Raw genomic sequence first — 56,055 nt, 5'->3', positions numbered from 1 at the left:
CAGTGCTCGAGCAGGAGCACCAGGTTGTGGTACTCGCCGAGCGCGGCCTCCTTGTCCAGCGACACCAGATCGTTGGTCCAGCACACCACGTCGCAGGCGGCGTCGAGGGCGCGGGTGAACGGCTCACCGCGGTACACCGCCTCCGGCAGCTCGATCCCCGCGACCACCTCGATCAGATCCATGCACGGGTAGATCGCGCCGGTGTGCCTGCGCCGCTCCAGGTACTCGGCCTCGGCGGGCACGATCCCGCGCACCCGGTTGTCGACCTCCCACACCACGGCCAGCGCGCACTGGGTGGCGTGCCCGGTGAAGCGGTGCCGCCAGAGCTCGCCGGTCGCGGGGGCGGTGCGGCGCCACAGGTCGTCGAGGGCGCGCACGATGGCCGGGGCGCCCGGCTCGGCCGCGCGCCCGGCGAGCACCGCCATGATGGCGGTGAGCAGCGCCGCCAGCTGGTCCGGCGCGCGGCCGAGCGCACCGTCGTCGAGCTGGTCGTCGAGCAGGAAGAGCCAGGCCAGCCAGTCGGTCACCAGCTCCAGCCCCGCGGCGTCGGCGGCCGGGTAGGTGGCGGCGGCGAAGGCGCCGAAATCGGTCTCGGCGAACCGGGCGCGCACCGCCGCCCGCTCGACCAGGCCGTGCTCGCGCACCCAGGCGTCGACGTGCGCGGTGGCGGCGTCGCGGTGCGGGTTGCGGGCGGGTGGTAGCGCCAGGAAGGCGTCGGCGAATGCGCTCATCGGCGCCGCACAGTCGTCATCGTTCACCCTCTCGGCCAATACCACTGCGGCAGAGATTATCTCGAACCGATGCCGGACGCCGGGCGGGTCGGCGGAGCGGGAACGGACTGGCGGGTACGGCTCACCGCCGCGGCCGAAACCGACGCGGCCACGTTTCACAGAGGCTACTGTGAAACTCGAACCGCTCCGCCGATCAGAAGGAACCAGCCGTGGCTGCCATGCACCCCTGCGAACCGGTCGACGCCGACTTCGTCACCACCGCGCCGAACCAGTTCCGCAACAGCGTCGATCTCGCCATCACCCCCGAGCAGCTGTTCGAGGTGCTCGCCGACGCCGAGGCCTGGCCGCGCTGGGCCAGCGTGATCACCAAGGTCACCTGGACCAGCGCGCCGCCGATCGGGGTCGGCACCACCCGGACCGTCGAGATGCGCGGCGGAATCGTCGGCGACGAAGAATTCCTGATCTGGGAGCCGAACCGCCGGATGGCCTTTCGCTTCAACGCCAGCTCGACCAAGGCCGTGGCCGCCTTCGCCGAGGACTACCTGGTGGAGCCGACCGCCGAGGGCTGCCGGCTCACCTGGACGCTGGCGAACCGGCTGGCCGGGCCCGCGCGCTTCACCGGCGCCCTCGGGCAGCCGGTGATGAACGCGACCTTCCGCCGGTTCCTGGCCAACCTGCGCCGCTACACCGACGAGCGCTACGCGCCGGTGGCGCCATAACTCACCAGTCGGCGTCGGTGTAGCGGACCACGCCGCGGATGTTCCGGCCCTCGAGCATGTCCCGGTACCCGTCGTTGACCTGCTCGAGCCGGTACTGCCTGGTCACCATGTCGTCCAGGTTGAGCTTGCCGACCTGGTACATGGAGAGCAGGTGCGGGATGTCGTAGTGCGGGTTGCCGCCGCCGAAGATGGTGCCCTGCAGGTTCTTCTGCAGCAGGGTGAGCATGGCGAGGTTGAGCGTGGTCTGGTTGTCGACCAGGTTGCCCATGGCGGTGAGCACGCAGGTGCCCGCCTTGGCGGTGATCCCCATCCACAGGTCGACGTCGCCGCCGCGCACCTCGCCGACGGTCACGATCACCTTCTTGGCCATACCGCCCGCGGTGATCTCGGCGCAGGCGGCGGTGGCCTCCTCGGTGGTCGCGTAGGCGTGCGTGGCGCCGAACTTGAGCGCCTGCTCGCGCTTCCACGGCACCGGGTCCACCGCGAAGATGTGCCGCGCCCCCGCGTTCACCGCGCCCTGCAGCGCGGAGATGCCGAGCCCGCCGATGCCGATCACCGCGACGTCCTCGCCGGGGCGGATGTTCGCGGTGCGCACCGCCGAGCCGTAGCCGGTGGTGACGCCGCAGCCGACCAGGCAGGCCACCTCGAACGGGATGGACGGATCGATCTTCACCACCGAGCTGCGGTGCACCACCATGTACGGGGAGAAGGTGCCGAGCAGCGACATGGGGTAGACGTTCTCGCCGCGCGCGGTGATCCGGAACGAGCCGTCGCTGGCCGAGGCGCCGCCGAGCAGCAGCGCGCCGAGGTCGCAGAGGTTGCGCAGCCCGGACTGACAGGAGGGGCACTTGCCGCAGGACGGGATGAACGACAGCACCACGTGGTCGCCGACCGCGACGTCCTCGACGCCCTCGCCGACCTCGATCACCACCCCGGCGCCCTCGTGCCCGCCGAGCACCGGGAAGCCCGCCATCGGGATGCCGCCGGTCTGCAGGTGGTGGTCGGAGTGGCACATCCCGGCGGCCTCCATCCGGATCGCCACCTCGTTCCGGCGCGGCGCGCCGATCTCGATCTCCTCGATCGTCCAGGGCTGGTTGAAATCCCAGATCAGAGCACCTTTGGTCTTCATGGTGAACCTGCCTTCGTCGCTTCCGCGCATCGCGCCGTCGGCGTCACCGTAGACCGTCATACAACTACGTGTCCAGTGTATGATCTCCTGTACCGGACATTGCTTCGGACAGCTGTCCAGTCTTTCGCTCGGGCTCGGCGGGCGGCGGTACCGCCGCACCGCGCTTCGACCCCGGCGCCCACGCCCCGACCACCGCGGCGGTCACCAGCGCGATGGCGCCGAGCGCGACCAGCGCCTGGTGCGCGCCGTGCACGAAGGCGTCGACCGCGGCATCCGCGAGCGGCTGCCCGGCGGGCCCCGCCTGCTCGGCCACCGCGAGCGCCGCGGCCAGCGAATCGCTCACCGGCTCGCGCAGCGGCTCCGGCAGCCGCGCGACCACCGGGTCGATCCGCGCGGCGTACCCCGCCGCGAGGATGCTGCCCGCGATCGCGATGCCGACCGCCGCGCCGACCTCGCGCGCGGCGTCGTTCACCGCCGCCGCGACGCCGTGCTGCTCCTCCGGCGTGCCTGCCACGATGGCGGCGGTGGCGGGCGAGGTCGAGAGCCCGACGCCGGCGCTGATCACCAGCAGCGCCAGCACGATGCCGCCGTAGGTGCTCGACGCGTCGGTCTGCGCGAGCAGCAGCAGCCCGGCCCCGATGATCGCCAGCCCGGTGCCGAGCAGGATCCGCAGCCCGAACCGCTCGGCCAGCTTCGGCGCGATCACCGCCAGCACCATCATCGGAATCATCATGGGCGCCATGGCGAAGGCGGCCTGCAGCGGCGAGTAGCCGAAGACCAGCTGCAGGAACTGCACGTAGACCATGAAGACGCCGAACGAGACCAGGAACTGCAGCGTCACCGAGATGGTCCCGGCGCCGAAGCCGCGGTCGGCGAAGAGCCGCACATCCAGCAGCGGCCGGGCCACCCGCAGCTCCACCGCCACGAAGGCCGCCGCCGCGAGCGGCGCGAGCGCCGCCGGGACCAGCACCGCGGGGTGCGTCCAGCCGTGCAGCGGCACCTGCACCGCGGCCAGCACCAGCGCACCGACCGCCGCGCCCGAGGTGAGCGCGCCGAGCAGGTCCACCGGGGGCCTCGACTCGTCCTGCGACTCCGGCAGCGAGAAGGAGGCCAGCGCCAGCGCCACCCCGGCCAGGCTCATGGCGACGAAGATCGACGTCCACGAGGAGAACCTGAGCAGCAGCCCGGAGCCGAGGATGCCGAGCATCGCGCCGACCCCCGCGACACCGGCCCACACACCGACCACGAGCCCGCGCCGGTCCTCGCCGAAATTCGCGGTCAGCAGGGAGAGCGTCGACGGCATGACGAGCGCCGCCCCCGCACCGCAGACGCAGCGCGCCGCGATGATCCAGGTCGGCCCCTCGGCGAAGAGCGGGACCGCCGAAGCCGCGGCGAAGACGATCAGCCCGAGCACCATCATGGTGCGCCTGCCGTAGCGGTCGCCGAGCGCCCCGCCGAGCAGCACCAGGCAGGCCAGGGTCAGCGTGTACCCGTCCACGATCCAGGTGAGCTGGTGCTGGTCGGCCCCGGTGCGCACGGCCATGTCCGGCAGCGCGGTGTAGAGCGCGGCCATCGAGCCGACGACCAGCGCCAGCGCCAGGCACGCCAGGGTCACCATCCACATCCCGGACTTCCACACCCGCGTCGCCATCATCGCCCTTCCGGAGAAACGAAACTATCAGTATCGTAGCGGTACTATCGGTATCATAGGGGGTGGACGGCGATCCGCACCGGGAGCGAGGAATGCTGTCCAGCATGATCGAGATCGACCCCCGCAGGCTGCGCTCGCGGGCCCGCCTGCTCGACGCCGCCACCACCCTGCTGCGCAGCGGCGGGCTGGACGCGGTCACCGTGGAGGCGGTGACGAAGGTGTCGAAGGTCGCGCGCACCACCCTCTACCGGCACTTCGAGAGCGCCGCCCAGCTGCGCGCGGCCACCCTGGAGCGGCTGCTGCCGCCGCCGGTGCACGCGCCGGCCGACGGCCCGCTGCGCGATCGGCTGGTCGAGCTGCTGACCCGGCAGGCCGCGGTCATCGAGGAGGTGCCGCTGCACCTGGCCACCGTGGCCTGGCTCGCCACCGACCCCGGGGACGGCCCCGCGACGAGCGCGCTGCGCGCCCGGCTCATCGAGCAGTACCGGGTGCCCTTCGACGAGCTGCTCGACGGCCCCGAGGCACGCGCGGTGCTCGGCGAGCACGACCGGGTGCAGGTGCTGATCCAGCTGGTCGGGCCGCTGGTCTTCACCCGGCTGGTCGGGCTCGGCGACACCTCGCCCGCGGCCTGCGCCCGGCTGGTGGACGACTTCCTCGCCGCCCGCGCGGCATTGCGCAGGACGCGAGCAAAATAGATCAGCCTGCGCTGAAGCCTTCGATCTCTCCCCCCGCGCTCCTAGCGTTGTCGGCGCGAGTGCCGGGAGACGCGGAGGGTGGAGGCGACGGTGACGGACAACAGCGCGGCGGCGGTGTTGCGGGCGGTGCTGGAATTGGGTCCGGTGCCGCGCAGCGTGGTCGCGCGGCACGTCGGCGTCTCCCCGGCCACGGTGACCTGGCAGTCCCGGTCGCTGCTGGAGGCCGGGCTGCTGGTCGAGCTGCCGGAGGCGGTGAGCCTCTCCGGGATCGGGCGGCCGTACTCGCCGCTGGCGCTGAACAGCGCGGGCAATGTGGTGATCGCGGTGCACATCGCGGCCGCGCAGACCACCGTCGCGGTGGTGGACATCGCCGGGAAGGTGCTCTCCGGCAACCAGATCCCGCACCGCTCCTTCGAGCCGGACGACATCCTCGCCGACGCGGGTGATGCGATCGCGGCGGTCCGCGACGCCGGGGACGGGCACCGCGTCCTCGCCGTCGGGGTCGCCATCGGCGGGCGGGTGGACCGGAGCGCGGGCGTCGTGCGCGAGCACTCCTTCCTGCGCTGGCACGACGTCCCGGTGCGCGCGCGGCTGGCGGCGGCCACCGGGCTTCCGGTCGAGCTGGACAGCCACGCCCGCGCGCTCATGCACGCCGAGCAGCTCTTCGGCAGGCTGCGCGGCACCAGCAGCGCGGTGATGCTCTTCGTCGGCAATGTGATCGACGCGGCCTTCGCGGTGCACGGCCGGGTGCACTACGGCCCGCGCTCCTCGGCCGGCTCCATCTCCCGGCTGGCCGGCGGCGCCGAGGCGTCGCGCGACGACTACTCCGACCACGCCCTGCTGCGCCGGGCCGCCGCGGCCGCCATCCCGGCGCGGACCATTCCGGAGCTGCTCGCCGCCGCGGGCACCGATCCCGCCGCGCACGAGCTCTTCGTGCAGCGGGCCGCGGCGCTCGGCCGGATCGTGGCCATGCTGGTCGACATCCTCGACCCCGAGGCGGTGGTGATCGTCGACCGCAGCCTGCCCGAGCTGCCCGCCGTGCGGGAGAGCTACGTCGAGACGGTGCGCGGGCACTCGGTGACCAGCAGCGACCCCGACGAGCTGATCGCCGCCTCCACCTTCATGGGGCAGGTGCTGGAGACCGCGGGCGCCGCCGTCGCGCTGGACGGGCTCTTCCGCGCCCCGCTCGATGCCATGGAGCGCTGGACCGCCGATCTCCCCGTGTGAAAGGAACACGCGCATGACCAGACAGCTGCACCTCAACGCCTTCCTGATGTCGGTGGGCCACCACGAGGCCGCCTGGCGGCTGCCGGAGAGCGACCCGCACGCGCACATCGATATCGACCACTACGTGGCGCTGGCCCGCACCGCCGAGCGCGGCAAGCTGGACTCGATCTTCTTCGCCGACAGCCCGGTGCTCATGGGCGATCCGGGCAGGCGCCCGCAGGGCAAGCTGGAGCCGACCGTGATCCTCACCGCGGTCGCCGTGCAGACCAGCCGGATCGGGCTCATCGCCACCGCCTCCACCAGCTACAACGACCCCTACAACCTGGCCCGCCGGTTCGCCTCGGTGGACTGGGTGAGCAAGGGCAGGGCGGGCTGGAACATCGTCACCACCGCAGGGGCCGACGCCGCGCGCAACTTCGGGCTGGACGACACCCCCGAGCACCGGGTGCGCTACGAGCGCGCTGCGGAGTTCGTCGACGTGGCCACCAAGCTCTGGGACAGCTGGGCCGACGACGCGGTGATCGGTGACAAGGCGCTCGGCATCCACGCCGACGCGGAGAAGGTGCGCGCCATCGGGCACCGCGGCGAGTTCTTCTCGGTGGAGGGGCCGCTCAATGTGCCGCGCCCGCCGCAGGGGTACCCGCTGCTGGTGCAGGCGGGCTCCTCGGAGAACGGCAAGAACTTCGCCGCGCGCTACGCCGAGGCGGTCTTCACCGCGCAGCAGACCTTCGCCGACGCCATCGCCTTCTACACCGATCTCAAGGACCGGGCCCGCCGGCTCGGCCGCGACCCGGAGACCATCAAGATCCTGCCCGGCATCGTCCCGGTCATCGGCGACACCGAGGCGGAGGCGCGTGCGCTCGACGCCGAGCTGGCCCGGCTCATCTCCCCGGAGTACGCGCGGGCGCAGCTGGCCGAGCGGTTCAAGCTGCCGGTCGAGGCGCTGGAGCTGGACAGCGAGCTGCCCGCCGAGCTGCCGTCGGAGGACGAGATCGAGGGCGCCAAGAGCCGCTTCACCCTGATCGTCAACCTGGCCAGGCGCGAGCACCTCACCGTGCGCGAGCTGATCTCCCGGCTCGGCGGCGGCCGCGGGCACCGCACCATCGCCGGCACCCCGGTGCAGATCGCGGACACCATCGAGGACTGGTTCCGGCGCGGCGCCGCCGACGGCTTCAACATCATGCCCGCGGTGCTGCCCTCCGGGCTGGACCGCTTCGTGGACGACGTGGTGCCGATCCTGCAGGAGCGCGGGCTCTTCCGCACCGAGTACACCGCGACCACGCTGCGCGGCCACTACGGCCTCGACCGTCCGGAGAACCGGTACGACGCCGCGGATCCGCTCGCGGTCGCGCGGTGAGCGCGCAGAATGGAGAAGTGCTTAGCTCTACGAACGAACCGCGCGGCGACTGGATCCGCTACCTGATCCGCCGATGCCGGGCGCACCCGAGGGCCGTGCTCGGCGCGGCCGCGGGGGCGGCGGGGGCCGCGCTGCTCACCGCGAGCCTTCCGCTCATCGTGCGGCACGTGGTCGATACGCTCACCGGCACCGCCGCTTCGGTGCTGCCGTGGGCGTTCCTGCTGCTCGGGCTCGGGCTGCTGCGCTTCGTGGCCTCGTTCGTGCGCCGGGTGACCTCCTCGCAGCTCTCGCTCGGCGTGCAGCACGATCTGCGCCGCGACCTCTTCGCCGCGCTGCTGCGGCTGGACGGCCGGGCCCAGGGCGAGCTGCGCACCGGCCAGGTGGTGAGCCGGGCCATCACCGACGTCACCCTGATCCAGATGTTCCTGCAGCTCATCCCGATCGTCACCGGCAATGTGCTGCTGCTGATCGCGGCGCTGGTGCTGATGACGGTGATGTCGCCGCCGCTCACCGTGGTCGCGCTGCTGGTGATCCCGGCGCTGTGGATCCTGACCAGGCGCAGCCAGCGCCAGCTCTTCCCGGCGAACTGGGACGCGCAGGCCAGGGCCGCGGAGGTCGCCATCCGGGTGGAGGCGGCGGTGGCGGGCGTCCGGGTGGTGAAGGGGTTCGGGCAGGAGCGGCGCGAGCTGGACGGGCTCGCGGACACCGCCCGCGACCTCTACCGCTCCCGGCTCCGGGTGAACCGGATCACCAGCCGATTCACCCCGGCCGTGCAGTCGGTGCCCGCCATCGGCCAGGCGCTCGTCCTCGTGCTCGGCGGGGTGCTCGCGCTGAACGCCTCGGTGAGCCTCGGCACCTTCCTCGCCTTCATGACCTACCTCGGCTCCTTCGTCGCGCCGATCCGGCAGTTCGCCATGCTGCTCACCGTGAGCCAGCAGGGCAGGGCCGCGCTGGACCGGGTGCGCGAGGTGATCGAGACCGAGCCGTCTGCCACCGCGGCGGCCGCGGCCGCGATCGGCACCACGGCGCGGCCCGCCACCGCGGCCTTGATCGGCACCGCGCCACCCCCAGCTCCACCGGACCCTGTCACGGCACCACCCGGACTCGGATTCCACGGCGTGCGGGTGACTCTCGGCTCCACCACCGTGCTGGACGGGCTCGACCTCACCGTCCAGCCCGGCGAGACCGTGGCGATCGCGGGCGGCGCGGGCAGCGGCAAATCCACGCTCGCGCTGCTGATCCCGCGCCTCCTCGACCCCGACGCGGGCAGCATCACGCTCGGCGGCACCGATATTCGCGAGCTGCCCGGCGTGCGGGCCGAGGTCGCGGTGGTCTTCGAGGACACCCACCTGGTGGCGGGCACGGTGCGCGCCAATGTCGCCTACGGCGTGCCGGACGCCACCGACGACGCCATCCGGCACGCGCTGCACCTGGCCGCCGCCGACGAGTTCGTGGCCGCGCTACCGCAGGGCCTGGACACCAGGATCGGCGAGCGCGGGCAGCGGCTCTCCGGCGGGCAGCGGCAGCGCATCGCGCTGGCCCGTGCCCTGCTCACCGAGGCCCCCGTGCTGGTCCTCGACGATGCCACCTCGGCCATCGACGCCAGGGTGGAGGAGCGGATCTTCCAGCGCATCGCCGCCGAGGTGCGCGGCCGCACCACGCTGGTGGTCGCGCACCGGATGTCGACGCTGGCGCTGGCCGACCGGGTGGCCGTGCTTGACGGCGGCCGGGTCGCCGAGCTCGGCACGCTGGAGCAGCTGCGCGCCTCCGGCGAGCTCTTCCGCGCGCTCTTCACCCCGCCGGACGTCAGCGAGATCGACGCCGAGCCGCCCACCGGCAGCGCGCGCTCCACCACCGCGCCGCTCTGGAACGAACCGGCGGGCGGCTCCGACGACGACCGCGCGCTGGAGCAGGCGGCCGCCGCCTTCTCGCAGCGCGCCGCGGGCGCACCCGCCGGGCTCGGCCGCGGCGGCGCGGGCGGTGGCATGATGACCGCCGCACCGCCCAGCGGCGACGTGCGGGCGCAGATCGACGCGCTGCCGCCGGTCACCGGCGAACCCGAGGTGGCCGACTCCTTCGCCCGCACCCCCGACCCGGCCTTCGGCACCGCCCGGCTGCTGCGCCCCTTCGCCGCGCCGCTGCTGGCCGGGCTCGGGCTGGTGGCGCTGGACGCGCTGGCCCAGATCCTGATCCCGGTGCTGGTCCGCTACGGCATCGACCACGGCGTGCTGGCCGGCGCCCGCGACGTGGTGCTGCTCGCGGCCGCCGCCGCGCTGATCGTCTGCCTGGTGGACTGGGGGATCGGCGTCGGCCAGCTGCGGGTGATGGGCCGGGCGGGGGAGCGGCTGCTCTACGGTCTGCGCGTCAAGACCTTCGCGCACCTGCAGCGGCTCGGGCTGCAGTACTACGAGCGCGAGCTCGGCGGCCGGATCATGACCAGGATGACCACCGACGTGGACGGCCTCTCCGCCTTCCTGCAGACCGGGCTGGCCACCGCGCTCACCAGCACCGTCACCGTGGCCGGGGTGGTGATCGCCATGCTGCTGATCGAGCCGCACCTGGCGCTGGTGGTGCTGGCGCTGCTGCCGATCCTGGTGGTCTCCACCGCGGCTTTCCGCCGGCTCTCGGTGCCGGCCTACGTCCTGGCCAGGGAGCGGGTCTCGGCGGTCAACGCCTACCTGCAGGAGAACGTCGACACCATCGCGGTCACCCAGGCCTACCGCCGGGAGCCGTTCAACCGCACCGAGTTCGAGCGCCGCTCCTGGTCGTACCGGAACGCGCGGCTGCGCAGCCAGCTGCTGATGGCGGTGTTCTTCCCCTTCATCGAGCTCATGTCGGTGATCGCCACCGCCGCGGTGCTCGCGGTCGGCGTGCACGACGTGCGCGAGGGCGTGCTCACCGCGGGCACCCTGATCGCCTTCCTGCTCTACATCGACCTGCTCTTCGCCCCCATCCAGCAGCTGTCGCAGGTCTTCGACAGCTACCAGCAGGCGGTGGTCGGCGTGGACCGGCTGGGTGAGCTGCTGCGCACCCCGGTCGCCACCCCCGAGGCCGCGGACGCGGTGCCGGTCGAGCGGCTGGCGGGCCGGATCGAGCTGCGCGACGTCGCCTTCGCCTACCACCCGGACACCCCCGAGGTCCTCACCGGCGTCGGGCTGAGCATCGCCGCCGGGCAGAAGGTGGCGCTGGTCGGCGAGACCGGCGCGGGGAAGTCCACGCTGGTCAAGCTGCTCGCCCGGTTCTACGACCCGACCGCGGGCGCGGTGCTGATCGACGGCGTCGACCTGCGCCGCTACCGGCTCGCCGACTTCCGGGCCCGGCTCGGCATCGTCCCGCAGGAGCCGTTCCTCTTCGGCGACACCGTGCGCGAGGCCATCGCCTACGGCCGCCCCGGCGCCGAACCGGCCGAGATCGAGTGGGCCGCGCGGGCGGTCGGCGCGCACGAGATGATCGCCGGGCTCGAGCACGGCTATCACCACCCCATCGGCCCCAACGGCCGCGCGCTCTCGGCCGGCCAGCGCCAGCTGCTCGCGCTGGCCAGGGCGCAGCTCGTCGAGCCGGACATCCTCATCCTGGACGAGGCCACCGCCTCGCTCGACCTCGCCACCGAGGCCAGGGTGCGCGCCGCCGTCGACGTGCTCACCGCGGGCCGCACCACCCTCGTCGTCGCGCACCGGCTGGCCACCGCCGCCGACGCCGACCTCATCGTGGTGGTGCGCGGCGGGCGGATCGAGCAGACCGGGACGCACGCCGAGCTGCTCGCCGTCGAGGGGACGTACCGGGAGCTGTGGGCGGCCTACGTCGGCGACGGCGCGGCCGTGCCGAACCCGTGACCCCTCAGAACGGCGGGTTGTCGGCGGCCTGGCGGGCGGCGTCGAGCAGGGCGAGCACCTCGGCCGCGCGCGGCGCCGCCCCCTCGGCCAGGTTCGCCGGCTCGGCCTCGACCCGGCGGATGATCCCGGCGTAGATGGCGGCGATCTTCCAGATGCCGAGCACGTACCAGAAGCGCAGGGCGGTGCGGTCGCGGCCGGTGGCGTCGAGGTAGAGCTCGGCGAGGCCGGCGCGGCCGGGCATGCCGGGGAGCGGGGGGAGGCCGAGGCCGAAGGTGGGGAGTTCGGGGTCGGGCCAGAAGGCGAGGGCGTAGCCGACGTCGGCGAGCGGGTCGCCGAGCGTGGAGAGCTCCCAGTCCAGCGCGGCGACCACGGTGCCGTCGTCCGGCGCGGTGATCACATTGCGCAGGTGGAAGTCGCCGTGCACCAGCCGCAGCTCCTGCCGCTCCGGGACACTCGCGGCCAGCCGCTCGGTGACGGCGTCGAAGGGGGCGTTGTCGCCGCTCCAGCTCTCCCGCCACTGCCGGGTCCAGCGCTTGAGCTGGCGCTGGGCGTAGGGGCCGTGCCCGGCGAGGCCGGTGAGCCCGGTCCGCTCCAGGTCGACGGCGTGCACCCGGGCCAGCACCGCCATCATGGAGGCGGCGAGCGCGCGCCTGCGCTCCGGGCCCATGGCCTCCAGCACGGCCGGTTCGTCGATCACCACGCCGGGCACGAACTCCATGAGCACGGCGGTGCTGTCGGTGACCGCGCCCGGTTCGGCGACGCCGAGAACGCGCGGCACCGGCACGTCGGTCGGCTCCAGCGCGCGCAGGATGCCCGCCTCCCGCGCCACGTCGTGCGCCGACTCCAGGAGCGTGCCGAGCGGCGGCCTGCGCAGGATCCAGCGCCGCTCGGACTCGTCGCGGACCAGGAAGGTCAGGTTGGACTGCCCGAAGCCGATGCGGGACAGCGTGATCGCGCCGGTGCGCGCGATCCCGAGCCGATCCAGCCAGGCGGTGACGGCGGCGCGATCGATGGCGGAACTGTTCAACGGCCGATCCTCCGTGCTCGGGGCGAAGGGCAAGCGTACGACAGCGGCTAATGGTTGTTAGCCTGATCGGAACCGATTCACGAATTGCCAGGAGGTCGGAGTGGCCGGCGTACTCGATTTGTTCAGCCTGCGCGGCAAGGTGGCCGTGGTGACCGGCGCCTCGTCCGGGCTCGGCGTTGCCTTCGCCCGCGCGCTCGCCGAGGCCGGCGCCGACGTGGTGCTCGCCGCCCGCCGGGTGGACCGGCTGAAGGAGACCGCGCTGCTGGTCGAGCAGGCCGGGCAGCGCGCGCTCCCGGTGCAGCTCGACGTGGCGAACCCGGCCGACGCCAAGGCGGTCGCCGATGCCGCGGTGCGCGAGTTCGGCCGGATCGACATCCTGGTCAACAATGCCGGGATCGGCACCGCGGTGCCCGCGCTGCGCGAGACCCCGGAGCAGTTCACCCAGGTCATCGATGTGAACCTGAACGGCTGCTATTGGATGGCGCAGGCCTGCGCCGCGGTCATGCAGCCGGGCAGCAGCATCGTCAATATCTCCAGCGTGCTCGGCATCACCACGGCCGGGCTGCCGCAGGCCGCCTACGCCGCCAGCAAGGCCGGGCTGATCGGGCTCACCCGCGACCTGGCCCAGCAGTGGAGCGGGCGCCGCGGCATCCGGGTGAACGCCATCGCCCCCGGCTTCTTCACCTCCGAGATGACCGACCAGTACCAGGACGGCTACCTGGAGAGCCAGATCGGGCGGGTGCTGGTGAACCGGCTCGGCGACCCGGCCGAGCTCGCCGCGGCGGTGGTGTTCCTGGCCGGTGCCTCGGGCGGCTACGTCACCGGGCAGACGCTGGCGGTCGACGGCGGCTTCACCGTCACCTGATCACTCCGCGCCGACCAGCCGCAGCGCGAAGTCGGCGTACTGCCAGACGATCTCGTTCTCGCTGAACTCGCCGTCGTCCCGGAACCAGGTGGCGACGCCCAGGCCGAGATCGAGCACCGCGTAGGAGGCGACGCGGGTGGAGGTCACCCGGAACACCCCGGCGGCCACCCCGTCCGCGATCAGCGCGCGGAACGCCTGCTCGTACTCGGCCCGCCGGGCCAGCACCGCCGAGCGGTGCGGCTCGGTGAGGCTGCGGATCTCCCGGTTCCCGACGAACGCCTCCGCGCGGTGCCTGGCGTGGTAGCGCACGTGCGCCTCCACCGCCCGGCGCAGCCGCTCGGTGGGGTCGGCGGTGCCGGCGACGGCGCGCCGGTGCGCGTCCTGCAGCGCGTCCATGATGCCGTCCATGATCTCCGCGAGCAGCTCCTGCTTGGACGAGACGTGTTTGTACAGGCTCGGCCCGCGGATCCCGACCAGCGCGCCGATCTCGCTCATGGTGGTGGCCGGGTACCCCTGGCGCATGAACAGCTCCAGCGCGGCCCGGCGGATGGCGGCCGGGCGCGCCGACGCGGTGCTCGTCATCCCGGCTCCCTCGTTCGTGGCTAATTCATCGTAGCCACGGTGGGCGGCCGAGAGGCGGTCAGCTCCGGGGCGTCAGCAGGGCCCAGAGGTGGGTCAGGTGCTCGGCCATGTCGACCTCCTGGTCGTAGAGCCACTGCACCTGCAGCCCGTCGAGGAGCGCGACCGCGAGCACCGCGAAGCGCTCGGGCTCGATATCGGTGCGCAGCTGCCCCGCGCGCTGGAGGTCGCCGACGGCGTCGGCGATGAGCCGCCGGATCTCGCGGTAGCGGTCGCGGAAGTGCGGGTGCGCGGGGTGCTCGGGGCGGATCGCCTCGGCGGAGAAGCGGGTGTACAGCTCGACCAGGCCGGGTACCTCGGCATTGTGCCGGATCAGGCGGACCAGCCCGGCGGGCAGCTCGGGCGGGGTGTCCGGGGCGAGGAAGGCCGCGCGGTCGGCGGCGTCCCGGCGGGCCAGGATCGCCGTGAACAGCTCCTCCTTGCTGCCGAAGTAGTGCAGCAGCCCGGTCTGACTGAGCCCGGCCGCGTCGGCGAGTTCCCGGACCGTCGTCCGGCCGTAGCCGACCCGGGCGACCAGCTCCAGCGCGGTTTCCAGGATCTCCTCGCGCTTGGCGATTCCCTTCGAATACGAGCCGCGCCGGGTCACGCCGTGACTGTACTCGGCGTGCCTTGCCCCTGAAAACCGAATGACATACTGTTTTCACCACCCCGACCCCGAGGAGCCTCGATGACGAGCGATATCGGCGATCTGTCCTTGGCCGAGCGGGCCGCGCTCGGCAGCGGCGCGGACTTCTGGAGTACGAAGGCGGTCGGGCCGGTCGGGTCGCTGGTGCTGACCGACGGGCCGCACGGGGTGCGCAGGCAGACCGGGGCCACCGATCACCTGGGGCTGGCCGGGAGCGAGCCCGCGACCTGTTTCCCGCCCGCGGTGGGGCTGGCGCAGAGCTGGGATCCGGCGCTGGTGCGGCGGGTCGGGGTGGCGCTGGGGCGGGAGGCGCGGGCGCTCGGGGTGGACGTGCTGCTCGGGCCGGGGGTGAATACCAAGCGGGATCCGCGGGGCGGGCGGAACTTCGAGTACTACTCGGAGGATCCGTACCTCACCGGGCGGCTCGGCGCCGCGTGGGTGGACGGCGTGCAGAGCGCCGGGGTGGGGGCCTCGCTCAAGCACTTCGCGGCCAACAATGCCGAGCACGATCGGATGCGGGCCAGCTCCGATATCGACCCGCGGCCGCTGCGCGAGATCTACCTGCGCGCGTTCTCGCACATCGTGCGCACGGCGCGGCCGTGGACGGTCATGTGCTCGTATAACCGCATCAACGGCGTGCCCGCGGCGCACAATCGCTGGCTGCTCACCGAGTTGCTGCGCGGGGAGTGGGGTTTCGACGGGGTCGTGGTGAGCGACTGGGGTGCGGTGTCGGATCGGGCCGCGTCGGTCGCGGCCGGGCTGGACCTGACCATGCCGGGCGGGGCCGGTGCCGGGGATGCGGCGGTGGTCGCCGCGGTCGAGGCGGGGACGTTGCCGGTCGCGGCGGTGGATGCCGCCGCCGCGAATGTGGCCGGGCTGGCCGCCCGGGTGCGCGCGGCGCGGGCCGGTAGCGCAGCGGCCCGGCCGGTGGACGGCGGCGATGCCGCGATGGCGACCCCCGAATCGTCGGACGCCGGAGGCGCGGATACCGGCCAGGGCGTCGCGCCGCTCGCCGACGAGCACCACCGCCTGGCCCGCGAGGCCGCCGCCCGCTGCATCGTCCTGCTGCAGAACGACCGCGACCTCCTGCCGCTCACCCCCGGCCGCTCGATCGCCGTGCTCGGCACCTTCGCCACCGAACCCCGCTACCAGGGCGGCGGCAGCTCACACGTCACCCCGACCCGGCTGGACACGCCGCTCGACGAGATCCGCGCGCTCGCGGGCGGCGGCACCGTCACCCACCACAGCGGTGCCGACCGGGACGAAGCCGTCGCCGCCGCGGCCGACGCCGAGGTGGCCGTGCTCTTCCTCGGTCTCGCCGCCGACCAGGAGTCCGAGGGCTTCGACCGCGAGCACCTCGAGCTCCCCGCCGACCAGCTCGAACTCCTCACCGCCGTGGTACACGCCCAGCCCGACACCGTCGTGGTGCTCGCGCACGGCGGCGTCCTGCGGCTCGAGCCGGTCGCCTGCCTCGCCCCCGCCGTGCTCGACGGCGGGCTGCTCGGCCAGGCGGGTGGTGGTGCGCTCGCCGACGTGCTGTTCGGCACCGTGAACCCGTCCGGGCGGCTCGCCGAGACGGTCCCGGTCCGGTTGCAGGACACCCCCGCCTACCTGAACTTTCCCGGCGAGAACTCGCACGTGCGCTACGGCGAGGGGTTCTTCGTCGGCTACCGCTGGTACGACGCGCGCGATATGGACGTCTGCTACCCGTTCGGGCACGGGTTGTCCTACACCACCTTCGGCTACGACGGGCTCACCGCCGAAGCGGGCGAGGACATCACCGTCCGGCTCACCGTCACCAATACCGGTACCCGCCCCGGCCGCGAGGTCGTCCAGATCTACGCCGGGCTCCCGGAGTCGGCGGTACAGCGCCCGATCCGCGCGCTGGCCGGGGCCACGGTGACCGGCGAGCTGGACCCGGGCGCGAGCGAGCAGGTCACGATCGTCCTGGCGCGGGAGGACCTGGCCTACTGGGAAACCCGCACCGGCACGTGGGTGGTCGAGGGCGGCACGTACCGGATCTGGGCGGGCGCCTCCAGCCGGGACCTCCGCGCGGTCACCGACCTCGACCTCCCCGGCGACCCGGTGCGGATCCCGATCACCGCGGACTCCACCCTCGGCGAGGCACTCGCCGACCCGCGCGCCGCGGCGGCGCTCGCCGAGGTGTTCGGCGGCATGACCGAAGCCATGGGCGACGGCAGCGCCATGGGCATGGACATGCTGCGCATGATCGCCTCCATCCCGCTGGGCAGGCTCACCGGCTTCGGCGTGGACGAGCAGCGGTTGGCCGAGGTGCTCGACGCCACCCGGGAATAGCCCGGAAACCGGCACGGGCGTGCCGATAGGCTCGGGGGCGCCCCACCCCCGGCCCCGAGGATGCCCCGTGAGCTTGCCGCCCGTCCTGATCGATCGCCTTCGCCTGCCCGTGATCGCCTCGCCGATGTTCATCGTCTCCGGCCCCGATCTGGTGATCGCCCAGTGCACCGCCGGGGTGGTCGGCTCGTTCCCGAGCCTGAACGCGCGGCCGCTGGCCGAGCTGCGGGTCTGGCTGACCCGGATCACCGAGGCGCTGGCCGCGCACGATGCCGCGCACCCGGAGGCGCCGAGCGCGCCGTTCGCGGTGAACCTCATCGTGCACCGGACGAATGCGCGGCTCGAGGAGGATCTGGCGCTGGTGGAGGAGTTCCGGGTGCCGATCGTGATCACCTCGCTCGGGGCGCGGCCCGAGGTGAACGAGCGGATCCACGCCTACGGCGGGATCGTGCTGCACGACATCATCCACGACGCCTTCGCGCGCAAGGCGGTGGACAAGGGCGCCGACGGGCTGATCGCGGTCGCGGCGGGCGCGGGCGGGCACGCGGGAACGCAGTCGCCGTTCGCGCTGGTGCAGGAGATCCGGGCGTGGTTCGACGGGCCGCTCGCGCTCTCCGGGTCGATCGCGCACGGGCGCTCGGTGCTGGCCGCCGAGGCGGCGGGGGCCGATCTGGCCTATATCGGGTCGCTCTTCATCGCCACCGAGGAGGCGAACGCGGTGCCCGGGTACAAGCAGATGGTGGTCGACTCCAGCGCCGCCGACATCGTCTACACCGACCGCTTCACCGGGGTGCACGGCAATTATCTCGCGCCGAGCATCGTCGCCGCCGGGCTCGACCCGGCCCGGTTGGCCGGCACCGAGGCGGGGGCCATCGACTTCGGCGACGACGGTGCGCTCGGTGCCAAGGCGTGGCGCGATATCTGGGGCGCGGGCCACGGGGTCGGCGCGGTCAGCGCGGTGCGCCCGGCGGGGGTGGTCGTGGAGCAGCTCGCCGCCGAGTACGACGCGGCACGCGAGCGCCTGCTCGTGCGCTGAGCCGGGGCCCGGGCTCAGGCGGCCTGCCCGGTCGTTACCGGCAACTCGATGAGCCCGTGCAGGGCGAGACCCTCGCGGTGCACGGCCGGACCGGTCACCGCCAGCTCGGGGAACGCGCGCAGCAGCGCCGGGAACGCGATCTGCGCTTCCAGCCGGGCCAGCGGGGCGCCGAGGCAGTAGTGCAGCCCGCCGCCGAAGGAGAGCGGCGCCTCGTCGGCCCGGTCCAGCCGCAGCACGTCGGGGTCGGGGAAGACCTCCGGGTCCCGATTGGCGGCGCCGATGAGCGTGACCACCCGCTGCCCGGCGGGCAGCACCCGGCCCGCCACCTCCAGCTCCTCGGGCGCGGTGCGCGAGGAGAGCAGCTGCACGGGGGAGTCGTAGCGCAGCAGCTCCTCGGTGGCGGCGGCCGCCAGCTCGGGCCGTTCGCGCAGCGCCGCCGCCTCGCCGGGGTGCTCGAGCAGCGCGACGAGGCCGTTGGCGAGCAGCCCGGTGGTGGTCTCGAAACCGGCGGCGAGCAGCAGCGCGGCGGTGGTGACGATCTCGTCGTCGGCGAGCCCGTCGACCTGGGCCAGCGCGGACATGAGGTCGTCGGCCGGTGCGCGGCGGCGCCGGGCGAGCAGGTCGCGGAAGTAGGCGTCGATCTCGACGGCGGCCGGGTCGGCGCGGTCGACGATCTCCGGGGTCAGCCCGTCCAGCACACCGGTCCAGTGCCGGACCAGCAGCTGGAACTGCGCGCGGTCCGGCTCCGGGATGCCGAGCAGTTCACCGATAACGGTGACCGGCAGCGGGAAGGCGAAGGCCTCGATGAAGTCGGCGGTGCGGGCCGCGCGCAGCTCCGCGATCAGGTCGTCGACGATGCGCTCGACGGCGGGGCGCAGCCCGGTGACCCGGCGCGCGGTGAAGGTGCCCGCGGCGGAGCGGCGCAGCCGGGTGTGCACCGGCGGGTTCCGCACCAGCATGCTGTTGAACATGAGCCGCAGCGCCGGCCGCTCCTGCCAGTGCTCGAAACCGGCGGCGGTGAGCGCGATCTCCGGGCGCTTGACGAAGCGGTGGTCGCGGATGAGCGCGGCGGCCAGCCGGTAGTCGGTGACGAGCAGGGTGCCGGTGGGGTCGAGCACGGCCGGGCCGAGCGCGCGCAGCCGCCGGTAGAGCGGGTACGGGTCGGCGCGGCCCTCCGGGCTCGACAGCTCGGTCAGCACCGCCATCAGGTCGGTGCCGGTCGATTCGATGTCGGCGGTCATCGTCACCCCCACTTCGGCGCCGAGACGGTCAGTGGTCCCGAGCGTACTCGCCGGACGCGGTCCCGCGGCTCGTGCCGGGCAACCGTGGCGCGTCCGGTCGCACAGCGAAAGTGCCAGCGTGCGAGCACTACTCGACCCGCCGCGGCCTCCGGGGGCGGCGGCGCGATCACCGGTGCCGAATGCCCGATCGACGCCGCCGATCGCGGGACCGTCGGTGCCGCGTGAGACAGTGGCCGCGACGAAAGGGGAGCCACGTGGCATCGACGGCCGAGCGGATCGGGCGCGGCACCGAGGCGGCGCTGGCCGCGATCACCGCGCAGGACGCGGCCGCCTTCACCGCGGCGACCGCCGACCTCGCCGCGCTCCCCGGCGAGCAGGTGGGGCTGGTCCTCGGCGGCGCCCTGCGCGACCTGCTCGAGGTCGCGCACCCGGACGGCCTGGACGCCGACGATATCCAGGCCGCGCTCGCGCGCACGGTCCGCGCGGCCGTCGCCTGGCTGCCGGAGCTCGACCCGACCGGGCTGGTCGCGGCGCTCACCGGCGCGCTCGGCGTCACCGAGCCGGACGAGGTGCCGCCCGCGCCCGCGGTGACCCAGCCCGGCGCGCTGCTGCTGATCGCCGACCTCGCCGCCGTCGCCCAGGTGCCGCCGGCCGCCGCGATCCGCGGCGCCTTCGCCGAGATCGAGCGCGCCGAAACGGTGGAGATGCCGTAGTCCGGCCGCGCCTCGGCGGCCCGCCGCGCTCAGGGCGGGTCGAGCACGTCGCTCTCGGCACCCACCCAGGCGCCGTGCAGCCCGGCGGGCACCCGGATCGGCAGCTGCACCGAGGCGACCGGCCCCGCGCCCGGATCCTCGGCGGTGAGGATGTGGAACCACGACCTCCCGTCGCCGGGATCGGTCGCGAGCGTGCCCCAGTAGTCACGCTCGGCGCCGGGCAGGAAGACCGGCTCCCCGACCGCGAGATCGCCCGCGTTCCACACCTTCTCGGTGTCCCGCTCGGCATCGAGGAAGACCAGCGCGTTGCGGCCGGGGCCGCTCGACGCGGTGGCGACGGTGCCGTGCGGCCGGGTGAGCAGCCGGTCGTCCACCCGCGGGAACTCCACGTACCGGTCGCTCAGCGTCGTGCGCTGCACCGAGCCGGACTCCGGATCGATCACCGCCCGCTCGACCCCGCCGCGCTGCGCCTCGGCGACCTCGGCGAGCCCGGTCGGGTAACTCCACCGCACGTAGTCCACGACCACCCGTCCCCGCTCGTCGTCGTGCGCGTTGGCGAAGTGCCACACCCAGAACGGGTCGGTGTGCGACCAGCGCACCGGCGATCCGTCGCGCGGGATGAGCGCGATCCGGGTGCCGTCGCCCGGCCGCCAGTCCAGCAGCGAGCCGCCGTTCAGCATGCCGGGGATGTCGAAGATCAGCGGGCCGAGGAAGAGCACGATGTAGCGCTCGGTGAGCGCCATGTCGTGCACCATGATCGGCTCGTCGACGCCGTCCACCGGGGTCGGGGCGCGGCGCAGCCCGCCGTCCGGCGCCACCACCGACCAGGCCAGGAAGGGCGGCTCCAGCCGGTAGGTGAAGAGCACGAGCTCGCCGGTGCGCGGGTCGAGCTTGGGGTGCGCGGTGCTGCCGAGCGCCATGGCGCCCGCGCAGTCGTCGCGGCCGAGGGTGGCCAGGTCATTGGGGTCGAGGCGGTAGGGCAGGTCGCTCTCCGCCATGGCGAGCAGCTTCCCGGCGTGCGCCACCACATTGATGTCGGGAAGTTCGCGGCTGGTCCCCGCGAGCTCCGGCCCGACCAGCTCGGCGCCGGGGGTGTAGAGGTCGGTGATGCCCGCCCAGATGGCGTGCCCGGCGCGCTCCTCGGCCACCACCATGGGGGTGCGGACGAAGCGGTTGGCGTAGCTCGCGGCGCCGTCGCGCAGGGTGACCCGGTGCACCATGGCGTCGCCGTCCAGCGGGTAGACGAAGGTGCCGATGGGGTCGAAGCGCGGGTTGGGGCCGTTGCGGAAGTAGGTGCCGTTCAGGTCCGCCGGGAGCGCGCCGGTGACCGGGAGGTCCGCGACGGAGACCTCGCGCCGCTGCGGCGCGAACACGCCGGAGAGGTGCGCGGTGCGGGTGAGGTCGACGGGGGCGGGCGGCGTCGGGGCTGCGGTCATCGGCTCTCCTCGAAACGGACCCCTTCGACCGCGAAGCCTATCCGCGTGGCCCGCCGGGAGCCGCGCGAACACGCGAACCGATGGCTCCGCGCACGACCCTGGACCGCTGAGCCCGGGTCAGCACTCGCTGGGGGCGGGCTCGCCGCGCAGCCGCGCACCGAGCCAGGCCGCGGCGCCAGGGAAGCCGCTGGCGAGCGCGACGATGTGCTCACCCGGCTCGCTGCGGAAGACCGCGTCCACGCCGCGCGCGCACTGCCGCTGGTAGAGCTCCTGCGCCCCCTCGAACGGAATCCACAGGTCGTGCGCGCCGTGGTAGATGTAAAGCGGCACCGGCGAGGTCCGGTCGCTGAGGTCGGTGCGGGCGAAGATCTCGTCCGCGACCGCGCTGTCCAGCGCGTCGGCGACATCGGCGGCGACGTCGATCGGGATGCCGATCACGCCGAGGACGCCGATGGCCTGCCCGCACACCGCGTTCAGCGGCGAGGTGGCCGCCCAGGCGCCGAGGTGGTTCATCCGGTCCAGGATCTCCGGGTGCTCGCGGGAGTAGGCGAGCACGACGGCGAGCAGCACGCCGGAGGCGAAGTTGCCGTTGAACCGGTCGGCGATCACCCGGTTGTCGGTGACCAGCCCGCCCATCGCGGCGCCGACCACCGCCTCACGCAGCTCCGGGGCGTACTCGCCGAGCAGCATGGCCGCGCCGTGCGAGGCGATGGCGCCGCCGGAGTAGCCGCCGAGCGCGAACCGGCTGGTGCCGAAGCCGGGGGTGGCGCGCACCGCGCGAATGCCGTCCAGGATGACGTGCGCGGCCACATTCGGCTCCGCGTACGCCATGTTCGGCCCCTCGTGGTCGGTGACCAGCACGGCGAAGCCCTGGTTCAGCCCCCAGGGCGCGGTGGGCGGGATGGAGTCGGTGGCGAAGTTCTTGAAGGCCGGGCCGTACGCCATGGCGTAGCCGGGGGTGCACTTGGTGCCGAGCGAGTTGATCGGCTGGTTGTCGACGAGCACCGGCCGGTCGCCCGCGGTCCACGGGGTGAGCGGCACGATCAGGGTGGCGGTGCCGAACGAGGGCGCGCCGGTCGCCGAGGTGGAGCGGTACTTGATCAGGGTGGCGCGGGCGATCGGCACCCCCACCACGAAGGCCGCCGTCGCGGTGACGTCGCGCTGCTCCACGATGTCGCCGGGGTTCAGCCCCGCCAGCCCGGGCGGGGTGACGTCGAAGAACGGGTCGCCGGTCGGCGGCGAGTGCACGGCGGCCAGCAGCGCGGCCTGGTCCGGGGTCAGCCCGTCGACCGGGGGCACGGGCGGGAGCGCGGGAGCCGGAATGGCGCTGTCGATGCCCTGCTGGAGCCCCGAGGGCGCGCCGGAATCCTCCTCGGCGCCGGCCGGGTGCTGCCCGGCCGCGAGCAGGCATGCGGTGGCGGCCGTGACCATCAGGGCACGGAACGACCGGCGTTCGTTCATCGAAAGACCTCGCGCGTGATTGCGAATCATGTTCCCGGACAATCGATCCGGGATTCGGAGTGGGGAGCGGCTCGACACTGAACCCGGCCCGCGGGAGCCACCGTAGTAGCCGGTCGGCGCTTTCCGGACACCGCGCGCCGATGTCTGGGACTTTCACCATTGCGGCCCCGGAGTGATCTTGGAGATCGCACATCGATGGCGGAAAGTGCCGCTCTCCGAACGGTCTTGGCCGCGCTGACCGTCCCGCGGCGCCGAGCTGCCGCGCGCGAAGTCCGGCGACCGGGCGGGCTGGTGCGCGGGTGGACGACAGCGGCCACGGCGGGAACCCGTGCGCGAACGACGCCACACTGCCCGCGACCGACCTGTCCAGCCCCGCGCCCGGACGCGGGGCAGACTGGCGGCATGACGGAAGCAGGGGAGTCGACCAGGACCGTGATCATCGCCTTCACCGCGAACCTGGCGATCGCGGCGGCGAAATCGGTGGCGGCGGTGCTCACGGGTTCGGCGTCGATGGTGGCGGAGGCGGCGCACTCGTGGTCGGACACCGGGAACGAGATCTTCCTGCTCATCGCGGATCGGCGTGGGCGGCGTGCCGCCGACGTCGACCATCCGCTCGGGTACGGGCGGGAGGCGTACGTGTGGTCGCTGCTCGCGGCGGTCGGGCTGTTCGTGGCCGGTGCGGCGGTCTCGGTGTGGCACGGGATCTCCGAGCTGGTGCACGAGACGCCGGGCGGGCAGGACTACACGGTCGGCTACGCGGTGCTGGCCATCGCCTTCGTGCTGGAGGGGGTGTCCTGGCTGCAGGCGGTGCGGCAGCTCCGCGGCGAGGCGCGCGAGCGCGACAGCGACCTGCTCGACTACGTCCTGGAGACCTCCGACCCGACGCTGCGCGCGGTCTTCGCCGAGGACAGCGCCGCGCTCATCGGCATTCTGCTCGCCGCCGCGGGCATGGGGCTGCACCAGCTCACCGGTAACCCGCTGTGGGACGCGCTCGGCTCGATCCTGGTCGGGGTGCTGCTCGGCGGGGTCGCGGTGCTGCTCATCGACCGCAATCGCCGCTTCCTCGCCGGTGAACCGGCCAGCGCGCCGGTCCACGCGGCCGCCGTCGCCCGGATCGAGGCGCTGCCGCAGGTGGAGTCGGTGCGGTTCGTGCGGCTGGAGTACGTCGGCCCGCGCCGGGTCTTCCTGGTGGCGAGCGTGGACCTGGTCGGCGATCCGGCGGAGCACGCGATCGCCACCACGCTGCGGGAACTCGAGCGCGCACTGGAGGCGAACGAGCGGGTGGCGCAGGCGGTGCTCACCGTCGCCGGGCCGTAGGTGTCGGTACCCGCTGGCACCCTGGGGTCGGAGGTGATGCCGAGTGAGCGACGACATTCGCGTTCCGGTGGGGGTTTCCGCCGCACCGCTGCTCGCCGGGTTCGCCGCCGCCTTTCCGGCGCAGCGCGCTCCGGTCGCCCGGTTCCTGGGTTGGCTGGCCGCGCGGCGCGGGCACGAGGATGCGCTGGCGAGTGCGGCCGGGCGTGATCTGGCGGTGTGCGGGTATTTGCGGGCCGGAGCGGGCGACGGTGAGCTGACCGCGCTGCGGGTGTTCTACCGTTGGCTCGGCCTCGGGGTGCCCGCGGCTCAGCGGGTGCCGGTGGACGAGCGGGCGCTGACCACCGAGCAGGAGCGCGCGGTGCTCGGCGCGGCGGCCCGGCGCGGCAGCCGGGCGTACGCGCTGCTGCTGCTCGCGCTCGATACCGGGGCCGGGGGAGCGGAGCTGGCCGCGCTCGATCTGGGGGCGCTCGATCTCGCGGCGTGGCCGGGGCAGATCACCCTCGGATCGGGGCGGACGGTGCCGATCGCCGGGGCGACCAGGGGGGCGGTCACCGCGTGGCTGGCGGAGCGCCGGCTGCTCGCCGGAGGCGATGTGCTCGCCGTCTTCGTGACCGAGCACGCGCCGCACCGGCGGCTCGCGCATCGGACGGTGGAGGAGATTCTGCGCGGGATCGGCGCCGATGCCGGGGTCGAGGTGGGCAATGGGGTGCTGCGGTACACCGCCGAGCGGCGGATGGCCCGCTCCGGGCTGGCGCCGGATGCCATCGCCGCCCGGCTCGGGCGCCGTCCCGCGGGCCGGACTCCGCTGCCGCCGTGCGGCCGCGAACAGCTGGACCTCTTCGGCGACGACATTCGCCCGGCCTCGTGAACCGGCGCGCGCCCGTACGCCGCGGGCGCGGGCGACGTCGACGGCAACGGGGGTCACTATCGCAGCCTCCTGCCGAAAGCATGCCGGGCTCCGTGACCACCACCGTGCGCTGCGCCGGCGGTGGCTACCGGCTCGGTGCGGGCGCCACCCTGCCGCGGTCTCGTCCGTCAGCGCTGCCCGCGCCGCACCACGGCCAGGTTTCGCGCGGCATGCGGGTCACCCCGGTCGACGGCGTGCCGCAACCAGAACTCCGCCTCCCCGGCCCGCCCCAGCTCGAACAGCACCACCCCGAGCGCGTTCAACGCGGGCAGGTTCCCGGTGTCGACGGCCCGGCGCAACCAGCCCTCCGCCTCGGCGGGCGACCCGCGCTCGTAGTGCAGCTTGCCGAGGTTGTAGAGCGCGGAGGTATCGCCGCGATCGATGGCCCACCGGTACCAGATGACGGCATCCTCCCAGTCCCCGCGCGCGTACTGGATATTGCCGATATTCGCCGCGGCCTCCGGGCGCCCGAGGTCGACCGCGCGCCGGTACCAGGATTCGGCCGCCTCGAGATCACCGCGATCCCGGTACGCGTGCGCGAGTTCGAGCACGGCCCCCGGCACGCCCCGCTCGGCGGCGGCGCGCAACCCCCCGTCCCCGGAGAGTGCGGGCTCGGGGGCGGGCTTCGGCGCCGAGACCGCGCGCAGCGCGTCGATGGCCAGCGCGGTGCCGGTGGGGTAGCGGTCGGCCGGGTCCTTGGCCATGGCGGTGGCGAGCACGGTGTCCAGCGCGGCGGGCAGCCCCGGAACCCGGAGCGGCGGAACGGGTTCCGACCGGTGCCCGGGCCCGGGGTCGGCGATGCCGAACGGCGTCCGCCCGGAGAGCAGCTGGTAGAGCAGGCACCCGAGGGCGTACAGATCCGCGCGCGGGCCGCCGGGCGCACCGGCCCAGCGCTCCGGCGCGGCGTAGGCCGGGGTGCCGCCCGGGCCGGCCAGCCCGAAATCGGTGATGACCGCGCGATCGCCGTCCGGGTGCGGCTCCACCAGGATGTCGGTGAGCTTGAGATCGCCGTGGTGCGTGCCCCACTGGTGCGCGTAGTCCAGCCCGCGCCCGATATCGGTGATCAGCCGGACCGCGCGCGCCGGCTCCAACCCGCCCGCGGCGGCCGCGAGCAGCGGCGTGACGTCGCCGCCGGGCACATACCGCATGGCCAGCCAGCACACCTCGTCCCCGGCCCGGCTGCGCTCCAGCACCGTCGCGATATTGGGGTGCTCGAGCCGCGGCCCGCGCTCGAAGCGCGCGCGCAGCTCCGCCTCCCCGGCCCGGTCGGCGTGCAGCACCTTGAGCGCCACGTCCTGGCGCCGGTCCGGGTGGCGCGCCAGGTACACCACGCCGTGCGCGCCCGAGCCGAGCGGCTGCACGATCGTGTACTCCGCCAGTACCGCACCGGGCGTCAGCGCCACGAGTCCTCCCAGCACAGTGAATCCGGACATTTCCAGCCTCACACCGTCCGGGCCGCCCGCGCAAGCCATTCTCCAGGCTACCGGCTAGATTGCTAGCATGCTAGTATCGGTGCGTGGGCGACGAGGAAGTGAAGCAGTTCAACGTCTACCTGCCGATCGGGCTGATCAAGCAGGTCAAGTTCCGCGCGATCGACACGGGGATGTCGCTGTCGGCGCTGGTCGCCGCGGCGCTGCGCGAGTACCTCGCGGACGAGGGAGAGGAAGAGCGATGACCGACGGTATCGAGGCCGTATTCCTGGAGACGCACAACTGGGGGCGGATGGCGAAGTTCCTGCAGGGCGTCGGCTTCACGCTGGAGTTCGAGACCGATCACAACTCCGGGCAGTTCCGCGGCGGCGACGGGCCCTCCGTCTTCGTCGCCGAGGTGCCGGAGAGCAGCCCGACCGGCCTGCGGCTGGTGCTGAAGGCCGACGGCACCGAGCGGCCGGGCGAGGGCGTCGAGGTGCTCACCGACTTCGAGCCGACGCACTACGGCACCTCCGAGATGACGGTGCGCGACCCGGACGGCCGGGTCTGGAATCTGCAGGCGCCGCTGTGAGCGTCGCCCCGGACCACACGGCCGCCGAGCTGGTCGCGCGCGCCCGAGCCGCCGGATTCGCCGCCGCCGACCACGTCTCGGCCGCCGACCTCACCGCCCGCTACTTCACCGGCCGGGCCGACGGCCTGCGCCCGGCAGAGTCCGAGCAGATCCTGGTCGCGCTGACCTAGTGCTTCTTCTTGATCGGCTTCTTCTTTTTCTTGGGCTTGTCGTGGTCGGGCTCCCACTCGTAGCCCGGCGTATTCGCCTCGCAGTAGGAGTTCGCGACGAGGACATCCCCCTGGTCGCGCTCGCACCAGCGCTCGGACTTGCCGCAGCCCGAGACGCCGAGCGCGACCGTCGCGGCCAGCCCGAGCGCGAGTGCCGCGGGGGCGAACCTGTGTGCCGTCATCGCCAACTCCTTCGATAGCCCCGTACAGCATTCGGGCAACCGGCCGCGATGTCCAGTCAGCGCGGAGATCGCAACGCTTCCAGTAGCCGCCCGAGCGCGGCGCCGGTGTCGGCGAGCGCCGAGGGCTCGGTGGCCAGCCACAGCGCCGCCTCGTTCATGGCGCCGGAGAGCAGGTGCAACAGCGGCTCGAGCGGCTGGGCGGGGAGCGTGCCGTCGGCGACGAGCGGGGCGAGCGCGTCACGCAGGTGGCGCGCGGAGTTCGCCTCGTCCAGGGCCCGCCACTCGTGCCAGCCGAGCACGGCGGGGCCGTCGACGAGCAGGTAGAGCGCGCCTTTGGTGTGTGACATGCGACTGCAGAGCTTCTACCCGGTGCTCGGCACCGAGGCGATCGCGGCGAGCCGCGACTTCTACTGCCGCTGGCTGGATTTCGAGGTGATTTTCGAGGCGGCGTGGTACGTGAGCCTGCGCAGGCCGGGCGCGGTGCCGTGCGAGCTGGCGCTGCTCGACCCGGCGCACCCGACCGTCCCGGCCGGCTACGGCGTCCCCGCGCGCGGCATCCTGCTCAATGTGGAGGTCGACGATGTCGACGCCGAGTGGGAGCGCATGGTGACCGCGGGCGGGCTGCGCCCGGAGCTGGCGATCAGAAGCGAGGATTTCGGGCAGCGGCACTTCATCGTCGCCGACCCGGGCGGGGTGCTGGTCGACGTGATCCAGCCCATCGAACCGGCGGGAGAGTTCTCCGCCCTCTTCAACGTATAGCGCACCCCGGGTCTTGCGGCAAGACCCGGGGTGTGCCGCAGAATCTCCTCCCGTTGGCTTCTACCTGCGGAAATCGGGAGTTTCATGATCGACGTGATCATTGCGGGCGGCGGCCCGACCGGGCTGATGACGGCGTGCGAGCTGCGGCTGCACGGGGTCGGGGTGCTCGTGCTGGAGCAGGCTCCGGCGCCCACCGACGTGGTGCGCTCGCTTGGCATGCACGCGCGCAGCATCGAGATCCTGGATATGCGCGGCATCCTGGAGCGCTTCCTGGCGCTCGGCACGAAGCATCCGGCGGGCGGCTTCTTCGCCGGGATCCCCAAGCCACCGCCGGAGCGGCTGGACACCGCGCACCCCTTCACGCTGGGGCTGCCGCAGCCGATCACGGATCGGCTGCTCGCCGAGCGGGCCACCGAGCTCGGCGCCGAGATCCGGCGCGGCACCGCGGTCACCGGGCTGCGCCAGGACGAGTCGGGGGTCACCGCCGAGCTGGCCGACGGGTCGCACGTCAGCGCCCGCTACCTGGTCGGCTGCGACGGCGGGCGCAGTACCGTGCGGAACCTGCTCGGAATCGAGTTCCCCGGTGAGCCGAGCCGGGTGGAGACGCTGCTGGGCGAGATGGAGGCGACCGCGCCGCCGGAGGAGATGGCCGCGGTCACGGCCGAGATCCGGAAGACCCAGCTGCGCTTCGGGATCGGGCCGGTGGGCAATGGCCGGTACCGGGTGGTGGTGCCCGCCGCCGGGCTCAGCGCCGACCGCGCCGTCCCGCCCACCATGGACGAGTTCCGGGCCCGGCTGAACGCCGTGGCCGGCACCGATTTCGGCGTGCACTCCCCGCGCTGGCTCTCCCGCTTCGGCGACGGCACCAGGCAGGCGGAGCGATACCGCAGCGGCCGCGCCTTCCTGGCGGGCGATGCCGCGCACGTGCACCCGCCCACCGGCGGGCAGGGGCTCAACCTCGGCATCCAGGACGCCGTCAACCTCGGCTGGAAACTCGCGGCCGCGGTGCGCGGCTGGGCGCCGGACGGCCTGCTCGACAGCTACCAGGCCGAGCGGCACCCGGTCGCCACCGAGGTACTGGACAACACCCGCGCGCAGATGCAGCTCATGGCGCTGGAGCCGGGCGCGCGGGCGGTGCGGCGGCTGGTCACCCGGCTCATGGAGTTCGAGGAGGTGAACCGGTACCTGGTGGAGTCGATCCACGCCATCGACGTGCGGTACGACCTCGGCCCCGGCCCCGAGCCGGTCGGGCGCAGGCTGCGCGATATGCCGGTCGGCGACGGGAGGCTCTACGAGCACCTGCACGCCGGACGCGGGCTGCTGCTGGACCGCACCGGGGAGCTGTCGGCCGCCGGCTGGGCCGACCGGGTCGACCACCTCGTGGCCGAGAGCCCCGCGCTCGCGGAGCCCGCGGTCCTGCTGCGCCCGGACGGCCACGTGGCCTGGGCCGGTTCCGATCGGGCCGGGCTGGAGCAGGCGCTGACCCGCTGGTTCGGCGTGCCGAGCTGAACCACGCCCGAGCCGGTTCCCCGCACCCGTAGGGGAACCGGCTCGGTGCCGGAAGCGGGCGAATTGATGCCAGGATGGTTCGGTGAGCTCTCCGAAGCTGTGGCGCGGCCAGACCCTGGACGATCGCACCGCCGAACGCCGCGAGCTGCTGCTCGACGTCGGGCACGAGCTGCTCGGCACCGCGGGCGCGCCCGCGGTGACCATGCGGGCGGTCGCGCGCGCCGCCAACCTCAGCCCGCGCTACTTCTACGAGAGCTTCGAGAGCGTGGAGGCGCTGCTGCGCGCGGTGTACGACCGCACCGAGGACGGGCTGCGCGAACGCCTCACCGCCGTCGCCACCGACGGCGGCATCGCGGAGGTGCTGCGCCGCGCCTTCGAGACCTGCGGCGACTACTTCGAGGAGGACCCGCGCCGGGCCCGCATCCTGCTCCGCGAACCGCTCGCCGACGACACCCTGCGCGCGCACAGCCAGGCGCGGGCGCCGCTCTTCGTGCAAGCCCTGGCGCCCGCGCTCGGCACCGGCGCGCTGCTCCCCGCGGCCGGGACCGACCTCGCCGTCACCGCGACCGCGCTCACCGGCGCGCTGGTCGCGCTCTACCTGGAGTGGGCGGACGGCCGGCTGATGCTCGACCGCGACCAGCTGGCCGCCGCCGCGGTCAGCACCACGCTGGCGCTCGCCGGCGCCCGGTAGCCGTCAGTCCTCCTCGGTCTCCAGGTGCGACTCCATGCGCTCCAGGATGCTGTCGATCCGGCCGCGCACCCAGTCGGTGAGCCGGTCGTGGCCCATGGCGGTGGCGACCGGGGCCGGGTGGTCGAGCGGGATGACGTAGCGGCCGTCGTCCGGGAGGTCGCGCCAGAGCAGCCCGGACTCGATCCGCCCGCGCGGGCCGTACTTGGAGCGGCCCTGCAGCACCTTCACGATGCCGGTGCTCAGCGCGGGGGTGTCGAAGAAGGCGTGGCTGCGCACGCTGTCGTCGTCGGTGTCGTCGGTGTCCGCGATCCCGGACGACGGCCCCTGCGCGACCACCTCGGGCTCCGAGGTGGGCAGCGCCAGCCGGATGTCGTCCAGCCGGCCCGCGGCGCACCGGGGCAGCAACGCCATGACGGTGTCGGCGAGCGCGTGCGGGTCGCACTCCACCGCGTCGAAACCGTCGGCGTGGTGCAGGGTCTCGCCCGGGCGCTGGGTGATCACGTAGCCGCGGGCGCGGTGCCGCACCGCGTGCACCCGGATGCGGCTCTTCGGGTTGTCGAAATCCTGGTCGTCCCAGGCGTGCGCGACGACGAAGACGTCCGGTTTGGCGATGGCGCCGGCCAGCGCGTCGAGCTCGTGGTCGAACCGGGCCCGCAGCGCCTTCCCGACCTCGAACTTCTCCCGCTCGTAGTCGTCGGCCAGCCGGGTGCGGCTGGTGAAGATGAACGGCGCGGGCAGCTCGCCCTGCCGCACCTCCTCGCACAGCAGGCTGAACTCCAGGTCGCTGAACTCCCAGCTGCGGTTCACGAGTCGATCACCGGCTTGACCCGATCCGGCACGGCGCCGATGGCGTCGTCCAGGTGCGATCTGGACTGCAGGTACTTGGCCGGCTTGTGCGAGGTGTTGCCCTGCGCGCCACCGGCTCCCGCCCCGCCGCCGCCCATCATCGGTGCGCCCATCCCGCCCGTGCCCGGGTTCGCCGACGCCGCGGCCGGGTACAGCGGCTGCTCGGCGCCGGGCAGCGATGCCCGCGGGAAGAGCTGCGCGGCACGTGACTGCTGGTAGGCGTGCTCGGGCAGCCCGGCGGGGCCGCCGACCGGGCCGGGGCCGCCTGCCCCGCCGCCGCCGGAGCCGGAGCCGCCGCCCGCCGGATCCGTCGCCAGCTCGCCGGTGGCGGCGGCGAGCGCGGCCGGGTCGAAGCGCCTGGCGAACTCCTGCAGCTGGTCCAGCCCGGGAAGCTGGCCGAGCGAGCCGAGCCCCTGGGTGAGCGCCTGCCCGATCTGCCCGAGGAAGTCCTTGCCCGCCTGCATGAACCCCTGCATGGGGCTGCCCGCGGCGCCGGACTGGCCGGGCAGCCCGGCGCCGGAACTCCACGCCGTCTTGGGGTCGAGCCCGGTCGCCGCCGCGACCGCCTTGTCGTCCAGCGCGTTCGGCAGGTTGTCCAGCACCGAGCGCACCTGGTCGGGGGAGAGGCCGGTGAGCTTCGCCAGCTCGGCGGCGTCGGCCACCTTCGGGATGTTCTTCAGCACCGAGCGCACCTGGTCGGGGGAGAGGCCGGTGGCCTTGGCCAGGGTGTCCTCGTTCACCAGCCCGGGCAGGTTGCCGAGCATCGACTTCAGCTTGGCCGGGTCGGCACCGGTCGCCTTCGCGAGCGCGTCCGCCAGGCCGCTGGTGTCCGGCATTCCCGCACCGGAACCCGGTGTGCCGCCGCCGGAGGAACCGCCGCCCTTGGCGCCGTTCGGCATGGTCGCCGAGCCGAGCGAGGGGACGCTCGGCATGCCGCCACCACTGCCCGAGCCCGAGCCGGAACCGGATTCGCCGGGGAGGCTGCTGCGCGGGAACGGATTACCCGAGCTGGACGGCTTCGCCGCGGAGCCACCGCCCTGCGAGCCACCGCCACCCGTGGAACCGCCGCCGGACGAGCCGACCGGGGTCGGCGGGCCGCCCAACCCCGCGCCGGCCGCCTCGGCGTCCTTGCGCGCGGCCTCGTAGCCGGGTGGCAGGCTGCCGCCCCCCGACCCCGCGCCGGAGCCGCCGCCGCTGCTGCCCTCGGCGCCGTTCGGCATGGTCGCGCCGGAGCCACCCGACCCCTGCGATCCGCCGCCGTTCGGCCCGGGCGCCGCTGCGCTGTAGCCGGGCGGCAGCTGGCCCTGACCGCCGCCCTGCCCACCGCCGTACTGGTCGCCGTATTGCCCGTTGCCGTATTCGCCGTTGCCGTATTGCCCATTGCCGTATTGCCCGTTGCCGTACTGCCCGTACTGGTCGCCGTACTGCCCGTCGCCGTATTGGCCGTTCCCGTACTGCCCGTTGCCCGGGTCGTTCGGACCGGGCGGCTGCTGCCCGCCCTGCCCGTTCTGCGGGACGGGCTCGGCGATCGGGCCGTTGACCACCGGCATCGCCGAGACGGTGTTCTTCATGCCCTCGCCGTAGTGCTTCTGCCACTCGTCGCGGTAGCGCCGGGTCACCCGGCCGGGGCAGCAGTCGCCGGGATCGGGGCTGGACGGCATGCTCATGCGCGTCAGGTTCAGCCACTGCGCGCTGTAGTCCAGGTTCTGGCTCATCGCGATCATCGCGGTGACCAGCGGCTGCACGCCGTCGGAGTAGGCCTTGATCGCGGCGGCCGCCGCGGTGGCGCCCTGGCCCTCCCAGGCCTGGGTGCCGACGTTGATCGCGTTCACGAAGCCGTTGAGCTTGGCCAGCAGGTCGGTCGACATGGTGTGCCAGGTGCCCGCGGCCGCCAGCACCGGCGCCGGGTCGAGCCCCTGGCCGAGGTCGTACAGCTCCTGGAAGCTCAGGCTGTCCTTGTTCTCGATGCTGGCGGTGACGCCCTTGTCCTTCTCGCCCTGGTAGTCCTTGAGCGAGGTCGGGAAGCCTTCGGCGTCGGCGCCCGTGGTGTGCAGCTTGCCCGCCTTGTCCTTCCAGGTGAACCCGTTCGGCTTGTCGAACTCGGCGTCGGGGCCGCCCGGCTTGGGCGCGCCGGGGGTGTAGGGGCTCGCCTCGGTCGGCATCTTCAGGTCGCTGAGCGCCTTGAAGTTGTCGCTGGAGTCGCCGTCGGCATTGGCGTACGCCTTGCCTGCGGCGATGTAGGTCTCGCCGATGTCCTTCACGATGTCGGCGTGGTCGTTCAGGATGGTGCGCAGCCGCACGCCCTTGTTGGTGAAGGCCATCGCCAGCTGCATGCCGGAGGTGAGCGTGCCGATCGGCGCGAAGTTGTCCAGGCGCAGGTTCGTCACGGCGGCGGCCATGCCGAGCAGGTCGTCGACCAGGTCGGCGCTGGCGCGGGCGGCGGCCAGCGCGTCGGCCGTGTCGAACTTCAGATACCCGGCCTTCGCCTGGTTCCGCAGCCCCGACCACGTGCCCGGTTCGGTAGGCATCTGGCGTGCACCTTCCTGTTGGACGGGGGGACCCGTCAGTCGTCGTTGTCGGCCACGACGGACCGCGGCGCGCGGGCGCCGGAATCGTCCGGCCAGCGGCCCGGGTCGGGCGGGGTCAGCGGCGGCGGCGGCGCGGTCGGCATGAGCGAGCCGAGATCCGGGGCGCCCTCGACGATCTCGGAGAGCTTCGGCAGCGCGTTCTTGCGCTCGAGCAGCGGCTGCATGAGTTCCCTGCTGCGCGCGGCCACCCGCGCGGCCGCGGTCTGCACCGCCGCGGTGATGTGCTCCGCGATCTCCTCCAGGCTCAGGTCGAGCACGTCCTCGCCGAACTTCGTGGCGACGAGCACGCCGTCGGCGTTCACCGTGACCTCGATGCGCTGATCGCAGACGCGCACCGTCTCGGTGAGCAGGGCCCGGCGGCGCTGCAGCTCCGCGATGCCGCGGAACTGCTCGCCGAGCCCCTCCACCAGCGCCGCCATGTCGGCGCGCAGCGTCTCGTTCACCGGCTGCCCGCTCACGGGGCGCCGCCGAACTGGCCCGTGGTGCCGAACTCGGTGCCCTCGAGGGCGTCCGCGGCCTCGGACTGGCCGGTCGCCATGTCGCCGAGCGACTTCGCGGCGCCGAAGCAGCCCTCGATCATGTTGTCCCTTGCCGCCTTGTAGCCCTTCTCGCCGTCGAAGAACTTGTGGCCGCGCTTGTCGTTGCCCCACGGCATCGGCTCGGCATCGGACTCGATGGCGCCGAGCGCGGCGCGCAGCCGGTCCGCGACGGCCTTGGTGTCGGTGGACAGCTCCCTGGTCAGCTCCGCGGCGTGCCGCAGCTTCGCCGGGTCGACCTCGAGGCGGTCTGCCATGGCGCTCCCTTCGGGGTCAGATGTTCAGCGGGACGTCGACCGGTGGCTGCGCCGCGGGCGCCGGCGGCACCCACGGGGCGGGGTTCGCGACCGGTGCCGTGTAGGGCCCGGGCAGCGGCTGCACCCAGGGCCACAGCTTGGAGCGCGGCTTGCCGCGCAGATCCTTGCCCTCGCCGAGGAACGGGTCGTGGTGCGTCGGCGGCGGTGGCAGCGGGGCGATCGGCGGCAGCGGCGCCGGCCGGGTCGGCGCCGGCGGAACCCAGCCGCCGTCGACGGAGGCCTGCCAGGAGGTGGGCGGCGCCCCCCGGCTGCCGCCGCTGCTCGCCGACAGGTGGGATTGCGCGGAGTAGAAGGTGCGGTCGCTGAAGCTGCGGTCGTCGCCGGTGCGGAACGAGCCGGTGCTGCCGCTGTGCGTGGAGGCGGGGCGCCCGGTCGACGAGGCGACCGGCGTGACCGGCCGCACCGTGCTCGGCGCGCCCGCCACCGAGCCCGGCCGCGAACTCGCGCCGCTCGACGACCCGTCGGTGACCGGCGGTGCCGGCTTCGCCATCCAGAAGTGGGAGCGGAAGTCCCCCGGCCTGATCGGGGTGCCGAGCGCGAACCCGCCGCGCGCGCCGCCGAGGACGGCGCCGCGCGAGATGCCCCCCACCCAGCCGGCGCCGGAGGCGAACGAGCTCCAGTCCCCGGTCGCCGCGCCGACGGCGAGGTTGCCGAAGGCGGTGCCGACCGCGCCGGAGACGCCGCCGATCACGGCGCCGCGGCCGATCCGGCCCGGGATGTTGTTCGTCCACTTGGTGCCGGCCTTGTCGATGCCCTTGCCGAGGTAGCGCCCGACCTCGCGGCCGGGGATCATGCCCGCGACCCCGGCGAGCACCGAGAGCCCGAATTCCTTGCCGTTGAAGTGCCGCCGCTTGTGGTCGGCCATCTGGCCGAGCTGCACCGAGGCGTTGATCCCGCCCGCGATGGCGGTCGCCTCGAGCGCGCGCGCTCCGTAGACGCCCCAGCCCTTGGCGGTCGGCATCACCGGTTTCAGCCGCGCGGCCTGACTCCAGAAGTGCCGCTTGACGGTCGGGGCGCCGAGCCGCGCGGCGATATTGGTGATGATCTTCTGGACGAAGTCCTCGAAGACCTTGAGGAACGAGCGGGTGGTGGTGATCGCCGCGGCCTCGACGGCGGGCGCGGTGGGCGGGAACAGCCAGGCCCAGAGGATCTCCAGGGCCAGCCAGACCAGCGTCACGATGACGGTGATCTTGGTGGCCTGCATCTCGGTGCCCATGTCGAAGGTGCTGTCGCTGACCGTCTGCAGGTACTCGGCCAGCTTCTCCAGCGACTGCTCGCCGGTGCGAAAGCTGTCGTAGCGCGCGCCCATGGCGATGCCGCCGTCGCCCTGCGGGTAGGCGTCGATGGTGGCCTGCTTGGCAGCGTCGATATCCGCGAGGAGCGCCTTCAGCTCCGTGCTCGCCGTCTTCCATGCCTCCGCGACCGCCCAGGCGGCGTCCTCGTCACCCTCGGGCCACGTGGTCCCGGCCACCCAGGCCAGCCAGTGCAGCCCCTCCGGCAGTGTGAGCGTCATCGTCGTACCGCCGCTGGCAGTCTCGCCGGATTGCGCATCACGGCTCTCCTCTCGGCGTCGGCCGTCGTCGGATTAGAACCCAGTCGATTGAACCCGAAATGACGGGCAGGCGAACACTGAACGCGCATGCCTCCCCGGCCGCCGCGGTGCGAAAATTGTTTGTTTCCAATGGTGTTGGCTCGTGATGTTCTTCCGCGAATGGTACCGTGCCGAGCCGATCGAGGAGGTGTCGCTGTCGTGACCGCAGCAGAGGATTCGCGCGCCGGCGAGGTGGATGCGGCGAACCGCCGGATCGCCGAGGAGCTGATCGCGCTCGCCCCGCCCGGCTGGCACGAGCTGCGCGCGGTGTTCGCGCTGACCACCGGCACCGAGCTGGCGTCGGTCTTCTTCGCCGACGAGGAGGGGCACCCGGCGCAGGTGCTGCCCACCGAGGAGGTGCTGGAGCTGGTCCGGCGGCAGCGCGCGGCCTCGGCCGCGCTGCCCGGCGGGCCGTGGTGGCGGTGCCTGGTGCTCGCGACGGCGTCCGGGGAGGTCGCCGTCGACCACGACTTCGGCGCCGAGCCGTTCCCGGACGACCACCTCTTCCCGCCCGAGGCCTACCGCGCCGACCTGGAGACGTTCCCGCGTGCGCGGCTCCCGGTCTGGCTCGGCGCCTACCTCGGCCACGGCGACCGGCAGTCCCGCCCGGCCGAGCGTCCCGGCGATCCGGGCGGCACGACGCCGGCGGTCGAGACCACGCTGCCCGCGCTGCCGCTGCTCGCCATGCGCTGGGCCGCCATCGCCGCGGCCTTCACCGCGGCCGGGTCGCCGTTCGGCCCGCGGGTGCTGCCCGCGCTCGGGCTCTTCGAGGGCGCTGAGCGCAGCGGCTCGTCGCTGTGGCTGGTGCCGGGGGACCGCGCGGTGCTCTCCGGCGGCGTGTGGGACGACCCGGTGCTGGACGCGGTCTACAACGCGGGCGCGCCCATGCCCGACCTCTACGCGGGCGCACCGCCCTGGGTGGCGAACCCGCTGCTCAATCCGCGCGCGGGCGAGGGGCTGCTCTCCTTCTGCTACTGGTGGGAGGCGGGCCGCTGGTACCGCGGCGCCTCGCCCCCCGCGAGCGAGGCCGCGGCGGCGGTGCCCGCGGTGTGGAGCCGGGAGAGCGCCGCCGAGGTCATCGCCGCGCTCGCCGCCGAGGGGGGCGTCGGGGCACGGGACGCCGCGCTCGAGCTCGTCGTCGCGGCCGAGCACGGCCAGGCGGGGCGGCCGCTGCTGGTCCGGCTCTTCGGCGAGACCGGGGAGGTCGACGGCGGGCTGCTCCAGCTGCTCATGGCAGGCGCTGCGGAGTAGTCCGCGAACGATAACTCGTTCTGCCCCGTAGGCGGCCTGCGTGCGCTTGGATGGGCGGCATGGATTTGCAGACCGTCGCCGACCGGATCGAGATCACCGACCTGCTCACCCGCTACGCGCACGCGGTGGACGGCAAGGACTGGGAGCTCTACCGGACCGTGTTCACCGCCGACGCGCACATCGACTACGGCACCGCGGGCGGGCCGGTCGGCGACCTGGAGAAGGTGATCGAGGGGCTCACCGTCGGGCTCGGATTGTTCACCCGCACACAGCATTTCATCTCCAATATCGCGGTGGAGCTGGACGGTGACGCGGCGCGGGTGCGGGCCATGTTCTTCAACCCGATGGTGGTGAAGCCGGGCAGGCAGTTCTTCTGCGGCGGCTGGTACAACCACGAGCTGGTGCGCACCGGGCAGGGCTGGCGCAGCCGCAGGCTGATCGAGGAGGCGGCCTGGTTCGACGGGCTGGAGGCCGCCTTCGCGCCGGATTCCACCCCGGAAAACTAGAACACGTTATCCTGACCCGATGGACCTGGTTGCGCTCGAGGCGATCCGCGGGCTCAAGTACCGCTACTTCCGCACGCTCGATCTGAAGCTGTGGGACGAGTTCGCCGACACCCTGGCCGACGACTGCCGGGGCCGGTACGGCACGCACGCCCTCGGCGAGCCGCCGGTGCTGGACGGCAGGGCCGCCATCGTCGCCTTCCTGCGGGAGAACATGGGGCCGGGCATCGTCACCACGCACGTCGCCAACCACCCGGAGATCCGGATCGACGGCGACACCGCCACCGGCAGCTGGCTCTTCGAGGACACCGTGCTCGCCACCGAGTGGAACGTCCTGATCCGCGGCTCCGGCTACTACACCGACGAGTACCGCCGCGACCCGGACGGCGCCTGGCGGATCACCGCCACCGGCTACCGGCGCATCTACGAGTCCTCGCAGGCGCTGGCCGACACCCCCAGCCACCGGCTGCTGGCCAATATGTGGGCCGAGCCGAGCTGAGGGCGCCGGGCGGTCAGCAGCCGTCGGCGAAGTCGAGCTCGCGCGCGGGCAGCGCGTCGACGAAGGTCTCCTCCGCGCAGGCCCACGCCCGCATGGTCGCCACCCCGAGCAGCGCGGTGAGCTCCGCGGTCTGGCTGGCCTGGGCGCGCAGCGCGACCAGTTTGCGATCGGCCAGCGCGTCGTCCAGCCGGAGCCGCACCGCGACCCGGTCGGGGGCGGCGCGCCACGGCAGGTCGGCGGAGGCGAAGAGCGCCAGCCGGTCGTAGAGGTGCCGCCAGGTGTCGGCGAAGTCCGCGGTGAGCCGCGGGTACAGCAGCCGGGCGGCGGGCGCCGCCCGGTTCCTGGCGGCCTCGGCCCAGGCCGAGACCATGCGGTGGTCGGGGTGGCCGGTGAAGCCGTCCGGGCCGAAGGTGAGCACGACCTCGGGGCGCACCGCGGCGACGATGGCGGCGAGCCGGGCCACCACGGCGTCGAACGGCTGCCGCGCGCAGCCGCCGTCCGGCAGCCCGAGCTGGTGGTGCTCGGTGACGCCGAGCGCCGCGAGGCTCGCGGCGAGCTCGGCATCCCGGACCGCGGCGAGCCGCTCCGGCGGCCACCGCTCCGGGTCGTCGGTGCCGTGCTCGCCGCGGGTGGCGGTCACGCACACGACCCGCCTGCCCGCGGCCCGCGCGGCCGCCATCAGCCCACCGGAGAGGTAGACCTCGTCGTCGGGGTGGGCCCAGATTCCCAGCACCGGGCCGGTGCCGGGCAGAACAGGAGACATTTCAGCGCCGTCCTTCTAGTGGGTGATCTCGTAGAGGATGTTGAACGGGTTCTCCATCTCGACCCGTCGGACGGTGCCGAAACCCGCCGCCGCGCACAGCTCGCGCGCCGTGTGCTCGGGGAAACCGCAGGTCCCGAGCCCGGCGCCGCCGTGCGCGAGCGAGGTGGTGAGGCAGTAGAGCACGCTCACACCGTAGAAGTAGGCGGCGATCGGGCCCTGGTTGTCCTGGAGGCGGTGACTGGAATTGATGTCCAGGCACAGGTAGCGGCCGTCCGGGCGGAGCGCGGCGTGCACGGCGTCCAGGATGCCGCGCGGGTCGGCGGCGTCGTGGATCACGTCGAAGGTGGTGATCACGTCGTAGCTGCCGGGCAGCCCGCCGGAGACGTCGAGGCATTCGAAGCGCACCCGGTCGGCGACGCCGGCCGCCAGCGCCGCCGCCTCGGCCGCCGCGATGGACTCCGGGTGCACGTCGAAGCCGGTGTAGCGGCCGGCGGGGTAGCGCTCGGCGAGCCGGACGAGCGCCCGGCCGCGGCCGCAGCCGATATCGGCGACGTCGGCGCCGCGGCGCAGCGCCGCCTCCAGTTCCGGCAGCGCGGGCAGCCAGACCTGCGGCAGCAGGAAGTCGAACCAGCCCGCGCTGAACCGCTCCAGCCCCTGGAACCAGTCCGGCGGGTAGGCCGTGATCGGCACCCCGCCCCCGGTCCGGAAGACCTCGAGCACCGGCCCGAGCATGCCGGTGAGGCCGTAGAGCGCCTGGTGCAGCCCGCCGAGGTGGGCCGGGCTCTCGGTGGCGAGCACCGGCACGTGGGCGGGCGGGAGCAGGTAGGTGGCCGCGGCGGGGTCGTGGGTGAGGTAGCCGTGCGCGGTCATGGCGGCCAGCCACTCACGCAGGTAGCGCTCGTCGGTGCCGGTGCGGGCGGCGAGTTCGGCGCTGGTCACCGGGCGGGAATCGGCGAGGGCGCGCCACAGCCCGAGCCGGTCGCCGAGCATGGTCATGGTGGTGGCCATCCAGGTGGCCGCATCCGCGACCGCCCGTCCGGCGAAGGTCTCCACCGCGGCCGGGTCGAGCTGTTCCGTCGTCGTCATCGTTTGCCGTCCTCCTGTGTCGATGTCGTCGGTGCGAGGATGGGGCGACGCTGTTGCCGCGCGGTTGTGGCGCGGTTGCGAGCACGGAATCGGGGCCGGATGGAGTTCGAGGTACTCGGGGCGCTGCGGGTGCGGCACGCGGGCGGCGCGGTCGCGCTCGGCAGCCGGGCGCAGCGGGTGCTGCTCAGCGTGCTGCTGGCGCGGGCGGGGTCGGTGGTCTCCACCGATCGGCTGATCCAGGCGCTCTGGGGCGAGCGGCCGCCGCCGACCGCGCTGCGCACCCTGCACAGCCATATCGCCCGGCTGCGCGGCGCGCTGCACGCCGATGGCGCCGAGCGGCTGCACACCCGCCCGCCCGGCTACCTGCTGCACGCCGAGTCGGTGGACGCCGCCGAGTTCACCCGGCTGCTCGGCGCGGCCCGCGACGCCGATCCGGAGCGGGCCCGGCAGCTGCTCGACACCGCGCTCGCGCTCTGGCGCGGCCCGGCCTACGCGGAGTTCGCCGAGCTGGACGCGGTGCGCCCGGAGGCGGAGCGGCTCGCCGCGCTGCGGGTGGAGGCGGTGGAGGAGCGGTTCGAGGCGGCGCTGGCGACCGACCGGGGGGACGGGCTGGTCGCCGCGCTGCAGGCGCACGTGGGGGAGTACCCGGTGCGGGAGCGCCCGGTCGGGCAGCTGGCGCGGGCGCTGTACCGGGAGGGGCGGCAGGCCGAGGCGCTCGCGGTGCTGCGGGCGCTGCGGGCCCGGCTCGCCGACGAGCTGGGGGTCGAGCCATCGGCGGCGGTGCGGGCGCTGGAAACGGCGGTGCTGCGCCAGGATCCGCGGCTCGCGGCGGCACCGGCGGTGGCGCGCGCGGTGCCGCTGCCGGAGACCGCGCTGATCGGCAGGGAGGATGAGCTGGCGGCGATCGCCGGCGGGTTGCGCGAGCACCGCGTGCTCACGCTCACCGGTCCGGGCGGGGTCGGCAAGACCACACTCGCGCTGCACGCCGCGCGGGCGGCGGGCACCCCGGCGGCCTGGTGCGAATTCGCCCCGCTCACCAGCGATGCCGTGGTGCAGGCCGTGGCGACCGCGGTCGGGGCGCGCCGCCAGCCGGGCACCGGCCTCACCGATTCGCTGCTCGCGCTGCTGGCCGAGCGCGAACTGCTCCTCGTGCTGGACAACTGCGAGCACGTCCTCGACGAGGTCGCGCGGCTGGTCACCGCGATCCAGCGCGGCTGCCCGCTGGTGACCGTGCTGGCCACGAGCAGGGCCGCGCTCGGCGTGCCCGGCGAGTACCTGCGCCCGATTCCGCCGCTCGCCCTGCCGGATTCGCCGGAGGACGCCGCCGCCCCCGCGGTCCGGCTCTTCGCCGAGCGCGCCGGGGCCGTGCGCCCCGGCCTGGTGCTGGACCGGGCGAACCTGCGGCACATCGCCGAGGTGTGCCGCAGGCTGGACGGGCTGCCGCTGGCGCTCGAGCTGGCGGCGGCCCGGGTGCGGGTGCTCAACCCCGCCGACCTCGCCGCCCGGCTCGGCGATCCGCTCGACGCCGCGGGCGCCCGCAGTCTGCGCGCGGTGCTCGACTGGTCGTACGCGCTGCTCGGCCCGGCCGAACAGCGGCTCCTGGCCCGGCTCTCGGTCTTCCACGGCGGGTTCGGGGCCGCCGCCGCGGCGACCGTGAACGGCGCCCCCGCGCTGGAGCCGCTCACCGCCCTCGTCGACAACTCGCTGGTCACGGTGGCGGAATCCGCGGAGGAGACCCGGTTCGCGATGCTGGAGACGGTGCGCGAGTACGGCGCCGAGCTGCTGCGCCGCCGCGGCGAGGCGGACACCGCGCTCGACCGGCACGCCGCCTGGTTCACCGAGCTCGCCGAGCGCGCCGACGCCGGGCTGCGCGGCCCCGACGAGGCGCACTGGCACGCCGTCGTCACCGCCGACCTGGACAATCTGCGCGCCGCGCACCGGCACGCCGTCGCCGCGGGCGACACCGACCGCGCGCTCCGGCTCAGCGCCGGGCTCGCGCTCGCGGTGCTCTACCGCTTCCCGGACGAGGTGGTGGCCTGGGGCGAGACCGCGCTCACCCTGCCCGGCGCGGCCGGGCACCGGCACTACCCGGCGGTCTGCGCCGCGGTCGGCGAGGCGCTGACCTTCGGCGGGGAGCACGGGCGCGCGCTCGGCGTCGCCGAGGCCGCGCTGGCCCCGCTGCCCCCGGACGCGCCGGAGCGCATGCCGCTGCTCAAGATTCGCGCCGCGGTCGCGCTCTACCGGGGCGAGCTGGGCGCCTGCGGCGCCGCCACCGCCGAGCTGCTCACCCTGGCCGAGCGCGCGGGCAGCCACTGGTACGCGGCCGAGGCGCTGCTCTTCGCCGGACTCGCCCGCACCTACGCGGGTGCCCCCGCGGACGGGCTCGCGCTGGCCGAGCGCAACCTGCGCGCCGCCGCGGCCGCGGGCAACCCGAGCCTGCGCGCTTGGGCGCTCTACAACCGGGCCGAGGCGCTGGCCGTGCTCGACCCGGCGGCGGCGCTGCTCGGTTACAGCGAGGTCGTGGCACTGGCGGCCACCGTGTACAGCGTGTACGCGGCCAATGTCGCGCATGTCGGGCTGGCCGCCCTGCACCTGCGGGCGGAGCGGATCCCGGAGGCGCTGGAGGCCTTCGGCGCGGCGGTGCGCGGGTGGCGGGCCATGCAGGTCTGGCACCACCAGCGCAGCACGCTGCGCGCCCTGCTTCCGCTGCTGGCCCGGGTCGCCGAGCGGGAGGCGGCGGTCCTGCTCGGTGCGCTGGAGCGCGGCGAGCCCGGGTTCGGCGCGGATGCCGAGGCGATGGCGCCGGTCGCCGCGGCACTGCGGACGGCGCTCGGCGAGGTCGCCTGCGCGCGGGCGCGGGCCGAGGGGTCGGTGCTGAGCCGGGAGGCGGTGGCCGACACCGCCCTCGCGGCGCTCACCGCGGCGGCGATTCGGATCGGCTCGAGCGGGACGGCGGACCCGGCCGCCCGCACTGGCTAGCGTGGGCCGCGTGGAGCTGCATCTGGAGGGTAAGCGCGCCATCGTGACCGGTGGCAGCAAGGGGATCGGGCTGGCCGTTGCCCGCGGGCTGGCGGCGGAGGGCGTCGACCTGGTGCTCGCCGCCCGCTCGGCCGAGCCGCTGGCCGAGGCGGCGCGGACGCTGGCCGCCGAGAGCGGGCGGCGCGTGCTCGCGGTGCCGACCGACACCGGCGACGACGAGCAGGTGCGCGCCCTGGTCGAGCGGACCGTCGCCGAGTTCGGCGGCGTCGACATCCTGGTGAACTCGGCCGCCACCCCGTGGAGCGCGGGCGCCCCCGCCGACCTCGCCGCCACCTCCGACGAGCTGGTGCGCCACGAGGTGGAGATCAAGGTGCTCGGCTACCTGCGCACCGCCCGCGCGGTGGCGCCGCACCTGGTGGCGCAGGGCTGGGGCCGGATCATCAATATCAGCGGTCTCGGTGCCCGCCAGGCCAACTCCATCGCGCAGACCATCCGCAATGTCGGCGTCTCCGCGCTCACCAAGAACCTGGCCGACGAGCTCGGCCCGCACGGGGTCAATGTCACCGTCGTGCACCCCGGCCGCACCCGCACCGAGCGGCTCACCGACCGGCTCGCCGCGCAGGCCGCCGAGTCCGGCACCGAGGTGGCCGAACTCGAATCCGCGCTGGCGCAGAACTCCATCCGCCGGATCATCGACGCGAGCGAGGTCGCCGATGTCGTCACCTTCCTCGCCTCGCCGCGCAGTATCGCCCTGACCGGCGACGCCATCGCCGCGGGCGGCGGTGTCCCGGGCCCGGTCTACTACTGAATCCAGTGCAGCGACTGCCCGTGCGGCCCGGTGAACGCCACCGCGCGCTGGTCCACCGCGAGCACGAACTGCCGTGGTGGCGGCTCCGGCGCGAAGTCCGGGAAGACGCCGGGCGCCTCGTTGGAGACCCAGTGGCAGGGGAGGCCGGTGACGGTGCGGCGGAAGCGTTCCCGCTCCGGCGGGCTCAGGTAGCCGAGGACGGCGCTGTGGAAGACGACGACGGTGGCGGCCGAGGCGAGTTCGTGCACGAGGTCGGCCAGGTGCTCGTTGAGATCGCCCGCGATGAGCCTGGGCGGCTCGGCGGCGGCGATGTCGAGCGCGGCGCGCAGCCGCTCCACCCGCGCGGCCTGCCCCGGCCAGACCAGGGTCTCCAGCCAGCGCCGGTCGTCCGGGTCGGCGGGGTTCAGCGGGTGCAGGTCGATCCCGGCCCGGTGCGCGACCTGCGGTAGCCGGGCGGGGAAGGGGACCGGCCCGGTCGCCGTGCACGCCAGCCGGACCGCCGACGGGCCGTCCGCCGGCTCCAGGCGCGGCCCACCGGCGTAGTCGTAGCCGAAGCGGTCCGGGTACAGGCACAGCCCGGCCGAGGCGCCGACCTCGATCAGCGCCAGCGGCCCGGCGAACCGGGCCAGCGCGGGCAGCAGCACCGCCGCCCGGCCGACCTCGTTGGTCTGCGTGCGCCGGGCCAGCGCGGTGGCCCGGACGGCGGGCCAGTGCTGCACCAGCCAGGCCGGGAATCGCTCCGCCGCGATGCCGTCGGCGCCGTGCAGCCGCGCGGCGGCGAGGATCAGGTTGGGCTGCCGCTTATCGGCGGGCAGCGTGCCGATCAGCGCCTGCGCGGAGGCGTCGGTGGCGACGCTCGTCGCCCATTCCTCGTACACCGGGGACTCGCCGCGGGCCTCTCGCTCGGCGAAGGCCAGGTAGCGCTCGGCGCTCACGCGGAGTCCCCGCCCGCCGCGCGCAGCACCGCGTCCAGGACCTCGCGGGTGTGCCGCAGGTCGTGCAGCGCGCGGTCGATGCGCGCGCGCTCGGCGGTGAGCTTGTCCACCAGGAAGGGGGTGGCGGCGGCGTTGGGGGTGCCGTCGGCATCGTGGATGCAGGGGAGCAGTTCGCCGACGGTGTCGCTGTTCAGCCCGGCCGCGAACATCTGCTGGATCCGCTCGACCCTGGTCACCGCGGTCTCGTCGTACTCCCGCTGCCCGCCGGAGCCGCGCTCGGCGTGCAGCAGCCCGCGTTCCTCGTAGTAGCGCAGCGAGCGCACGCTGACCCCGGTGCGCGCGGCCAGTTCGCCGATCCGCATCACAGCTCCCTTGACCTGACATCAATGTGAGGTTCTAGCGTACGGCACATGTACCTGCTGACCGAGTACCGCACCGCCGACCTGACCCTGCCGAACCGCATCGTGCTCGCCCCGATGACCCGGCTGCGCTCGCACCCGGACGGCTCGCCGACCGCCGATGTCGCCGATTTCTACGCCCAGCGCGCCGCCGCCGGGCTGATCGTCACCGAGGGCATCTGGCCGCACTCCACCGGGCAGAGCGAGGCCTGGGTCCCCGGCCTGCAGACCGCCGCGCACATCGAGGCCTGGCGGGTGGTGACCGCGGCCGTGCACGCGCGCGGCGGCCGGATCGTCGCCCAGCTCATGCACGGCGGCCGGAAGAACCACCCGCGCGGGCGGATCGACGGCTCGCACCCCGCCGGGCCGTCGGCGGTGGTGGATCCGGAGCCGGTGCACCTGATCGCGGGCGGCAAGGCGGCGCCGATCGTGCCCGCCGCACTGACCCGGGACGAGATCCGCGCGCTGCCGGGACAGTTCGCGGCCGCCGCGCGCAATGCCGTCGCCGCCGGGTTCGACGCGGTGGAGCTGCACGGCGCGAACAGCTACCTGCTGCACCAGTTCCTGGCCGACAACACCAACCTGCGCACCGACGAGTACGGCGGCTCGATCGCGAACCGCCTGCGCGCCCCGCTCGCCGTCGTGGACGCGGTCGCCGCGGCGATCGGCGCGCGGCGCACCGCCATCCGGCTCTCGCCGGGCAATCCGCAGTTCCACATGGCCGAAGCCGACCCCGCGCCGCTGTACCGCGCCCTCGTCGCCGAACTGGACCGGCGCGGGCTGGCCTACCTGCACCTCACCGACAACGACCGGTACCGGGCGCTGGCCGATCTGCGGCCGCGCTGGCACGGCACGCTGATCGGCAATATCGGCGAGAACCGGGCGCCGACCGACGCGGCGAGCGCGGAAGCGGCGCTGCGCGCCGGGCACGCCGACCTGATCTCCTTCGGCCGCGCCTGGATCGCCAACCCCGACCTGGTGCACCGGATCGCGCACGGGCTGCCGCTCGCGGCGATCCGCGCAGAGCGGCTCTACGGCCGGGATGCCCGCGGCTACACCGACTACCCGGCGCACGCAGGCACCGAAACCCGAACGGCAATCGGGGCGCCGCTCCGCGCGAACGGCCGGTGAACACCGCGCGGCTGTGTACCCTGCTCACACGCGATCGTGCCCGGACTCCGCCGGTCGCGCCCCGGAAGGAGCATGGCCGTGCTCGATTCGCCCGACGTGGAAACGTCGCCCCGGCAGGGTTTCCTGCGCGCCCCGCACCCGGTCGGGCTGGCCTGGGCGCTGCTGTTCTTCGTCTGGTCCATGACGCCGTCGCTGCTGCCGCGGGTCTGGTACCTGCAGGGCGTGGCGACGGGGCTGTCGATGATCGCCGGGTACGGGATCGGCGTGCTCATCGCCTGGGTGATCCGGCGCTGCGGCGTCGAACCGGAGTGGTCGGCGCGCACCCGGCGGATCGGCTGGTGGACGCTGGCCGCCGCGGCGGCGATCCTGGTGCCGCTGTTCCTCGTCCTCGGCTCGTGGTGGCAGCAGATCATCCGCGACCTGGTCGGGGTTCCGCGCGCGGAGCGCTCCTACTACCTGCTGGTGCTGCTGATCGCGGTGGTCGTCGCGGTGCTGCTGCTCGCCGCGGGGCGCGGGCTGCGCGCCGCGGCCGCGGGGCTGACCCGGCTCGGCGGCCGCTGGCTCCCGGCGCCGGTGGCCCGGCTCGCCGCGGTGGTGCTGGTGGCGGTGGTCGTGGTGGTGCTGCTCAACGGCGCGCTGTACCGCGGGCTGCTCGGGGCGGCCGAGGAGTCGGCCAAGATCGCCGATCAGGGCACCGCGGAGGGCGTCGAGCAGCCGCGGAGCCCCGAGCGCTCCGGCTCGCCCGCCTCGGCCGAGCCCTGGGATTCGCTGGGCAAGGAGGGCCGCACCTTCGTGGCGGGCGGCCCGAGCGCCGAGCGGATCGCCGCGGTCACCGGCGCGCCCGCCCGCACCCCGATCCGGGTGTACGCGGGCCGCGAGTCCGCCGACACCGTCGCGGGCGTCGCGGATCGGGTCGTCGCCGAGCTGGAGCGCACCGGCGGCTTCGACCGCCGGGTGCTCGCGGTGGTCACCACCACCGGGCGCGGCTGGGTGAACGGCAATGTGGCGTCGAGCTTCGAGTACGTGGGCGGCGGCGACACCGCCATCGCCGCCATGCAGTACTCCTACCTGCCCAGCCCGCTCGCCTTCATCGCCGACCGGGAGACGCCGCAGGTGGCCGGGCGGGCGCTGTTCGAGGCGGTGTCCAAGGCGTGGGCGGCGCGGCCGGAGGACCGGCGGCCGCGGCTGATGGTCTTCGGCGAGAGCCTCGGCTCCTACGGCGGCCAGTCCGCCTTCGCCTCCGGCCCGGACCTGGTGGCCCGCACCGACGGCGCGCTGCTGGTCGGCACCCCGAACTTCGCCGAGCCCTGGGGCCGGATCACCGCCGAGCGCGACCCGGGCTCGCTCGAGCGACTCCCGGTGGTGGACGGCGGCGAGCACATCCGCTTCGCCTCCCGCCCGGAGGACGCCGCGCTCCCGGCGCCGTGGGAGTTCCCGCGGCTGGTGTTCTGGCAGCATGCCAGCGACCCGATCACCTGGTGGTCGTTCGAGCTGCTGTGGCACCGCCCGGACTGGCTGCGCGAGCCGCTCGGCCCCGACGTCGACCCCGGCATGCGCTGGATCCCGGTCGTCACCTTCTGGCAGGTGACGCTGGACATGGTCTTCTCCGCCGAGGTACCCGCCGGGTTCGGCCACAGCTACGGCCCCGAGGCCGCCCAGCTCTGGGCGCGGATCCTGGATCCGCCCGGCTGGGACGCCGCCGCCACCGAGCGGGTCGAGAGCGCCCTGCGCGGCGGCTGATTCACCAGCCGCCGTGCCGCGGCAGCGGCGTGAGCGCGCCGTCCTCCAGCACGTGGTAGCGCTGGTACTGCGCGGCGGTGGCGCAGGCGTGGTTGGGCAGCACCCGCAGCCGGGTGCCGACCGGCAGCGCGGGCAGCGGGCGGCCGCTGCCGGGGCGCAGCGCGAGCACGCCGTGCTCCTGGCTGGCGCCGGTCACGAGCAGGTCCGGGAGCGGGGCTCCGGCGAGGTCGGTGACCAGGCCGTACCCCTGGTCGACCGGCTGCTCGGCGGTGCCGCGGTCGCGGGAGAGCGCCATCCAGCCGCCGTCGGTGAGGATCCAGCCCCTGTCCGGCCGGTGCCCGATCACGGTGACGACCACCGAGAGCGCCAGGTCGTCGAGGGTGCAGATGCCGAGCCCGGCCATCACCAGGTCGAAGAAGAGGTAGACGCCCGCCCTGACCTCGGTGACGCCGGTGAGGTCGCGCACGGTGTGCGCGGTCGGGGTGGAGCCGAGGCTCACCACCGGGCAGCCGTGCCCCGCCGCGCGCAGCACCTCCGCCGCACCGACGACGGCGTCCCGCTCGCCGCGCGCCGCCGCGGCCTGCGCCTCGGGGGTGAAGGCGTGGTAGGAGCCGCCCGCGTGGGTGAGCACCCCGGCCAGCCGGTCGCCGAGCACCGCGCCGATCTCCGGGAGCAGCGGGTCGTCCGGGCGCAGCCCGGCGCGGCTGCCGTCCGCGTCGATCTCGATCAGCGCCGGAATCCCCGCCGCCGCGACGGCCCGCGCCTGGTCGAGGCTGTCCAGCAGCACGGTGAGCGCGACCCCGCGCGCCCGCAGCGCGGCCACCCTGGCCAGCTTGTTCGGTGCGATCCCGACGGCGTAGACGATGTCGTGGTAGCCGGCGTCGGCGAAGTACTCGGCCTCGGCGAGCGTGGAGACGGTGATGGGCGCGCGGCCGTGCACCCGCCGGACCAGCTCCGCGGACTTGACCGTCTTGACGTGCAGCCGCAGCGGAACGCCGAGCCCGTCGAGCCGATCGCGCAGCCGGGCGGCATTGCGGTCGACGCGGCCGAGATCGACCAGGGCGAAGGGGGTGTCGGGAAGCTCCGAAGGCATGCGCACGTCTCGTTCCCGTCCTCATTCTATCGCGGACCCCCGGGCTTGCGGCAAGGCCCCGGTACTCCCGCACAATAGCCCGCCGGAGCCGGAAGCTGCGGAAACGCGGGAAGTGAGGGGCATGACTGCCGAGGGGTACGACGCGGAGCTGCGCGCCGAGCAGGGGTACGTCGCCGGGCTCTACGAACGGCTGGACGCCGAGCGCGCCCGCACCCGCGAGCGCCACGCCGCGGCGCTGCGGGCGGAGGGCAATTCCCCGCTGGAGCGCGATGCCGAGGTGCGCACGCTCGGCCGGGAGGTCGCGCGGCTGAACGTCGCGGACAACGGGCTGTGCTTCGGGCGGCTGGACAGCGCGGACGGAGCGCGGTCCTATATCGGGCGCATCGGCTTGTTCGACGAGTCCGCCGAATTCGAGCCGCTGCTGCTGGACTGGCGGGCGCCGGCGGCGCGGCCGTTCTACGTGGCCACCGCCGCGCACCCGGAGAACATGCGGCGCAGGCGGCAGTTCCACACCCGCGGCCGCGCCGTCACCGCCTTCACCGACGAGGTGCTCGGCCGTCCCGGCGCGGGCGAGGGCGGGGACGCGGCGCTGCTGGCGGCGGTGAACGCGCCGCGCGGGGCCGGCATGCGCGACATCGTCGCGACCATCCAGGCCGAGCAGGACGAGATCATCCGGCTCGCGCACTCCGGGGTGCTGGTGATCGAGGGCGGTCCGGGCACCGGCAAGACCGTGGTCGCGCTGCACCGGGTCGCCTACCTGCTCTACACGCAGCGCGCGCAGCTGGAGCGCAACGGGGTGCTCGTGGTCGGGCCGAACCCGGCCTTCCTGCGGCACATCGGCCGGGTGCTGCCCGCGCTCGGCGAGACGAACGTCGTCTTCACCACCACCGGCGACCTGGTGCCCGGGCTGCGTGTCACCGCCGAGGACACCCCGGCGGCGGCCCGGCTCAAGGGCTCGCTCGACATCCTGCCGGTGCTGGCCGCCGCGGTGGCCGACCGGCAGCCGCTGCCGGAGCACCCGATCGAGTTCGCACTGCGCGATGTCACGGTCCGGCTCGACGCCGACACCGTGGCGTGGGCGCGGCAGGAGGCGCGGGAGAGCGGGCGGCCGCACAACGAGGCGCGCGCGGTCTGGACCGAGATCGTGAGCTACGTGCTCACCGAGCGGGCCGCCGCCCGGGTCGGCCGGGGCTGGCTCACCCGCGACGACCGCGAGGCGTGGGCGAACCTGCGCGCCGATCTGACCGCCGAGCTGGCCGAGCTGGAGACCTTCACCGCCGCCGTGGACCAGCTGTGGCCGCTCCTGACCCCGCGGCAGCTGCTCGCCGCGCTCTACGAATCGCCGGAGCGGCTGGCCGCGGCGGGCGCCGACCCGGCGCTGCTGCGCGCCGACGGCACCGCCTGGACCGTCTCCGACGTGCCGCTGCTGGACGAGCTGGCCGACCTGCTCGGCCCGGTCCACCCCGGCGACGGCGCGGCCGAGCGGGCGGAGCGCGCCGAGGCCGCCTACGCCGCCGGTGTGCTCGACATCCTGGTGAGCCGGGAGGACTCCATGGACGACGAGGACCACCTCTTCGCCTCGGACCTGCTCTACGGCACCGATCTGGCCGAGCGCTTCGTCGAGCGCGACACCCGCGACCTGGCCGAGCGCGCCGCCGCCGACCGGGACTGGACCTACCGGCACGTGGTCGTGGACGAGGCGCAGGAGCTCTCCGAGATGGACTGGCGGGTGCTCATGCGGCGCTGCCCGAGCCACTCCTTCACCATCGTCGGCGATCTGGCGCAGCGCCGCTCCCCGGCCGGGGCCACGAGCTGGGGTGCGGTGCTCGACCGGTACGTGCCGGGGCGCTGGCGATACCGGCCGCTCACCGTGAACTACCGGACCCCGGCGGAGATCATGGGGATCGCGGCGGCGGTGCTCGCCGAGTTCGCGCCCGCGGTGCGCCCGCCGGAGTCGGTGCGGGCCTCCGGGGTCCGGCCCTGGTCCCGGCGGCTCGCCGCGGACGAGATCGCCGAGGCGGTGGCGGAATTCGAGCGCGCGGAGGCCGCGCGGCCCGGAACCGCCGTGGTGATCGGGCCGCCGTGGGTGCCCGGCGCGGTGCCCGCCGCCGCGACCAAGGGGCTGGAGTACGACGCGGTGCTGGTGGTGGAGCCGGCGGCGATCCTGGCCGACGGCCCGCGCGGCGCCGCCGAGCTCTACGTCGCGCTCACCCGCGCCACCCAGCGGCTCGGGGTGCTGCACCGCGGCGAGCTCCCGCCCGCGCTGCGCGGGCTGGAGCCGCTTCCGGAATCGGAGCGGCAGCGCCGGTAGGCTCAGCCCGGCAGGAAGTAGACGACCTCCCAGAGGTGCCCGTCGGGGTCGCCGAAGTACCCGGCGTAGATCCCCCACGGCCGCTCCAGCGGAGCCCGCACCACGCTGCCGCCCGCCGCGGCGGCCCGCTCCAGCAGGTCGTCGACGGCGTCGCGCCGGTCGACGAACCAGCCGAGGCTCACCCCGGACCCGGTCACCCGCTCCGGGGTGAGCCCGGCGTCCTTGGCCAGGTCGTCGCGGCCGTAGAGCGACAGGATGAGCCCGTTGCCGAGCGTGAGCATGGCGGTGGCGCCACCCGGCCGCTCGGCGTCGCCCTCGTACTCGGTGCCGATGATGCCGGGGAACTCCAGCCCGAGGCCGTCCCGGTAGAACCGCAGCGAGCGTTCCAGGTCTCGCACTCCCAGGGTTATCGCGCTGAACGTCATGGGGCCAGTGAACTCCGCCGCCGGTGGGGCGTCTTGCACGGATCGGACAGCGGGGCGAAAACCGGTTGTTTGCCGGTTTTTTATGGTGGTAGAGCGCGCCCGCTTGCCGATCGATAGCTGTGCTCGACGACCCACTGACGAACAAGGAGCGCGTTGTGTCCGGTTTGGCCCCGTTCTACTCCGATGTCCAGTCGCACTACGACCTGTCCGACGACTTCTTCGCGCTCTTTCTAGACCCCAGCCGCACCTACAGCTGCGCCTACTTCGAACGCCCGGACATGACGCTGGAGGAGGCGCAGCGGGCCAAGGTCGACCTGGCGCTGGGCAAGTGCGAGATCGAGCCGGGGATGACCCTGCTCGACGTCGGCTGCGGCTGGGGCTCGGTCATGCTGCGCGCCATGGAGCGCTACGACGCGAACGTCATCGGGCTGACGCTGAGCAAGAACCAGCACGAGCACGTCGCCGACCTGCTGGAGGCGCACCGCGGGCGGCGCAGTGCCGAGGTGTTGCTGCAGGGCTGGGAGGAGTTCGACCGCCCGGTGGACCGGATCGTCAGCATCGGCGCCTTCGAGCACTTCCGGCGCGAGCGCTACGACCAGTTCTTCGAGCGCTGTCACGCCATCCTCCCGGCGGACGGGAAGATGCTGCTGCACACCATCGTGCAGTTCGACCGGCACGAGATCCGGGCCAAGGGGCTGCCGATCAACCGCGAGGTGCTCGAGTTCGCGCGCTTCATCGCCCGCGAGATCTTCCCGGGCGGGGAGCTCCCGCAGCCGGAGTGGGTGATCGACGGCGCCGAGCGGGCCGGGTTCGAGGTGACCCGGGTGCACCCGCTGGGCCCGAACTACGCCATCACCCTGGACCGCTGGGCCGAGGCGCTGGCCGCGCACCGCGACGAGGCGATCGCGCTCACCTCGCCGCAGACCTACGACACCTACATCAAGTATTTGACCGGCTGCGCGGAGTTCTTCCGCGACGGCTACATCGACATCATGCAGTTCAGCCTGGCCAAGCCCGGCGCCGCCTGACCCGCGCGGTCAGCCGACGGTGAAATCGCGCCAGGCGGCGGCGAGCCCCTGGCCGCGCAGCGAGGTGCTCCGCCCGTCGGCGAGCGGGTGCAGGGTGATGATGCCGAAGCCGATCCGCACCCGCTCCGGCAGCGCGGCCGCGCGCACCGCGTAGACGAGGGCGCCGCCCGCGCGCCACTCCACGCGCTCGGCCGCGCGGTCGATGGTGACCGCGTAGTGCTGGAACTCCCCGGCCATCACCGCCTCGCCCGCCAGCGGGGCGTGCACCACGTGGGTGAAGGCGTCGGCGGGGTCGACCACGCCGGGGACGAAGAGCCGCTCGTGGATGGCGTAGGCCTGCCGCCCGGTGGCGATGGCGTCGAAGACCTGGGCGGTCGCCATGTCCAGGACATTGAAGGCGGCGAAGCCGTCGCGGTAGTCGGCGCCGTCGGCGCCGAGGGGGGTGGCGGCCATCCGCACGCCGAAGGTGCGTACCCCGGCGGTGAGGTCGAACTCGGCGGTGGAGACCATGAGGAACTTGGGGTTGTCCAGGATCTGCACCGCCGGGTTGGCCAGGGTGAACTCCGGGATGCGCACCGCGACGGCGCCGCCGGAGACGGTGACCTCGGCGGCCGGGTCGGCGTAGCGCCAGCTCTCGTCCGGGCCGGTCGGCACCTCGAGGAACTGCCAGCGGGCGGGGTCGACGGTGTCGCCCGCGAAGTCGTCGTAGCCGGTCACCGCGCGCGCTCCGGGCCGGGCTTGTAGCCGAGGCCGCCGAGCAGCAACCGCTCCTCGGTGAGCCGGGGGCGCAGCGCGGGGCCCGGCGGCCACCAGTCGTCCAGCTCGACCAGCCCGGGCTCGACGATCTCCAGGTCGCCGAAGTAGGTGGCGATCTGCTCGGCGGTGCGGTACCAGCCGGAGCCGAGCCCCATCTCGGTGAAGCGGCGCTGCAGCTCGAGCGCCATGTCGTGCGCGGCGCCGCCGTCGGCGGGGTCGTAGAAGTGCGTGATGCCGACGTAGGAGCCGGGGGGCAGCGCCGCGATGTAGTGCCGCATGATGCCCGCCGGGTCGAGCGCGTCGTCCACGTGGTGCAGGATGCCGCAGAGGATGAGCGCGAGCGGGCGCTCCAGGTCGAGGTGCGCGGTGACCTCGGAGTGCCGCAGCAGGGTGTCCGGCTCGGTCAGGTCGGCGGGGACGAAGTGGGTGAACTCGTTCTGCTCCAGCAGCACCCGGCCGTGCGCGTTGCAGACCGGGTCGTTGTCCACGTAGACCACGGTGGCCTCGGGGTTCTGCTGCTGGGCGATCTCGTGGGTGTTGCCGACGGTGGGCAGCCCGGCGCCGATGTCGAGGAACTGGTCGATGCCCGCGGTGCCCGCCAGGTAGCGCACCACCCGGTGCAGCCAGCGCCGGTTCATCCTGGCCACGTCGCTCTGCCGGGGCGCGACCTCGGCGACCCGGTCGCGCACCTCGCGATCGATCGGGTAGTTGTCCTTGCCGCCGAGGGTGGCGTCGTAGACGCGGGCGATGCTGGCCCTCGTGGTGTCCACGCCGACCGGGGCGCGGACGCCGGTCTGCGGAGTGACTTCGGGCATGGGGACCTCTCTGTGCGGGTGCGGGGCCGCGGGATCGGGTGCCGATGCGCCGCGACCGGCTCAGCCTAGAAGCGCCGCCGACGCCGCGGCAACAGCCGAATGTACTGGGAGACTTGCTGATCCCGGATCGGCATCACTGCGGCGCCGGGCGCTCCAGCACCCGGCCGGGCAGCAGACCGGCCCCGACGTGGGTGACCCGCCACCAGTCGACGGTGATCTCCACCGCCTCGACCGGGGCGGAGAGGAACGGCCGCAGCGCGGGCTCCTTGTCCACCACTGTGCGGAATATCTCGTCCCGCGCCTCCGGTTCGGTGCGCACCGCGGCGGTGCCGACGCCCTGGGCGAACGGCTCGAGGAAGCCGGTGGGCACCACCTTCACCCCGACGTTCGGGTTGGCGCGCAGCGCGTCGAGGGTGCGGCCGCCCGCCTCGAGCACGATCAGGAGCCGGAAGGGATCGCCGGAGCGCTCGGCGAAGAAGGCGTTGGAGCACCAGTTCGCGCCTGCCCTGGAGGTGGCGAGATCGATGCTGGTGCTGGTCAGGATGGCGGACAGCCGGTCGGCCACCTCGCCGTCGGTGAGCTGGAGTTCGTTCGACGTCACGGTCGGCCCCCTGGCGCTTGATCCTGGCAGAGCTGCGGTGAGAACGCCCGAGTACCCCGCCCCGGCACCGCTTGCCGGGCACTCTACGCACCCGCCGCGCCCCCCGCTCGATAACCGGGGAACCGATCGCGGTGCCGGAGAGCGGGTTTCGCGATAGCTGACAATCGGGCCGGTCGGTACGGGACATGTCCCGGAAAGCGCCCGATACGCGAAATCACAGTAATGCCAAGGAAAAACGGGGGATTCACCCGTGCTCCCGAGCGCGGGGCGAGGCGGTAGTATCGGCGCGCGACGCGGGGGATGGCGGGTGCCGGGAGCGACTTTCGCGTGCAGGGGTATTCGTTCACCGGCCGGAGGCGGTCCATGACCAACGACGACAACAGCGGCTTCGCGGAGTTCCTCGCCGCCGAGCGGGGGCCGACGGTGCTGCGCGTCGCACTGGGCAGCAGGCTGCGCCAGCTGCGGCAGGAGTGCGAGATCAGCCGGGAGGCGGCGGGGTACGCCATCCGCGGCTCGCACGCCAAGATCAGCCGGCTGGAGCTCGGGCGCACCGGGTTCAAGGAGCGCGACCTGCGCGATCTGCTCACCCTCTACGGCGTCGCGGATCCGGCGGCCCGCGAGCCGTACCTGGAGATGGCCAAGCGCGCCAACGACCCGGGCTGGTGGCAGAGCTACAGCGACCTGCTGCCCAGCTGGTTCGAGACCTATATCGGGCTGGAGCAGGCGGCCACCACCATCCGCACCTACGAGGCGCAGTTCATCCCCGGGCTGCTGCAGACCCC

At 73.9% G+C, this 56,055-nt stretch carries 53 protein-coding genes (2 of these 53 only partly in view); 27 read left to right on the top strand and 26 right to left on the bottom strand.

The genetic code is table 11. From position 1 onward, the window contains the following. Window positions 1-731, bottom strand: the 5' portion of a protein-coding gene (locus AB0H71_RS04160) for a hypothetical protein (protein ID WP_357014645.1). Its footprint begins 229 nt before the window's first position; only the first 731 of its 960 coding nucleotides appear in the window; it begins with the start codon at window positions 729-731; its stop codon lies beyond the left edge, outside the window. A 218-nt stretch (window positions 732-949) separates the two neighbouring features. Between AB0H71_RS04160 and AB0H71_RS04155 the strand changes: the two genes are divergently transcribed. Beyond that, window positions 950-1,450 (top strand): SRPBCC family protein, encoded by a 501-nt coding sequence (locus AB0H71_RS04155; RefSeq protein ID WP_357016156.1) that lies wholly within the window; start codon window positions 950-952, stop codon window positions 1,448-1,450. 1 nt (window position 1,451) lies between these two features. Here the strand turns inward: AB0H71_RS04155 and AB0H71_RS04150 are convergent, their stop codons facing one another. Beyond that, on the bottom strand, window positions 1,452-2,579 hold the full coding sequence (locus tag AB0H71_RS04150; protein ID WP_357016153.1) for an NDMA-dependent alcohol dehydrogenase: 1,128 nt from the start codon (window positions 2,577-2,579) through the stop codon (window positions 1,452-1,454). A gap of 64 nt (window positions 2,580-2,643) precedes the next feature. After that, window positions 2,644-4,233, bottom strand: coding sequence for an MFS transporter (locus AB0H71_RS04145; RefSeq protein ID WP_357014643.1), 1,590 nt, complete (start codon window positions 4,231-4,233; stop codon window positions 2,644-2,646). 101 nt (window positions 4,234-4,334) lie between these two features. Here AB0H71_RS04145 and AB0H71_RS04140 point away from each other — a divergent pair, with 101 nt between their 5' ends. From AB0H71_RS04140 to AB0H71_RS04125, 4 genes are all read left to right on the top strand, one after another. Next, complete coding sequence (locus AB0H71_RS04140) at window positions 4,335-4,925, top strand: TetR/AcrR family transcriptional regulator (RefSeq protein ID WP_357014641.1); 591 nt, start codon at window positions 4,335-4,337, stop codon at window positions 4,923-4,925. Window positions 4,926-5,015: 90 nt separating this feature from the next. Continuing rightward, complete coding sequence (locus tag AB0H71_RS04135) at window positions 5,016-6,152, top strand: ROK family transcriptional regulator (RefSeq protein WP_357014639.1); 1,137 nt, start codon at window positions 5,016-5,018, stop codon at window positions 6,150-6,152. A gap of 13 nt (window positions 6,153-6,165) precedes the next feature. Next, window positions 6,166-7,509, top strand: coding sequence for an LLM class flavin-dependent oxidoreductase (locus AB0H71_RS04130; RefSeq protein WP_357014637.1), 1,344 nt, complete (start codon window positions 6,166-6,168; stop codon window positions 7,507-7,509). A gap of 17 nt (window positions 7,510-7,526) precedes the next feature. After that, on the top strand, window positions 7,527-11,342 hold the full coding sequence (locus tag AB0H71_RS04125) for an ABC transporter ATP-binding protein (RefSeq protein WP_357014636.1): 3,816 nt from the start codon (window positions 7,527-7,529) through the stop codon (window positions 11,340-11,342). Between the two features lie 4 nt (window positions 11,343-11,346). Here AB0H71_RS04125 and AB0H71_RS04120 read toward each other — a convergent pair whose 3' ends face one another. Beyond that, complete coding sequence (locus AB0H71_RS04120) at window positions 11,347-12,369, bottom strand: phosphotransferase family protein (protein ID WP_357014634.1); 1,023 nt, start codon at window positions 12,367-12,369, stop codon at window positions 11,347-11,349. A gap of 100 nt (window positions 12,370-12,469) precedes the next feature. On the opposite strand from AB0H71_RS04120, the gene AB0H71_RS04115 reads away from it, so the two are divergent. Next, entirely contained in the window at window positions 12,470-13,234 is a 765-nt protein-coding gene (locus tag AB0H71_RS04115) for an SDR family oxidoreductase (RefSeq protein ID WP_357014633.1), read from the top strand. On the opposite strand, the gene AB0H71_RS04110 is transcribed toward AB0H71_RS04115, so the two are convergent. Both AB0H71_RS04110 and AB0H71_RS04105 read right to left on the bottom strand, forming a co-directional pair. Next, entirely contained in the window at window positions 13,235-13,816 is a 582-nt protein-coding gene (locus tag AB0H71_RS04110) for a TetR/AcrR family transcriptional regulator (protein WP_357014631.1), read from the bottom strand. It abuts the gene before it with no gap. A 58-nt stretch (window positions 13,817-13,874) separates the two neighbouring features. Next, window positions 13,875-14,459 (bottom strand): TetR/AcrR family transcriptional regulator, encoded by a 585-nt coding sequence (locus AB0H71_RS04105; RefSeq protein ID WP_357014630.1) that lies wholly within the window; start codon window positions 14,457-14,459, stop codon window positions 13,875-13,877. Between the two features lie 81 nt (window positions 14,460-14,540). Here AB0H71_RS04105 and AB0H71_RS04100 point away from each other — a divergent pair, with 81 nt between their 5' ends. Then, window positions 14,541-16,814, top strand: a complete 2,274-nt coding sequence (locus AB0H71_RS04100) for a glycoside hydrolase family 3 C-terminal domain-containing protein (protein WP_357014628.1) — start codon at window positions 14,541-14,543, stop codon at window positions 16,812-16,814. Window positions 16,815-16,881: 67 nt separating this feature from the next. Next, complete coding sequence (locus tag AB0H71_RS04095; RefSeq protein WP_357014626.1) at window positions 16,882-17,847, top strand: nitronate monooxygenase family protein; 966 nt, start codon at window positions 16,882-16,884, stop codon at window positions 17,845-17,847. A 14-nt stretch (window positions 17,848-17,861) separates the two neighbouring features. On the opposite strand, the gene AB0H71_RS04090 is transcribed toward AB0H71_RS04095, so the two are convergent. Beyond that, the gene (locus AB0H71_RS04090) at window positions 17,862-19,088 is read right to left on the bottom strand and encodes a cytochrome P450 (RefSeq protein ID WP_357014625.1); all 1,227 of its coding nucleotides are present in this window, start codon (window positions 19,086-19,088) and stop codon (window positions 17,862-17,864) included. A gap of 254 nt (window positions 19,089-19,342) precedes the next feature. On the opposite strand from AB0H71_RS04090, the gene AB0H71_RS04085 reads away from it, so the two are divergent. Further along, the gene (locus AB0H71_RS04085; RefSeq protein WP_357014623.1) at window positions 19,343-19,801 is read left to right on the top strand and encodes a hypothetical protein; all 459 of its coding nucleotides are present in this window, start codon (window positions 19,343-19,345) and stop codon (window positions 19,799-19,801) included. Between the two features lie 29 nt (window positions 19,802-19,830). Here the strand turns inward: AB0H71_RS04085 and AB0H71_RS04080 are convergent, their stop codons facing one another. Both AB0H71_RS04080 and AB0H71_RS04075 read right to left on the bottom strand, forming a co-directional pair. Then, window positions 19,831-21,237, bottom strand: a complete 1,407-nt coding sequence (locus AB0H71_RS04080) for a carotenoid oxygenase family protein (RefSeq protein WP_357014621.1) — start codon at window positions 21,235-21,237, stop codon at window positions 19,831-19,833. 117 nt (window positions 21,238-21,354) lie between these two features. Beyond that, window positions 21,355-22,698: a lipase family protein gene (locus AB0H71_RS04075; RefSeq protein ID WP_357014619.1), complete on the bottom strand. Its 1,344-nt coding sequence runs from the start codon at window positions 22,696-22,698 to the stop codon at window positions 21,355-21,357. 402 nt (window positions 22,699-23,100) lie between these two features. Here AB0H71_RS04075 and AB0H71_RS04070 point away from each other — a divergent pair, with 402 nt between their 5' ends. Both AB0H71_RS04070 and AB0H71_RS04065 read left to right on the top strand, forming a co-directional pair. Then, complete coding sequence (locus AB0H71_RS04070; protein WP_357014617.1) at window positions 23,101-24,015, top strand: cation diffusion facilitator family transporter; 915 nt, start codon at window positions 23,101-23,103, stop codon at window positions 24,013-24,015. Between the two features lie 43 nt (window positions 24,016-24,058). Further along, on the top strand, window positions 24,059-24,883 hold the full coding sequence (locus tag AB0H71_RS04065) for a tyrosine-type recombinase/integrase (protein ID WP_357014615.1): 825 nt from the start codon (window positions 24,059-24,061) through the stop codon (window positions 24,881-24,883). Window positions 24,884-25,050: 167 nt separating this feature from the next. On the opposite strand, the gene AB0H71_RS04060 is transcribed toward AB0H71_RS04065, so the two are convergent. After that, a complete protein-coding gene (locus AB0H71_RS04060) occupies window positions 25,051-26,340 on the bottom strand; it encodes a tetratricopeptide repeat protein (protein WP_357014613.1) in 1,290 nt (429 codons plus the stop codon). A 98-nt stretch (window positions 26,341-26,438) separates the two neighbouring features. Here AB0H71_RS04060 and AB0H71_RS04055 point away from each other — a divergent pair, with 98 nt between their 5' ends. The 3 genes from AB0H71_RS04055 to AB0H71_RS04045 are packed head-to-tail and all read left to right on the top strand — an operon-like array spanning window position 26,439 to window position 27,093. Further along, window positions 26,439-26,597 (top strand): CopG family transcriptional regulator, encoded by a 159-nt coding sequence (locus AB0H71_RS04055; protein ID WP_357014611.1) that lies wholly within the window; start codon window positions 26,439-26,441, stop codon window positions 26,595-26,597. Then, window positions 26,594-26,923, top strand: a complete 330-nt coding sequence (locus AB0H71_RS04050) for a VOC family protein (protein ID WP_357014609.1) — start codon at window positions 26,594-26,596, stop codon at window positions 26,921-26,923. Before AB0H71_RS04055 ends, AB0H71_RS04050 begins: the two co-directional genes overlap by 4 nt. Further along, window positions 26,920-27,093, top strand: coding sequence for a hypothetical protein (locus tag AB0H71_RS04045; protein ID WP_357014607.1), 174 nt, complete (start codon window positions 26,920-26,922; stop codon window positions 27,091-27,093). Before AB0H71_RS04050 ends, AB0H71_RS04045 begins: the two co-directional genes overlap by 4 nt. Here AB0H71_RS04045 and AB0H71_RS04040 read toward each other — a convergent pair. Then, entirely contained in the window at window positions 27,090-27,314 is a 225-nt protein-coding gene (locus AB0H71_RS04040; RefSeq protein ID WP_357014606.1) for a hypothetical protein, read from the bottom strand. The two genes, AB0H71_RS04045 and AB0H71_RS04040, sit on opposite strands and share 4 nt — an antisense overlap. Before the next feature lie 56 nt (window positions 27,315-27,370). Beyond that, window positions 27,371-27,661, bottom strand: a complete 291-nt coding sequence (locus AB0H71_RS04035) for a hypothetical protein (RefSeq protein ID WP_357014604.1) — start codon at window positions 27,659-27,661, stop codon at window positions 27,371-27,373. On the opposite strand from AB0H71_RS04035, the gene AB0H71_RS04030 reads away from it, so the two are divergent. The 3 genes from AB0H71_RS04030 (at window position 27,660) to AB0H71_RS04020 (ending at window position 30,273) form a co-directional block, all read left to right on the top strand. Beyond that, entirely contained in the window at window positions 27,660-28,073 is a 414-nt protein-coding gene (locus AB0H71_RS04030) for a VOC family protein (RefSeq protein WP_357014602.1), read from the top strand. The genes AB0H71_RS04035 and AB0H71_RS04030 overlap by 2 nt on opposite strands. A gap of 84 nt (window positions 28,074-28,157) precedes the next feature. Further along, a complete protein-coding gene (gene rox, locus AB0H71_RS04025; RefSeq protein WP_357014600.1) occupies window positions 28,158-29,582 on the top strand; it encodes a rifampin monooxygenase in 1,425 nt (474 codons plus the stop codon). Between the two features lie 82 nt (window positions 29,583-29,664). After that, on the top strand, window positions 29,665-30,273 hold the full coding sequence (locus AB0H71_RS04020) for a TetR/AcrR family transcriptional regulator (RefSeq protein ID WP_357014598.1): 609 nt from the start codon (window positions 29,665-29,667) through the stop codon (window positions 30,271-30,273). A gap of 3 nt (window positions 30,274-30,276) precedes the next feature. Here AB0H71_RS04020 and AB0H71_RS04015 read toward each other — a convergent pair whose 3' ends face one another. From AB0H71_RS04015 to AB0H71_RS03995, 5 genes are read right to left on the bottom strand one after another with little or no spacing between them, the layout of a single operon-like run. Beyond that, window positions 30,277-31,080 (bottom strand): ESX secretion-associated protein EspG, encoded by an 804-nt coding sequence (locus AB0H71_RS04015; protein ID WP_357014597.1) that lies wholly within the window; start codon window positions 31,078-31,080, stop codon window positions 30,277-30,279. Further along, window positions 31,077-33,647 carry a hypothetical protein gene (locus AB0H71_RS04010; RefSeq protein ID WP_357014596.1) on the bottom strand — a complete coding sequence of 857 codons (2,571 nt, stop codon included), beginning with the start codon at window positions 33,645-33,647 and terminating at the stop codon, window positions 31,077-31,079. Before AB0H71_RS04010 ends, AB0H71_RS04015 begins: the two co-directional genes overlap by 4 nt. A gap of 35 nt (window positions 33,648-33,682) precedes the next feature. Next, entirely contained in the window at window positions 33,683-34,165 is a 483-nt protein-coding gene (locus AB0H71_RS04005) for a YbaB/EbfC family nucleoid-associated protein (protein ID WP_357014594.1), read from the bottom strand. Continuing rightward, complete coding sequence (locus tag AB0H71_RS04000) at window positions 34,162-34,500, bottom strand: hypothetical protein (protein ID WP_357014593.1); 339 nt, start codon at window positions 34,498-34,500, stop codon at window positions 34,162-34,164. The genes AB0H71_RS04005 and AB0H71_RS04000 overlap by 4 nt, the downstream gene beginning before the upstream one ends. Window positions 34,501-34,516: 16 nt before the next feature. Then, window positions 34,517-36,073 (bottom strand): hypothetical protein, encoded by a 1,557-nt coding sequence (locus AB0H71_RS03995; protein ID WP_357014592.1) that lies wholly within the window; start codon window positions 36,071-36,073, stop codon window positions 34,517-34,519. Window positions 36,074-36,310: 237 nt separating this feature from the next. Between AB0H71_RS03995 and AB0H71_RS03990 the strand changes: the two genes are divergently transcribed. The 3 genes from AB0H71_RS03990 to AB0H71_RS03980 are packed head-to-tail and all read left to right on the top strand — an operon-like array spanning window position 36,311 to window position 38,404. After that, window positions 36,311-37,402, top strand: a complete 1,092-nt coding sequence (locus AB0H71_RS03990; protein ID WP_357014590.1) for a hypothetical protein — start codon at window positions 36,311-36,313, stop codon at window positions 37,400-37,402. Between the two features lie 59 nt (window positions 37,403-37,461). Beyond that, a complete protein-coding gene (locus AB0H71_RS03985; RefSeq protein ID WP_357014588.1) occupies window positions 37,462-37,908 on the top strand; it encodes a nuclear transport factor 2 family protein in 447 nt (148 codons plus the stop codon). 19 nt (window positions 37,909-37,927) lie between these two features. Continuing rightward, window positions 37,928-38,404 carry a nuclear transport factor 2 family protein gene (locus tag AB0H71_RS03980; protein WP_357014587.1) on the top strand — a complete coding sequence of 159 codons (477 nt, stop codon included), beginning with the start codon at window positions 37,928-37,930 and terminating at the stop codon, window positions 38,402-38,404. A gap of 13 nt (window positions 38,405-38,417) precedes the next feature. On the opposite strand, the gene AB0H71_RS03975 is transcribed toward AB0H71_RS03980, so the two are convergent. Together AB0H71_RS03975 and AB0H71_RS03970 are read right to left on the bottom strand one after the other, a co-directional pair. Further along, on the bottom strand, window positions 38,418-39,167 hold the full coding sequence (locus AB0H71_RS03975) for a PIG-L family deacetylase (protein ID WP_357014585.1): 750 nt from the start codon (window positions 39,165-39,167) through the stop codon (window positions 38,418-38,420). Window positions 39,168-39,182: 15 nt separating this feature from the next. Beyond that, complete coding sequence (locus AB0H71_RS03970; protein WP_357014584.1) at window positions 39,183-40,253, bottom strand: class I SAM-dependent methyltransferase; 1,071 nt, start codon at window positions 40,251-40,253, stop codon at window positions 39,183-39,185. 99 nt (window positions 40,254-40,352) lie between these two features. Between AB0H71_RS03970 and AB0H71_RS03965 the strand changes: the two genes are divergently transcribed. Next, window positions 40,353-43,232 (top strand): BTAD domain-containing putative transcriptional regulator, encoded by a 2,880-nt coding sequence (locus AB0H71_RS03965; RefSeq protein ID WP_357014583.1) that lies wholly within the window; start codon window positions 40,353-40,355, stop codon window positions 43,230-43,232. 10 nt (window positions 43,233-43,242) lie between these two features. Then, window positions 43,243-44,040 carry an SDR family NAD(P)-dependent oxidoreductase gene (locus AB0H71_RS03960; protein WP_357014582.1) on the top strand — a complete coding sequence of 266 codons (798 nt, stop codon included), beginning with the start codon at window positions 43,243-43,245 and terminating at the stop codon, window positions 44,038-44,040. Here the strand turns inward: AB0H71_RS03960 and AB0H71_RS03955 are convergent. After that, complete coding sequence (locus tag AB0H71_RS03955; RefSeq protein ID WP_357014580.1) at window positions 44,034-44,975, bottom strand: DUF2332 domain-containing protein; 942 nt, start codon at window positions 44,973-44,975, stop codon at window positions 44,034-44,036. The genes AB0H71_RS03960 and AB0H71_RS03955 overlap by 7 nt on opposite strands. Then, window positions 44,972-45,337, bottom strand: a complete 366-nt coding sequence (locus tag AB0H71_RS03950) for a MerR family transcriptional regulator (protein ID WP_357014578.1) — start codon at window positions 45,335-45,337, stop codon at window positions 44,972-44,974. The genes AB0H71_RS03955 and AB0H71_RS03950 overlap by 4 nt, the downstream gene beginning before the upstream one ends. A 48-nt stretch (window positions 45,338-45,385) precedes the next feature. On the opposite strand from AB0H71_RS03950, the gene AB0H71_RS03945 reads away from it, so the two are divergent. Further along, window positions 45,386-46,504 carry an alkene reductase gene (locus AB0H71_RS03945; RefSeq protein WP_357014577.1) on the top strand — a complete coding sequence of 373 codons (1,119 nt, stop codon included), beginning with the start codon at window positions 45,386-45,388 and terminating at the stop codon, window positions 46,502-46,504. 78 nt (window positions 46,505-46,582) lie between these two features. Further along, the gene (locus tag AB0H71_RS03940; RefSeq protein ID WP_357014575.1) at window positions 46,583-48,244 is read left to right on the top strand and encodes an alpha/beta hydrolase; all 1,662 of its coding nucleotides are present in this window, start codon (window positions 46,583-46,585) and stop codon (window positions 48,242-48,244) included. Window position 48,245: 1 nt separating this feature from the next. Here the strand turns inward: AB0H71_RS03940 and AB0H71_RS03935 are convergent, their stop codons facing one another. Further along, entirely contained in the window at window positions 48,246-49,337 is a 1,092-nt protein-coding gene (locus AB0H71_RS03935) for an alanine racemase (RefSeq protein ID WP_357014573.1), read from the bottom strand. Between the two features lie 121 nt (window positions 49,338-49,458). Here AB0H71_RS03935 and helR point away from each other — a divergent pair, with 121 nt between their 5' ends. Continuing rightward, window positions 49,459-51,648 (top strand): RNA polymerase recycling motor ATPase HelR, encoded by a 2,190-nt coding sequence (helR, locus tag AB0H71_RS03930; protein ID WP_357014571.1) that lies wholly within the window; start codon window positions 49,459-49,461, stop codon window positions 51,646-51,648. Window positions 51,649-51,650: 2 nt separating this feature from the next. Here helR and AB0H71_RS03925 read toward each other — a convergent pair whose 3' ends face one another. Further along, a complete protein-coding gene (locus AB0H71_RS03925; RefSeq protein ID WP_357014570.1) occupies window positions 51,651-52,073 on the bottom strand; it encodes a VOC family protein in 423 nt (140 codons plus the stop codon). Between the two features lie 155 nt (window positions 52,074-52,228). Between AB0H71_RS03925 and AB0H71_RS03920 the strand changes: the two genes are divergently transcribed. After that, complete coding sequence (locus tag AB0H71_RS03920) at window positions 52,229-53,101, top strand: cyclopropane mycolic acid synthase family methyltransferase (protein WP_357014568.1); 873 nt, start codon at window positions 52,229-52,231, stop codon at window positions 53,099-53,101. A 9-nt stretch (window positions 53,102-53,110) separates the two neighbouring features. On the opposite strand, the gene AB0H71_RS03915 is transcribed toward AB0H71_RS03920, so the two are convergent. The 3 genes from AB0H71_RS03915 to AB0H71_RS03905 all read right to left on the bottom strand — a co-directional run bounded on the left by AB0H71_RS03915 (window position 53,111) and on the right by AB0H71_RS03905 (window position 55,273). Next, window positions 53,111-53,818, bottom strand: a complete 708-nt coding sequence (locus AB0H71_RS03915) for a DUF6081 family protein (RefSeq protein ID WP_357014566.1) — start codon at window positions 53,816-53,818, stop codon at window positions 53,111-53,113. Then, window positions 53,815-54,672: an SAM-dependent methyltransferase gene (locus AB0H71_RS03910; RefSeq protein WP_357014564.1), complete on the bottom strand. Its 858-nt coding sequence runs from the start codon at window positions 54,670-54,672 to the stop codon at window positions 53,815-53,817. Before AB0H71_RS03910 ends, AB0H71_RS03915 begins: the two co-directional genes overlap by 4 nt. A 133-nt stretch (window positions 54,673-54,805) precedes the next feature. Further along, window positions 54,806-55,273, bottom strand: a complete 468-nt coding sequence (locus AB0H71_RS03905; protein ID WP_357014563.1) for a hypothetical protein — start codon at window positions 55,271-55,273, stop codon at window positions 54,806-54,808. Window positions 55,274-55,636: 363 nt separating this feature from the next. Between AB0H71_RS03905 and AB0H71_RS03900 the strand changes: the two genes are divergently transcribed. After that, window positions 55,637-56,055: the beginning of a helix-turn-helix transcriptional regulator gene (locus AB0H71_RS03900; RefSeq protein ID WP_357014561.1), read on the top strand. 472 nt of this gene lie beyond the right edge of the window; the window shows 419 of its 891 coding nt (coding positions 1-419); the start codon lies at window positions 55,637-55,639; its stop codon lies off the right edge, out of view.

Origin of the sequence: Nocardia sp. NPDC050697, assembly GCF_040654395.1 — a bacterium.
In the GTDB taxonomy this organism is placed as follows: Bacteria; Actinomycetota; Actinomycetes; order Mycobacteriales; family Mycobacteriaceae; genus Nocardia.
This window is presented reverse-complemented; position numbering and strand designations above follow the sequence as displayed.

Coding starts and splice junctions, on each gene's coding strand:
- AB0H71_RS04155 (WP_357016156.1), top strand. CDS start 950: ATGCACCCCTGCGAACCGGTCGACGCCGACTTCGTCACCACCGCGCCG.
- AB0H71_RS04150 (WP_357016153.1), bottom strand. CDS start 2,579: ATGAAGACCAAAGGTGCTCTGATCTGGGATTTCAACCAGCCCTGGACG.
- AB0H71_RS04145 (WP_357014643.1), bottom strand. CDS start 4,233: ATGATGGCGACGCGGGTGTGGAAGTCCGGGATGTGGATGGTGACCCTG.
- AB0H71_RS04140 (WP_357014641.1), top strand. CDS start 4,335: ATGATCGAGATCGACCCCCGCAGGCTGCGCTCGCGGGCCCGCCTGCTC.
- AB0H71_RS04130 (WP_357014637.1), top strand. CDS start 6,166: ATGACCAGACAGCTGCACCTCAACGCCTTCCTGATGTCGGTGGGCCAC.
- AB0H71_RS04110 (WP_357014631.1), bottom strand. CDS start 13,816: ATGACGAGCACCGCGTCGGCGCGCCCGGCCGCCATCCGCCGGGCCGCG.
- AB0H71_RS04100 (WP_357014628.1), top strand. CDS start 14,541: ATGACGAGCGATATCGGCGATCTGTCCTTGGCCGAGCGGGCCGCGCTC.
- AB0H71_RS04090 (WP_357014625.1), bottom strand. CDS start 19,088: ATGACCGCCGACATCGAATCGACCGGCACCGACCTGATGGCGGTGCTG.
- AB0H71_RS04080 (WP_357014621.1), bottom strand. CDS start 21,237: ATGACCGCAGCCCCGACGCCGCCCGCCCCCGTCGACCTCACCCGCACC.
- AB0H71_RS04075 (WP_357014619.1), bottom strand. CDS start 22,698: ATGAACGAACGCCGGTCGTTCCGTGCCCTGATGGTCACGGCCGCCACC.
- AB0H71_RS04070 (WP_357014617.1), top strand. CDS start 23,101: ATGACGGAAGCAGGGGAGTCGACCAGGACCGTGATCATCGCCTTCACC.
- AB0H71_RS04050 (WP_357014609.1), top strand. CDS start 26,594: ATGACCGACGGTATCGAGGCCGTATTCCTGGAGACGCACAACTGGGGG.
- AB0H71_RS04040 (WP_357014606.1), bottom strand. CDS start 27,314: ATGACGGCACACAGGTTCGCCCCCGCGGCACTCGCGCTCGGGCTGGCC.
- AB0H71_RS04030 (WP_357014602.1), top strand. CDS start 27,660: ATGCGACTGCAGAGCTTCTACCCGGTGCTCGGCACCGAGGCGATCGCG.
- AB0H71_RS04035 (WP_357014604.1), bottom strand. CDS start 27,661: ATGTCACACACCAAAGGCGCGCTCTACCTGCTCGTCGACGGCCCCGCC.
- rox (WP_357014600.1), top strand. CDS start 28,158: ATGATCGACGTGATCATTGCGGGCGGCGGCCCGACCGGGCTGATGACG.
- AB0H71_RS04010 (WP_357014596.1), bottom strand. CDS start 33,647: ATGCCTACCGAACCGGGCACGTGGTCGGGGCTGCGGAACCAGGCGAAG.
- AB0H71_RS04000 (WP_357014593.1), bottom strand. CDS start 34,500: ATGGCAGACCGCCTCGAGGTCGACCCGGCGAAGCTGCGGCACGCCGCG.
- AB0H71_RS03995 (WP_357014592.1), bottom strand. CDS start 36,073: ATGACGCTCACACTGCCGGAGGGGCTGCACTGGCTGGCCTGGGTGGCC.
- AB0H71_RS03985 (WP_357014588.1), top strand. CDS start 37,462: ATGGATTTGCAGACCGTCGCCGACCGGATCGAGATCACCGACCTGCTC.
- AB0H71_RS03980 (WP_357014587.1), top strand. CDS start 37,928: ATGGACCTGGTTGCGCTCGAGGCGATCCGCGGGCTCAAGTACCGCTAC.
- AB0H71_RS03975 (WP_357014585.1), bottom strand. CDS start 39,167: ATGTCTCCTGTTCTGCCCGGCACCGGCCCGGTGCTGGGAATCTGGGCC.
- AB0H71_RS03970 (WP_357014584.1), bottom strand. CDS start 40,253: ATGACGACGACGGAACAGCTCGACCCGGCCGCGGTGGAGACCTTCGCC.
- AB0H71_RS03965 (WP_357014583.1), top strand. CDS start 40,353: ATGGAGTTCGAGGTACTCGGGGCGCTGCGGGTGCGGCACGCGGGCGGC.
- AB0H71_RS03950 (WP_357014578.1), bottom strand. CDS start 45,337: ATGCGGATCGGCGAACTGGCCGCGCGCACCGGGGTCAGCGTGCGCTCG.
- AB0H71_RS03945 (WP_357014577.1), top strand. CDS start 45,386: ATGTACCTGCTGACCGAGTACCGCACCGCCGACCTGACCCTGCCGAAC.
- AB0H71_RS03935 (WP_357014573.1), bottom strand. CDS start 49,337: ATGCCTTCGGAGCTTCCCGACACCCCCTTCGCCCTGGTCGATCTCGGC.
- helR (WP_357014571.1), top strand. CDS start 49,459: ATGACTGCCGAGGGGTACGACGCGGAGCTGCGCGCCGAGCAGGGGTAC.
- AB0H71_RS03925 (WP_357014570.1), bottom strand. CDS start 52,073: ATGACGTTCAGCGCGATAACCCTGGGAGTGCGAGACCTGGAACGCTCG.
- AB0H71_RS03910 (WP_357014564.1), bottom strand. CDS start 54,672: ATGCCCGAAGTCACTCCGCAGACCGGCGTCCGCGCCCCGGTCGGCGTG.